Source organism: Aquirufa ecclesiirivi, assembly GCF_011250515.1.
Classification (GTDB): Bacteria; Bacteroidota; Bacteroidia; order Cytophagales; family Spirosomataceae; genus Aquirufa; species Aquirufa ecclesiirivi.
Map to the genome: position 1 here is coordinate 288,358 of NZ_JAANOP010000002.1, position 57,671 is coordinate 346,028.

General features: G+C 36.7%; 51 protein-coding genes and 1 tRNA gene (2 of these 52 only partly in view). 17 read left to right on the forward strand and 35 right to left on the reverse strand.

From position 1 onward, the window contains the following. On the reverse strand, window positions 1–359 hold the beginning of the coding sequence (locus G9H65_RS04580) for a TlpA family protein disulfide reductase (protein WP_166374158.1). 1,093 nt of this gene lie to the left of the window's left edge; the window shows 359 of its 1,452 coding nt (coding positions 1–359); its start codon is at window positions 357–359; the stop codon falls past the left edge of the window. A 41-nt stretch (window positions 360–400) separates the two neighbouring features. On the opposite strand from G9H65_RS04580, the gene G9H65_RS04585 reads away from it, so the two are divergent. Beyond that, a complete protein-coding gene (locus G9H65_RS04585) occupies window positions 401–1,177 on the forward strand; it encodes a YdcF family protein (protein WP_166374159.1) in 777 nt (258 codons plus the stop codon). Here G9H65_RS04585 and pfkA read toward each other — a convergent pair. Further along, the gene (pfkA, locus tag G9H65_RS04590) at window positions 1,174–2,148 is read right to left on the reverse strand and encodes a 6-phosphofructokinase (RefSeq protein ID WP_166374160.1); all 975 of its coding nucleotides are present in this window, start codon (window positions 2,146–2,148) and stop codon (window positions 1,174–1,176) included. The two genes, G9H65_RS04585 and pfkA, sit on opposite strands and share 4 nt — an antisense overlap. 176 nt (window positions 2,149–2,324) lie before the next feature. Here pfkA and G9H65_RS04595 point away from each other — a divergent pair, with 176 nt between their 5' ends. Beyond that, window positions 2,325–3,395 carry a M42 family metallopeptidase gene (locus G9H65_RS04595; protein WP_166374161.1) on the forward strand — a complete coding sequence of 357 codons (1,071 nt, stop codon included), beginning with the start codon at window positions 2,325–2,327 and terminating at the stop codon, window positions 3,393–3,395. Between the two features lie 85 nt (window positions 3,396–3,480). Here the strand turns inward: G9H65_RS04595 and G9H65_RS04600 are convergent, their stop codons facing one another. From G9H65_RS04600 to rhaT, 8 genes are all read right to left on the reverse strand, one after another. Further along, window positions 3,481–5,625 (reverse strand): S9 family peptidase, encoded by a 2,145-nt coding sequence (locus G9H65_RS04600; RefSeq protein WP_166374162.1) that lies wholly within the window; start codon window positions 5,623–5,625, stop codon window positions 3,481–3,483. 10 nt (window positions 5,626–5,635) lie between these two features. After that, on the reverse strand, window positions 5,636–6,133 hold the full coding sequence (locus G9H65_RS04605; RefSeq protein ID WP_166374163.1) for a YdcF family protein: 498 nt from the start codon (window positions 6,131–6,133) through the stop codon (window positions 5,636–5,638). A gap of 51 nt (window positions 6,134–6,184) precedes the next feature. Next, a complete protein-coding gene (leuB, locus tag G9H65_RS04610) occupies window positions 6,185–7,258 on the reverse strand; it encodes a 3-isopropylmalate dehydrogenase (protein WP_166374164.1) in 1,074 nt (357 codons plus the stop codon). Between the two features lie 18 nt (window positions 7,259–7,276). Continuing rightward, window positions 7,277–8,770 carry an alpha-isopropylmalate synthase regulatory domain-containing protein gene (locus G9H65_RS04615; protein WP_166374313.1) on the reverse strand — a complete coding sequence of 498 codons (1,494 nt, stop codon included), beginning with the start codon at window positions 8,768–8,770 and terminating at the stop codon, window positions 7,277–7,279. A gap of 25 nt (window positions 8,771–8,795) precedes the next feature. Continuing rightward, window positions 8,796–9,386 (reverse strand): 3-isopropylmalate dehydratase small subunit, encoded by a 591-nt coding sequence (gene leuD / locus G9H65_RS04620; protein WP_166374165.1) that lies wholly within the window; start codon window positions 9,384–9,386, stop codon window positions 8,796–8,798. A 20-nt stretch (window positions 9,387–9,406) separates the two neighbouring features. Then, window positions 9,407–10,810: a 3-isopropylmalate dehydratase large subunit gene (gene leuC, locus G9H65_RS04625; RefSeq protein WP_166374166.1), complete on the reverse strand. Its 1,404-nt coding sequence runs from the start codon at window positions 10,808–10,810 to the stop codon at window positions 9,407–9,409. 120 nt (window positions 10,811–10,930) lie between these two features. Further along, entirely contained in the window at window positions 10,931–11,962 is a 1,032-nt protein-coding gene (locus G9H65_RS04630; protein WP_166374167.1) for a GntR family transcriptional regulator, read from the reverse strand. Then, window positions 11,963–13,012: an L-rhamnose/proton symporter RhaT gene (rhaT, locus tag G9H65_RS04635; RefSeq protein WP_166374168.1), complete on the reverse strand. Its 1,050-nt coding sequence runs from the start codon at window positions 13,010–13,012 to the stop codon at window positions 11,963–11,965. Window positions 13,013–13,228: 216 nt separating this feature from the next. Here rhaT and G9H65_RS04640 point away from each other — a divergent pair, with 216 nt between their 5' ends. Next, complete coding sequence (locus G9H65_RS04640) at window positions 13,229–15,334, forward strand: outer membrane protein assembly factor BamB family protein (protein WP_166374169.1); 2,106 nt, start codon at window positions 13,229–13,231, stop codon at window positions 15,332–15,334. A gap of 16 nt (window positions 15,335–15,350) precedes the next feature. On the opposite strand, the gene G9H65_RS04645 is transcribed toward G9H65_RS04640, so the two are convergent. Next, window positions 15,351–16,664, reverse strand: a complete 1,314-nt coding sequence (locus G9H65_RS04645) for an FAD-binding protein (protein ID WP_166374170.1) — start codon at window positions 16,662–16,664, stop codon at window positions 15,351–15,353. Window positions 16,665–16,779: 115 nt separating this feature from the next. Beyond that, window positions 16,780–16,853: transfer RNA gene (locus tag G9H65_RS04650), tRNA-Ile, on the reverse strand. Window positions 16,854–16,969: 116 nt separating this feature from the next. Here G9H65_RS04650 and G9H65_RS04655 point away from each other — a divergent pair. The 6 genes from G9H65_RS04655 to G9H65_RS04680 are packed head-to-tail and all read left to right on the forward strand — an operon-like array spanning window position 16,970 to window position 22,816. Then, a complete protein-coding gene (locus G9H65_RS04655; RefSeq protein ID WP_166374171.1) occupies window positions 16,970–17,683 on the forward strand; it encodes a DUF1003 domain-containing protein in 714 nt (237 codons plus the stop codon). Between the two features lie 3 nt (window positions 17,684–17,686). Next, window positions 17,687–18,931 (forward strand): HD domain-containing protein, encoded by a 1,245-nt coding sequence (locus G9H65_RS04660; RefSeq protein ID WP_166374172.1) that lies wholly within the window; start codon window positions 17,687–17,689, stop codon window positions 18,929–18,931. Window positions 18,932–18,973: 42 nt separating this feature from the next. Next, window positions 18,974–19,996 carry a UDP-3-O-(3-hydroxymyristoyl)glucosamine N-acyltransferase gene (gene lpxD, locus G9H65_RS04665; protein ID WP_166374173.1) on the forward strand — a complete coding sequence of 341 codons (1,023 nt, stop codon included), beginning with the start codon at window positions 18,974–18,976 and terminating at the stop codon, window positions 19,994–19,996. 17 nt (window positions 19,997–20,013) lie between these two features. Further along, a complete protein-coding gene (locus G9H65_RS04670; RefSeq protein ID WP_166374174.1) occupies window positions 20,014–21,408 on the forward strand; it encodes a bifunctional UDP-3-O-[3-hydroxymyristoyl] N-acetylglucosamine deacetylase/3-hydroxyacyl-ACP dehydratase in 1,395 nt (464 codons plus the stop codon). Between the two features lie 8 nt (window positions 21,409–21,416). Then, entirely contained in the window at window positions 21,417–22,187 is a 771-nt protein-coding gene (lpxA, locus tag G9H65_RS04675) for an acyl-ACP--UDP-N-acetylglucosamine O-acyltransferase (protein WP_166374175.1), read from the forward strand. 11 nt (window positions 22,188–22,198) lie between these two features. Then, complete coding sequence (locus tag G9H65_RS04680; RefSeq protein ID WP_166374176.1) at window positions 22,199–22,816, forward strand: ABC transporter ATP-binding protein; 618 nt, start codon at window positions 22,199–22,201, stop codon at window positions 22,814–22,816. Here the strand turns inward: G9H65_RS04680 and G9H65_RS04685 are convergent. The 11 genes from G9H65_RS04685 to G9H65_RS04735 form a co-directional block, all read right to left on the reverse strand. Beyond that, window positions 22,802–23,527, reverse strand: coding sequence for an ABC transporter permease (locus G9H65_RS04685; RefSeq protein WP_166374177.1), 726 nt, complete (start codon window positions 23,525–23,527; stop codon window positions 22,802–22,804). The genes G9H65_RS04680 and G9H65_RS04685 overlap by 15 nt on opposite strands. 5 nt (window positions 23,528–23,532) lie before the next feature. Further along, complete coding sequence (locus G9H65_RS04690) at window positions 23,533–24,078, reverse strand: DUF4199 domain-containing protein (protein WP_166374178.1); 546 nt, start codon at window positions 24,076–24,078, stop codon at window positions 23,533–23,535. 4 nt (window positions 24,079–24,082) lie between these two features. Next, complete coding sequence (locus G9H65_RS04695) at window positions 24,083–24,604, reverse strand: hypothetical protein (protein WP_166374179.1); 522 nt, start codon at window positions 24,602–24,604, stop codon at window positions 24,083–24,085. Window position 24,605: 1 nt separating this feature from the next. Beyond that, complete coding sequence (locus G9H65_RS04700) at window positions 24,606–25,889, reverse strand: dihydroorotase (protein WP_166374180.1); 1,284 nt, start codon at window positions 25,887–25,889, stop codon at window positions 24,606–24,608. 44 nt (window positions 25,890–25,933) lie between these two features. Next, a complete protein-coding gene (gene gcvH, locus G9H65_RS04705) occupies window positions 25,934–26,314 on the reverse strand; it encodes a glycine cleavage system protein GcvH (RefSeq protein WP_166374181.1) in 381 nt (126 codons plus the stop codon). 75 nt (window positions 26,315–26,389) lie between these two features. Continuing rightward, entirely contained in the window at window positions 26,390–33,511 is a 7,122-nt protein-coding gene (gene sov, locus G9H65_RS04710; RefSeq protein WP_166374182.1) for a T9SS outer membrane translocon Sov/SprA, read from the reverse strand. 29 nt (window positions 33,512–33,540) lie between these two features. Then, window positions 33,541–34,128 (reverse strand): Holliday junction branch migration protein RuvA, encoded by a 588-nt coding sequence (gene ruvA / locus G9H65_RS04715; protein WP_166374183.1) that lies wholly within the window; start codon window positions 34,126–34,128, stop codon window positions 33,541–33,543. A gap of 2 nt (window positions 34,129–34,130) precedes the next feature. Beyond that, a complete protein-coding gene (locus tag G9H65_RS04720; protein WP_166374184.1) occupies window positions 34,131–35,561 on the reverse strand; it encodes a lytic transglycosylase domain-containing protein in 1,431 nt (476 codons plus the stop codon). A 4-nt stretch (window positions 35,562–35,565) separates the two neighbouring features. Further along, complete coding sequence (gene gatA, locus G9H65_RS04725) at window positions 35,566–36,981, reverse strand: Asp-tRNA(Asn)/Glu-tRNA(Gln) amidotransferase subunit GatA (RefSeq protein ID WP_166374185.1); 1,416 nt, start codon at window positions 36,979–36,981, stop codon at window positions 35,566–35,568. Window positions 36,982–37,059: 78 nt separating this feature from the next. Next, the gene (gene tatA / locus G9H65_RS04730) at window positions 37,060–37,266 is read right to left on the reverse strand and encodes a twin-arginine translocase TatA/TatE family subunit (RefSeq protein ID WP_109322843.1); all 207 of its coding nucleotides are present in this window, start codon (window positions 37,264–37,266) and stop codon (window positions 37,060–37,062) included. 71 nt (window positions 37,267–37,337) lie between these two features. Continuing rightward, a complete protein-coding gene (locus tag G9H65_RS04735; protein WP_166374186.1) occupies window positions 37,338–37,757 on the reverse strand; it encodes a YkvA family protein in 420 nt (139 codons plus the stop codon). Between the two features lie 156 nt (window positions 37,758–37,913). Here G9H65_RS04735 and mdh point away from each other — a divergent pair, with 156 nt between their 5' ends. Further along, entirely contained in the window at window positions 37,914–38,849 is a 936-nt protein-coding gene (gene mdh, locus G9H65_RS04740; RefSeq protein WP_166374187.1) for a malate dehydrogenase, read from the forward strand. 47 nt (window positions 38,850–38,896) lie between these two features. On the opposite strand, the gene G9H65_RS04745 is transcribed toward mdh, so the two are convergent. After that, a complete protein-coding gene (locus G9H65_RS04745) occupies window positions 38,897–40,141 on the reverse strand; it encodes an ABC transporter permease (RefSeq protein WP_166374188.1) in 1,245 nt (414 codons plus the stop codon). 145 nt (window positions 40,142–40,286) lie between these two features. Here G9H65_RS04745 and G9H65_RS04750 point away from each other — a divergent pair, with 145 nt between their 5' ends. Further along, window positions 40,287–43,247 (forward strand): FAD-binding and (Fe-S)-binding domain-containing protein, encoded by a 2,961-nt coding sequence (locus G9H65_RS04750; protein WP_166374189.1) that lies wholly within the window; start codon window positions 40,287–40,289, stop codon window positions 43,245–43,247. Continuing rightward, window positions 43,244–43,540, forward strand: a complete 297-nt coding sequence (locus tag G9H65_RS04755; RefSeq protein WP_166374190.1) for a DUF4286 family protein — start codon at window positions 43,244–43,246, stop codon at window positions 43,538–43,540. The genes G9H65_RS04750 and G9H65_RS04755 overlap by 4 nt, the downstream gene beginning before the upstream one ends. Here the strand turns inward: G9H65_RS04755 and G9H65_RS04760 are convergent. After that, on the reverse strand, window positions 43,535–44,239 hold the full coding sequence (locus G9H65_RS04760) for a uracil-DNA glycosylase (protein ID WP_166374191.1): 705 nt from the start codon (window positions 44,237–44,239) through the stop codon (window positions 43,535–43,537). The genes G9H65_RS04755 and G9H65_RS04760 overlap by 6 nt on opposite strands. Window positions 44,240–44,243: 4 nt before the next feature. On the opposite strand from G9H65_RS04760, the gene apaG reads away from it, so the two are divergent. Together apaG and G9H65_RS04770 are read left to right on the forward strand one after the other, a co-directional pair. Further along, window positions 44,244–44,630: a Co2+/Mg2+ efflux protein ApaG gene (apaG, locus tag G9H65_RS04765; RefSeq protein ID WP_166374192.1), complete on the forward strand. Its 387-nt coding sequence runs from the start codon at window positions 44,244–44,246 to the stop codon at window positions 44,628–44,630. Further along, window positions 44,630–45,076 carry a hypothetical protein gene (locus G9H65_RS04770; RefSeq protein ID WP_166374193.1) on the forward strand — a complete coding sequence of 149 codons (447 nt, stop codon included), beginning with the start codon at window positions 44,630–44,632 and terminating at the stop codon, window positions 45,074–45,076. The genes apaG and G9H65_RS04770 overlap by 1 nt, the downstream gene beginning before the upstream one ends. 50 nt (window positions 45,077–45,126) lie before the next feature. Here the strand turns inward: G9H65_RS04770 and G9H65_RS04775 are convergent, their stop codons facing one another. Both G9H65_RS04775 and G9H65_RS04780 read right to left on the reverse strand, forming a co-directional pair. Then, window positions 45,127–46,926: a DEAD/DEAH box helicase gene (locus G9H65_RS04775; protein ID WP_166374194.1), complete on the reverse strand. Its 1,800-nt coding sequence runs from the start codon at window positions 46,924–46,926 to the stop codon at window positions 45,127–45,129. A 171-nt stretch (window positions 46,927–47,097) separates the two neighbouring features. After that, window positions 47,098–48,348, reverse strand: a complete 1,251-nt coding sequence (locus G9H65_RS04780) for an OmpA family protein (protein WP_166374195.1) — start codon at window positions 48,346–48,348, stop codon at window positions 47,098–47,100. Window positions 48,349–48,468: 120 nt separating this feature from the next. Here G9H65_RS04780 and hisB point away from each other — a divergent pair, with 120 nt between their 5' ends. Continuing rightward, a complete protein-coding gene (gene hisB / locus G9H65_RS04785) occupies window positions 48,469–49,581 on the forward strand; it encodes a bifunctional histidinol-phosphatase/imidazoleglycerol-phosphate dehydratase HisB (RefSeq protein ID WP_166374196.1) in 1,113 nt (370 codons plus the stop codon). Between the two features lie 147 nt (window positions 49,582–49,728). Here hisB and radC read toward each other — a convergent pair whose 3' ends face one another. Together radC and rpsT are read right to left on the reverse strand one after the other, a co-directional pair. Continuing rightward, window positions 49,729–50,430 carry a RadC family protein gene (gene radC, locus G9H65_RS04790; protein WP_166374197.1) on the reverse strand — a complete coding sequence of 234 codons (702 nt, stop codon included), beginning with the start codon at window positions 50,428–50,430 and terminating at the stop codon, window positions 49,729–49,731. An 84-nt stretch (window positions 50,431–50,514) separates the two neighbouring features. Continuing rightward, window positions 50,515–50,772 (reverse strand): 30S ribosomal protein S20, encoded by a 258-nt coding sequence (gene rpsT / locus G9H65_RS04795; protein ID WP_109322831.1) that lies wholly within the window; start codon window positions 50,770–50,772, stop codon window positions 50,515–50,517. A 54-nt stretch (window positions 50,773–50,826) separates the two neighbouring features. Between rpsT and G9H65_RS04800 the strand changes: the two genes are divergently transcribed. Both G9H65_RS04800 and G9H65_RS04805 read left to right on the forward strand, forming a co-directional pair. After that, a complete protein-coding gene (locus G9H65_RS04800) occupies window positions 50,827–51,723 on the forward strand; it encodes a zinc dependent phospholipase C family protein (RefSeq protein WP_166374198.1) in 897 nt (298 codons plus the stop codon). 19 nt (window positions 51,724–51,742) lie between these two features. Further along, window positions 51,743–52,924: a class I SAM-dependent rRNA methyltransferase gene (locus G9H65_RS04805; protein WP_205753243.1), complete on the forward strand. Its 1,182-nt coding sequence runs from the start codon at window positions 51,743–51,745 to the stop codon at window positions 52,922–52,924. 53 nt (window positions 52,925–52,977) lie between these two features. Here G9H65_RS04805 and lepB read toward each other — a convergent pair whose 3' ends face one another. The 6 genes in view from lepB to G9H65_RS04835 are tightly spaced (at most 13 nt apart) and all read right to left on the reverse strand, a layout consistent with a single transcriptional unit that may run on beyond the window. Beyond that, complete coding sequence (gene lepB, locus G9H65_RS04810; protein WP_166374199.1) at window positions 52,978–54,123, reverse strand: signal peptidase I; 1,146 nt, start codon at window positions 54,121–54,123, stop codon at window positions 52,978–52,980. A gap of 1 nt (window position 54,124) precedes the next feature. Beyond that, window positions 54,125–54,907: a phytanoyl-CoA dioxygenase family protein gene (locus tag G9H65_RS04815; protein WP_166374200.1), complete on the reverse strand. Its 783-nt coding sequence runs from the start codon at window positions 54,905–54,907 to the stop codon at window positions 54,125–54,127. 1 nt (window position 54,908) lies between these two features. Further along, the gene (gene dapB / locus G9H65_RS04820; protein WP_166374201.1) at window positions 54,909–55,628 is read right to left on the reverse strand and encodes a 4-hydroxy-tetrahydrodipicolinate reductase; all 720 of its coding nucleotides are present in this window, start codon (window positions 55,626–55,628) and stop codon (window positions 54,909–54,911) included. A 4-nt stretch (window positions 55,629–55,632) separates the two neighbouring features. Further along, on the reverse strand, window positions 55,633–56,289 hold the full coding sequence (locus tag G9H65_RS04825) for a DUF5683 domain-containing protein (RefSeq protein ID WP_166374202.1): 657 nt from the start codon (window positions 56,287–56,289) through the stop codon (window positions 55,633–55,635). 7 nt (window positions 56,290–56,296) lie between these two features. Further along, window positions 56,297–57,217, reverse strand: coding sequence for a ParB/RepB/Spo0J family partition protein (locus tag G9H65_RS04830; RefSeq protein WP_166374203.1), 921 nt, complete (start codon window positions 57,215–57,217; stop codon window positions 56,297–56,299). 13 nt (window positions 57,218–57,230) lie between these two features. Further along, window positions 57,231–57,671, reverse strand: the 3' portion of a protein-coding gene (locus G9H65_RS04835) for a ParA family protein (RefSeq protein ID WP_166374204.1). 339 nt of this gene lie beyond the right edge of the window; 441 of the gene's 780 nt are visible here — the last part of the coding sequence; the start codon falls outside the window, past its right edge — the gene reads right to left on this strand; the stop codon is at window positions 57,231–57,233.

Sequence of the window (57,671 nt, forward strand, 5' to 3'; positions counted from 1 at the left end):
AATTTCATGTGATTAATTGGATCCAATGTATCCGTTTCAAAGGAAAAATTGGTGTTCCCAAGTATGACATCTAAGTATTTATTTTTGGAAAAACTTATTAAATACAGACCTTTAGGTAATTCTTCTTTTCCTTGAAATACAAAGTTACCTTGTGCATCTGCTTGTGCTGTATCTTTAATCACCTGTTGAGTAGAGCCAAAATAATGGGCTAAATAGATTTCTCCGTGGGTAATACCATGTATCTTACCTTTAATTAAAAAACCTGCTGGAGTAGTGGCTGGGGGGGTTGTCTTTTTTACTTGGGCGATTGATCCAAATACGCTTAACATGATGCTACATGCCAAAAAAAATACTTTCATATATTTAATTAAATTTACAGGCTAACGAATATAAAATTACAATGTTTTACATACTATCTAAAATATTAGACATCTTACTTTCTCCAACAGTTTGGATATTAATCCCTTTGGCGATCGCTTTGATGTTAAAAAAAGTTAAACAGATAAAAATTGCTGTATTGTGCTCAATTTTCATTCTATTTTTAATGACCAATGCCACTGTTTGTAATTATTTTCTTCAACGTTGGGAAATAGATACACCAGACATTGGGAATGGAAAATCGTATACTTGGGGAATTCTTTTAACGGGCGGAATGATCAAATACACGGATAGCCATCCTGAACGAATCTCTACAGGTGAAGTAGCTGATCGAATGATGCAAACATTTCAATTGTATCAACAAGGATCGATCAAAAAAATACTTATTACAGGTGGAAATACAAGTATTTCAAATTTAACCATTGATAATTCTAATGAATCGGTCAATGTGAAACGTCTATTAATAAAAATGGGAGTACCTTCTCATGATATATTTATAGAAAACAAAGCAAGAAATACCTTTGAAAATGCTCTATATTCGAGTCAAATGCTAAAAAACTACCTTGAACACGATACGGTGGTAGTCATTACTTCAGCGATGCACCTAAGACGATCCATCAAGTGTTTTGAAAAGCAAGGATTTAAGATAAGGCCGTATGCTGCTGACATATTAAAAAAGGATACACCTCAGGGTATCCTTTCATATTTAAAACCTAGTGAAAAAAGCTTGCAAACAAACTATCAATTACTTCGAGAAATTGTCGGTATGATTGTTTACAAATTACAAGGATACATCTAAGTAGATAAAATTTCAACCATACGAATCAAATCTTCTGAAACGGGTTTCTTTTTGGTGATGGTATCATGGAAAGGGGTATATACCAATTGGTTATTCACAACACCAGCCATCACATTCTTTTCTCCACGTAAAAGCCCTTCCAAAGCACCTAGTCCTAATCTACTAGCTAGTATACGGTCAGCAGCCGTGGGAACACCACCACGTTGAATATGTCCTAAAGTAGTCACTCGAATATCTAATTCGATTTTCATTTGATCTTTAATCTTCTGAGCTACTTTTTGTGCATTTCCTTCTTCATCTCCTTCAGCAACAATCACAATGGAAGAAGATTTCGCTTTTGAAAAGCCTTTTTGTAACGTTTCCATGACCTCACTTACTGGAGTTAAATTTTCTGGAATCATTACAGCTTCGGCACCACCAGCAATTGCACATTGAATGGCGATATAACCAGAATCACGTCCCATTACTTCTATAAAAAACACGCGATCATGTGAATCTGCAGTATCTCTAATTTTATCGATAGCATCTAGTGCTGTATTTACTGCCGTATCATAACCGATGGTGTAATCGGTTCCATACAAATCATTATCGATAGTACCTGGAGCACCTACACATGGAATTTTAAATTCATTATAAAATATTTCTGCTCCTGTAAATGTACCGTTACCGCCAATTGCAACTAAACCTTCAATTCCTTTGGCCTGCAATTGATCATAGGCTTTCTTACGGCCTTCCGTGGTTAAAAATTCTTTTGACCGAGCTGACTTTAGGATGGTTCCTCCTCTTTGAATAATGTTACTAACTGATTGTGAATTTAATGGAATAATATCTCCATTAATCATACCATTATATCCCCTTACAATTCCATAAACCTCTACTCCATGATAAGCGGCACCTCGCACAATGGCACGAATACAAGAATTCATTCCTGGGGCATCTCCTCCTGATGTATATACTGCTATTTTCTTCATCAAATGTTGTTTTACTAATAAAATGATAAAAACAATCCTAACCTGGATAAATTTTCACTATTAGCTACAAATTTAAGCTTTAAAATGGCTCTCCAAAACACTTAAATTTATTTTTTCGATAAAATTCAAATATAAATTAGCCTTAGTAAATTGCACCTTCAAAAAATATGTCAATTATGTCTCAAAAATCGAATGACTTTCTTTACGAATATTTAAATAATGCATCCCCTACTGGTTTCGAGATGTCGGGACAAAAAATTTGGTTGGATTATTTGAAACCCTACTTAGACGAAAAAATAATCGATATCTACGGAACTGCTGTGGCCGTAATCAATCCAGGAAAACCATATTCAGTCGTTATAGAGGCTCATGCCGATGAGATTTCATGGTTTGTAAACTACATCGATGAAAATGGCTACTTGTTTTTACGTAGAAATGGGGGCTCTGATGCCTTGATTGCTCCATCCATGCGTGCCAATATTCATACCAAAGATAAAGTTATCAAAGGCATTTTTGGTTGGCCTGCCATACATGTGCGTGATACTACGAAAGATAAGGCCCCTACAGTTAGCGATATCTTCATTGATTGTGGTGCATCGAATAAGAAAGAGGTGGAAGAAATGGGCATACATGTAGGAACTGTGGTTACTTTTGAGGATGGCCTTATGGAATTAAATGAAAAATATTTAGTTGGTCGCGCCTTAGACAATCGCATTGGTGGTTATATGATTGCACAGGTTGCCAAACGATTAAAAGATAATAACATCGAATTACCCTTTACCTTATACGTGGTAAATGCTGTACAAGAAGAAATTGGACTAAGGGGAGCTGAAATGATTGTGAAGCGTTTAAAACCCGATTTAGCCATCATTACAGACGTAACGCATGATACGCAATCACCCATGTATAATAAGAAGACTCAAGGTGATATGGCATGCGGAAAAGGACCTGTGATTTGTTATGGTCCTGCGGTTCAAAATAATGTAAGAGATTTCATTATTGACATCGCCAATGAAAATAAAATTGAATTCCAAAGACAAGCTGTTTCTAGATCCACGGGGACCGATACCGATTCCTTTGCTTATGCTACGGAAGGGGTCGCTTCAGCATTAATTTCCCTACCATTAAAGTATATGCATACTACCGTAGAAATGATCGCTAAATCCGATATGGAAGCAGTCATTGATCTAATTTATGCTTGTTTACTGAAGGTAAAAGGAAATGAAGATTTTAGATACTTTAGTTAGGAATTAAGAATGTAGAATGTAAAATGAAGAATTAATTGGCTATTCTACATGCTACATTCTACATTCTACATTCTACATTCTACATTTATCTCAGGTATCGCTCAAAAAACTCATACGTTCTTAACATCTGGTCCAAACGCTGGCGGTTATTACCTGCACGAGTAATTTCATGGGTTGCACCGGGGTGACGAACATATTCAACATCACGCCCCATCACTTTCAAGCTTTTATACAACATTTCTGATTGAATTACCCCCGTTCTCAGATCTTGTTCTCCATGAAATATGATCAAAGGGGTTCGGATGTTCTGCACATATGTCAAAGGTGATTCTTTATCTAAAATAGTCCTTGCTTGCTTTTCCCAAGGATATCCTCCAAAATAATTAGGAACTAATCGCCATGCATTTCCTTCTCCAAAAAAGGTTGATAGCTCATATACCCCCCGTTGAGAACAAGCCGCTTTAAATCGATTGGTATGCCCTAACATGTAAGAAACTAGGTAGCCAGCGTAAGATCCGCCGGTAACAGCTAATTTTGATGTATCTGCCCAACCTTCTGAAATGCATAAATCTAATGCTTGCATCACGTCAGACATAGGCCCTTGGCCCCAATCTTTCACATTAGCTCCCATAAACTCCGTTCCATATCCACCACTACCTCGCGGATTGGAATATACAATACCATATCCTTTGGCCGCAAAATATTGATATTCATGCCACATGCTAGCTTCTCCCGTTCCCCACATGGCTGTTGGGCCACCATGAATTTCTAACAATAATGGATACTTTGTATTTGATTGGAAATTACTGGGTTTCATGACCCAATAATCAACAACCAAGCCTTTACTATTTTTGAATGTCTTTTTGCTGGCTAAACTAATGACTTTATCTTTTAGCCAAACCGTGTTAAACTCAGTCAAGGCATTATCCCTTGGATTGGATTTAGTCGAAAAGTATAATTCCGATGGGTTCGTAATTTTTGTTTTAGCATAAATAAACTGTCCATCTTTCTGATCAAAACCAAGCACACCCTCATCCGATGAACTTAAAGACTTCAATTTCCCTTGGGCAATATCGTATTCAAAAAGAGGAACTCCTCCATGATCTTGCGCACTAAAGTATAAAGTGGTTTCATCTTTTGACCATGACCATTGTGTAATAATTCGATCCAAAGGAATGATTTTTTGGTAATAGGCTACTGGGTTTAATGCTATAATTTTGGCAACTGGACTAGGAATTCCACCTACTTTTAGTTCAAAGAAAGCCAAATATTTACCATTAGGTGAAACAGAAATATTGGAATAACGGTAGCCCGGTTTTTCAACTAAAGTTTGAAAAGTATTGGCTACAGCATCATAAATAGCAATGGTATTATCCAAAACCTTATCAGGATGTCGTAACGTATCAGCCGGCATACATACAACAAAGCTTTTACCTGTTGTTAGCTCTTTCATTTCATCTATCCTTCTAAATGGATTCGCGAGTAATTCGGGTTTTGTATTTCCTAAAACAGAAGTTTTAAAGAATGCAGGAACGGACAATTCTCCCGTAGTCGTACTTTCTTCCTGAAAGTCGAGCTGGTTAATAACTTTCGCTTTTTTATCTTTTTCATTTTGAAATAAATAAGCTCTTATTTCCTCGATATTCCCATCTGGATTTGCCTTGATGGATTTCTTTTGAAAGTTTGACCAATTATAACCTGGTTTTTCAAGTGTCCATGAAGGAATCCAAGAACGCTTATTGTACAACGTGTCCACCAAGAATTCCTTAACTGAAAGTTCTGAACTAAAAAAGATACTAGATCCATCCTTCGACCATTCAGGAGCAGAAACTCCGTAAGGAATAGAAGTAATGGGATAGGCCTCTCCTCCATTCAAAGGCAATATGAATAGCTGAGGTTTATCACCTAAAAGCCTAACAAAGCTAATGTACTGACCATCGGGACTCCAAGAGGCAGAAGAAACCGACAATTTACCAGAGGTCAAAGCTCGAGATTCCTTACTGGTTAAATCGCCCAAATACAAATGGTTTTGGTAAGCGAATTCTCCTTTTTTATCCAGATCTTCCACGATGGACTTAAGCAAATAAATATACTTTTTGCCATCGGGTGAAAATTGTGGTTGAGAAACCGTTTTAATTTTCAATAAATCAGTTAATTCAATTTTCTTACTTTGGGAATTGGCTGAAAAACAAGCCAATAATATCAAAATGAGCGTTAATAGTTTTTTCATATTTGTTGATTTAATAATATAATCCTTTCCATTTTATTTGTTGAATTGCCTGCTCTTCATGTGCTTTTAAAGATTCTAATTCTGGAATTTCTATTAAATGCTCTATGCCTATGTATTGTTTTGAAAAATTAGACAAAATTTCATCAAAGACTAATTCTACACGAGCAACATGGTAAGCTGATGTAATAATAACTAAAGATTTTACAGGGTAATCAACTAATACACATTTACTTTTTACGGCATCATCCACCGTATTGGCAGATAAAGCCGAAGGTAAAAATGAATGTTCAGGAACTCCTTTGGACATTAACTTATTTTTCAATAAAGTAGAATGTGCCCAAGGACTGGTATTAAAATGTGCACCAAATCCACCTGTACATAAAATGGGTCTGGCTTTTTTTTGATACTCTTCCCAACAATAATTGACACGATCTATGGCAATAGCACCTAATTGACCATCGGGTGAATTGGGAGAACCTAACACCAACAATACTTCTTGAAAGTTCATAAAAAAAGGTCTCCAAATTGGAGACCTAAATTTATTAAATAATGTGGCCAATTAAAGCAATTTTAAAATTTCTTCTCCGATGGCATCAGTCCCTAAAATCATAGATGGATCCGTGGTTTTATCGGCGATATCACGTGTACGGAAACCTTTCTTCAGAACTTGATCAATCGCTGAAATGATGGCTTCTGATTCTTCTTTCATACCAAAAGAAATATCCAATAATAAAGCAGCGGATAGAACAGATGCCATTGGATTGGCTAAACCTTTACCTGTGATATCATGAGCTGATCCGTGAATTGGTTCATAAACCCCCGTACCATCACCAATAGAAGCTGAAGCTAGCATTCCCATAGATCCTGCGATTTGAGAAGCTTCATCGGTCAAGATATCACCAAACAAATTTGCTGTTACTACTACATCGAAACGCGTTGGCTCTTTAATTAAAATCATGGCCGTAGCATCCACAAATTGGTATTCTACTTCGATATCAGGGTACTCTAAAGCTAATTTTTGAATTTCTTCTCTCCATAAACGTGAAGATTCCAATACATTCGCCTTGTCTACTGAAACTAATTTTTTACGACGGGTTCTAGCAGCCTCAAAAGCTTTACGACCAATTCGTTGCACTTCATAACGGCTATATTCAGCGACATCATAGGCTGTATCACCATTATTTTTACGTCCCTTTTCTCCAAAATAAATATCACCAGTTAATTCACGGAAGAACAAAATATCTGCTCCTTTAAGGATTTCTGGTTTTATACTAGAAGCTCCTAAAAGCTCATCAAATAACTTAATAGGGCGTAAATTGGCATATAAACCCAATTCCTTCCGCATTTTTAATAATCCTTGCTCTGGACGCACCTTTGCAGATGGATCATTGTCGTATTTTGGATGACCTACTGCTCCAAATAAAACGGCATCCGAATTTCTCATTTTTTCCAATGATTCAGCAGGAAGTGGATCTCCGGTAGCTTCAATAGCTACGTGACCAATTAAAGCTTCATCATAAGTAAACTCATGATTAAATCGTACTGCAATTTTGTCTAAAACTTTTTTACCTACAGCGGTAACTTCCTGTCCAATTCCATCACCTGGAACAATTAAAATATGCTTCTTAGCCATTTGTATTATTGTATGTTACTAAATCAAATTCAACATTTTTTGGGTTGCCTTAATGGCTGAAACCGTTTGATCACAATCTAATCCACGGGTAATTAACTCTTTACCTTGATGAGACCAAGTTATAATGGTTTCACACAGTGCATCAGAATCTCCTCCGGGCGGAATCCTAACTGCATAATCCTTCAGTTGTGGCAATTTCTTACCATTCTTTTGGAATATAATTTCCAAAGCATTCACAAAAGCATCATATTGACCATCCCCTTGGGCATGTTCTTCATAAACTTTTCCGTCGATGGAGATTTTCAAAGTTACAGAAGGGCGTAATTCTTTACTATGCGTTAACACATAATTCAATACTTGAACCCGTTCTTCGATGGTCGAACTATCCAATACATCCGAAATGATATAAGGTAAGTCATTCGGAGTTACAACTTCTTTGCGATCTCCTAATTCAATAATACGCTGGGTTACTTTCTTCAAATCTTCATCTGAGAGTTGGATACCCAATTGCAATAAATTATTCTCAATATTGGCTTTACCACTAGTTTTACCTAGAGCATATTTACGCTCACGACCGAATCGTTCGGGCATTAAATCATTGTGATATAAATTATTCTTTTTATCACCATCTGCGTGAATTCCTGCGGTTTGAGTAAAAACATTTTCACCTACAACAGGCTTATTGGCTGGTATTCTGAAACCAGAAAAAGTCTCCACCAATTTACTTACAGAGTACAATGATTTCTCCTCAACTGAAACTTCAACCTCTTTTTGATAATCATTAATCACGGCAATCACACTAGCTAAAGGAGCATTTCCCGCTCTTTCTCCCATGCCGTTCACTGTTAAATGAAGTCCATGAACTCCATTTCTAACCGCTTCTAAGGCATTGGCTGTTCCTAAATCATAATCATTGTGTGCATGAAAGTCGAAATGAACATGAGGGTAACGTGTAACTAATTCAGAAATAAAAGATGCTACTTCAGAAGGTATCAAAATGCCTAAGGTATCGGGCAACAAAATACGATCAACTGGTAATTGGCTCAAGAAATCAAGGTAGGAAATCACATAATCTTTTGAATTACGCATTCCATTTGACCAATCTTCTAAATAGACATTTACTTTTAAGCCCTTAGAAATGGCAAGTCGGATAGTCGCTTCAACTTCACTAAAATGCTGTTCAGGTGTCTTTTTTAATTGAAACGTCAAATGATTTAAAGACCCTTTGGTCAATAAGTTCATCACTTTGGCACCAGCATCTAACATCCAGTTGACAGATGTTCCACCATCCACAAAAGTCAATACTTCCACTTTATCCAAAAGACCATTTTTACTGGCCCATTCTGTGATTTTTTTCACAGCTTGAAATTCGCCTTCCGACACACGTGCCGAGGCAATCTCAATGCGATCAACTTTTAATTCAGTTAATAGCAATTGAGCTATGGTTAATTTTTCACTAGCAGAAAAGGATACCCCACTGGTTTGTTCACCATCGCGAAGGGTGGTATCCATGATTTCAATATGACGTTTCAAGGAATTATCGATTGGAAGCAAAGGATACGATTTCGTCTTTCATAGCTTGTAAATAATCTATGTCGTCAAAACCATTTAATAAATTATGTTTTTTATAACCGTTGATATCAAAACTTTCAGAAGCTCCGGTAGAAACAATGCTGATGCGTTGTTCTTCTAAATTCACTTCAAATTCTGCCTTAGGGTCATTTTCAATTGCTTCAAAAATGAGATGCAAAAACTCTGGACTTACTTGTACAGGTAAGATTCCTACGTTAATGGCATTTCCACGAAAAATATCAGCAAAGAAAGAAGAAACCACACATCTAAATCCATAATCATAAATAGCCCAAGCGGCATGCTCACGGCTACTTCCTGAACCAAAATTCTTCCCTCCTACCAAAATCTTTCCTTGGTATGTTGGATTGTTCAATACGAAATCAGCTTTGGGTTGATCATTTTTATCGTATCTCCAATCTCTAAATAAATTATCTCCAAATCCTTTACGCTCCGTTGCTTTTAAGAAACGAGCTGGGATGATTTGATCTGTATCTACGTTCTCAATGGGTAATGGAACGGCAGAACTTTTTAATACACTAAAACTATCGTAAGCCATAATGGTCTAATTTAAACAACTTATAAAAACTCTCTTGGGTCAGTAACCACACCGGTTACGGCAGCCGCAGCAGCGACTAATGGACTAGCCAATAAGGTACGAGAACCTGGTCCTTGGCGTCCTTCAAAATTACGGTTGGAAGTACTTACAGCATATTTTCCAGCTGGAATTTTATCATCATTCATCGCTAAACATGCCGAACAACCTGGTTGACGTAATTCAAATCCTGCATCAGTCAGGATTTCAAAAATACCTTCGTCCTTAATTTGTTTTTCCACAATGTGTGAACCTGGTACAACCCAGGCCGTAACATGTTCTGCTTTTTTGCGACCTTTAATAATAGAAGCAAAGGCTCTGAAATCCTCGATGCGACCATTTGTGCAAGAACCAATAAACACATAGTCTACTTTCTTCCCAATCATGGCATCATCTTCGGCAAATCCCATATAATCTAAGGATTTTTCATAAGTAGCGACACCACCTTCTACATCCGTGGCTTTTGGAATGTGCTTAGAAATACCCATGCCCATACCGGGATTAGTTCCATAGGTAATCATGGGCTCAATATCCGATGCATTAAAATTGATTACCAGATCAAATACGGCACCATCATCTGTTTTTAGCGTTTTCCAATAAGCTAATTGCTTATCCCAATCAGCACCCTTAGGCGCTAATTCACGGCCATCTATATAGTCAAACGTTGTTTGGTCTGGAGCTATCATACCACCACGAGCACCCATTTCAATAGAAAGGTTACAAACGGTCATTCTACCTTCCATGGACATATTTCTAAATACATCACCAGCGTATTCTACAAAATAACCTGTGGCACCAGAAGTTGATAATTTAGAAATGATGTATAAAGCCACGTCTTTAGGTGTTACTCCTTTTCCTAGGGTACCATTGACGTTAATAATCATTTTCTTAGGCTTAGGCTGCATGATGCATTGCGATGAAAGCACCATTTCTACCTCAGATGTACCAATACCAAAGGCAATAGCACCAAAAGCACCATGCGTAGAAGTATGTGAATCTCCACAAACAATAGTCATACCCGGTAATGTAATACCATTTTCTGGCCCTACTACGTGAACGATACCATTTTTTGGATTTCCCAAACCCCAATGCGAAATACCATATTTACTTGTATTTTTCTCTAACTGTAACAACTGATTCGCAGATAAAGGATCCTCAACAGGTAAATGCTGGTTAATGGTTGGCGTATTATGATCTGCCGTAGCAAAAGTTTTTTCAGGAAATAATACACCGATACCTCGTGTCTCTAAACCTAAAAATGCAACAGGACTAGTTACTTCATGAATGAAGTGACGATCTATAAAAAAAACGTCTGGACCATCTTCGATCTTACGAACGACATGAGAGTCCCAAACTTTATCAAAAAGGGTGCTGGGAGTTTTGCTCATTATAATAGAATTAAATAAATACCTAAATCAAGCTACAAAAATGCTACTTTTTTCAGGAAATTCAAAGGTTTAATTGCTCAAAAGCAGAGATTTGCCATATAAAATTTGGCAAAAGATGAACTATAAAGAGGCTCTTGAAATAAGACAGAAAGGATTTTCAATGTGTACTTTTGAATTTGTTTTAATGATTTCCGCTGCTGTTCTTCCCAATTGAGCAAAATCAGTGGACATGGTACTGATACCTTTAAACAACAACCTTTTTAATGGTGTTTCATTATAGGAAATTAAACCAACATCTTCACCAAGAATTAATTCCTTCTCCAATACCTTTTCCAATAACATAATTAAGTCGTCTTCCATCACGTTGATGTAGGCTTCACCCACAGCGGGTGTTATGGCACTAGCCGATGATACTATTTCCATATCAAAGGCGAAATCTCGGCAAAAATTAGTAAAACCAGTAACAATTTCTTGAGGATAATACGATGTATTGGGGAAAATCATTTTCAAAACATGGTATTTACTTAAATCATCTTTTGCTTGAATTAAAGCGGAGTAAATATCTTTTTCAAAATTTTCATACACGGCCCCAAAATTTCCTTGAATACCTGGTATTAATTTATCCAATAAAATCAATTTCTCTTTGGGTAATTGATTAATCAATTCTTTGGCACTTTGCTCTCCTTCCATAAAATGAGGAATAATCACAATATGAGAATAATCACGATCTCTTGATTGAATAATCTTTTTAAATAAGTTGAAATCGTTATTGTAGATATAGAAATCTATTGTGGCATTTTCACCCATGGCTTCCACAAAGGAATCATATACCAGTTTCTTGTGTCCGCTTAACTTATTGAACAACAAGAATATACGAAAATCTACTGGTAGCTTATCTATTTTAATAAAAAAACCTTTTCCTCTGACAGAATCAATTACTCCTTTGGATTTCAAATAGTTATAACCCTTCTCTACCGTTATGCGAGAGATATAGTATTCAAAACTAACTTCATTAATTGATGGTAAACTTTCCCCCTTTTTAATCCGCTTATTGCGAATACCTTCTATGATGGAATTAGCAAGCTGCTGGTATTTAGGAGTAGATGAAAACTCATCGATATGGATAACATCAAGAATATTAGAATGACTCATTTATAAAGAATTACCGATACCTACAATGATAACTGAGACCAAAATTACAACAATTCCTGCCATAACTGTCCTTAATGTTTGTTTTGAAACACCTTTCCATTCTTTGAAATACAGACCCCAGAAATTCGATGTTAAAATAATGGTAGCCATGTGTAAAATCCAAGAACTTGCCCCATTGCCCAATTTACTTTCACCCATTCCATAAAAGAAAAATTGAAGAAACCAGGTAGTACCTGCTACAGCTGCAAACGTATAATTTCTGCGTAATGGAGAATTGGTATTTAAGTAATCGCCAAATGACTTATTGCTGTAATTTAAATACATGCACCAAATGAAATTGGTAGTAAATCCTCCCCAAAGTACTACGATGAAAATGACATTATTTTGAAATAAAGGATCACAACCTTTAACAATAGCCTCATTGGCCATCAATTTACCTGCTTCTATCCCAAAATTAAAACAAGCACTTAATAAGCCTGAAATGGTAGCGACAATTAAGCCTTTGACTAAATTGAACTCTTTGATACTTTCTTTTTTCTGTTCATCGGATAATTCATTTTCCTTCATCATACCTGCTTTTCCGCACAGATAAATACCGAAAATACACACCACTATTCCCAACAATACCAGTCTACCTCCCGTGCTACCAGCAATTTGAGAAAAGGTAATCCCTTCCATACCTGAAAACTCACGGTAAATTGGTGGCACTAAGGCTCCAAAAATGCTGCATAAACTCAAGGCAATGGACATTCCCAATGACATTCCCAAATAACGCATGGCTAAACCAAAGGTTAAACCACCTATTCCCCATAATACACCAAAGGCATAAGTCCAGAATAATGTACTTGAATTAGCTTGTTGAATAATTTGCATGAAATCAGGGATGGTCAAATAGGCCGCCACAAAAGGTACCAATATCCATGAAAACACACCCCCTACAATCCAAGCACTTTCCCAAGACCAAACTTCAATCTTTCTGTAAGGAATATAAAAACTACCTGAAGCGAAGCCTCCCAAACTGTGAAACAACAAACCTAATAATGAACCCATTTGATCTAATTATTATTAATTTAAAATTCTTTTCTTCTAAAGCCAAAGGTGAAACAATTCTAATCTCTGATCTTTTATATAAGCGCTATGTTTAACCATTTAATCAATCAAATCAGGAGTATTACCTCAAATTTAGCTTGCTAATGTAACAGAAGTATTGATAAAAACAATTCAAGGCAGGCTAATGAAAGTACTATTTATTATTAAATTAAGCCTATGAAAAGCAAAATACCCCATCTTTCAGCCTTAGGTTTATTGATATTTCTCTTGGGCAGTTCTTTTTTAACTATACCATCCAATGAAGATTGGCCATCCTATTTAGGTGGATCAGACCGTAACCATTATTCCACATTAAGTCAGATTACCTTAGAAAATGTGAAACAATTGAAAGTAGCCTGGAGCTATGCTAGTGGTGATTCTGGTCAAATTCAAGCTAATCCGATCATCATTAATGGAGTTTTATATGGTGTTAATGCCTCCGTTCAAGCCTTTGCTTTAAATGCCGCCACCGGAAAAGAAATTTGGCGATTTGGAGATCCATTAAAAAATTGGGCCAGTACAAGTCGGGGCGTTTCTTATTGGAGCCATGAACATGAAGCTAGAATTTTATACACAGCAGGGCCCAATTTATGGGCATTAGATGCTAAAACCGGAAAACCCATACCATCGTTTGGACAAGGTGGCAAAATAGATTTACACACAGGATTACCTAAAATTGCCCAAAACAAATTTCTACTTTCCAATACTCCCGGCACCATCTATCAGGATTTAATCATCATGCCCTTACGACTTTCTGAAGGAGAAGATGCGGCGCCAGGTGATATTCGGGCATTTGATGTTAGGACAGGTAAATTAGTTTGGACGTTCCACACCATTCCTTACCCAGGTGAATATGGATATGACAGTTTCCCTAAAGATGCCTATAAAAACACCTATGTGGGTGCAGCCAACAATTGGGCAGGAATGGCGGTCGATGAAAAAAGAGGCATACTTTTCGTTCCTACTGGCTCAGCTGGATATGATTTTTGGGGAGGAAATAGACCCGGAAGTAACCTATTTGCCAATTGTTTGATAGCCTTGGATGCAAAAACAGGAAAGCGTCTGTGGCATTTTCAAACTACTCACCACGATTTATGGGATCGGGATTTACCAGCACCTCCCAATTTAATCCGAGTAAAAAATCAAGGAAAATACGTTGATGCTGTGGCGCAAATTACGAAGCAAGGTTTTGTGTTTCTATTCGATCGAACTACAGGAAAAGCACTTTTTCCCATCTTGGAAAAGAAAGTATCAACACGAGGATTAGCGGGGGAGAAACCTTGGCCTAGCCAACCATATCCCAGTAAACCAGCACCCTATGCTCGACAGTCATTTGAAATCAGCCATCTAGATGTAAGTCCATTCGCCGAAAACAAAGAAGAATTAAGTCAACAGCTGAAAAAATTCAAAAAGGACTTTTATGCTCCTCCCAGTGAAGTAGGTACACTGATATTTCCAGGTTTTGATGGTGGAGGAGAATGGGGAGGCTCCGCAGCTGATCCTGAAAAAGGAATAATCTATGTAAACAGCAATGAAATGGCTTGGGTTCAAAAAATGGAGAATCAAGCGGAAAAGGAAAAACTAAAAATAAGTAACGCTAAAAGACTTTACCAAAACTATTGCCAAAACTGCCATGGGGCTGAATTACAAGGGAATTCTTTAAGTGGTTATCCTTCTTTAGTGGATATTTTTAAAAGAAGAGATAAAGTATTCGTCAAGCAAATCATCCAACAAGGAAAAGGAATGATGCCTGGATTTACTCAATTAAAAATTAATGAGATCGAATCCATTTTGTCGTTTTTAGGTAACGAAGATAAACAAGAAATAAGTAGTCAAAATACAATAGCAAAGGCTAAAATACCCTTTCGAATGGCTGGCTACAATAAATTCTTAGATGCACAAGGTAGGCCTGGAATTAAACCACCTTGGGGTACTTTAAATGCCATCGATATGAATTCGGGAGAATATTTATGGAAAATACCTTTAGGAGAGGATCTAGAATTAGCCAAAAAAGGAATCAAAAATACGGGGATTGAAAATTATGGCGGTCCATTGATTACAGCCAATGGAATACTTTTCATAGCAGCCACCAAAGACGGAAAATTCAGAGCTTTTGAAACAAAAACGGGTAAACTAATTTGGGAAACCTATTTACCAGCAGCTGGATTTGCCACGCCTTCTACTTATATGGCTGGAGGTAAGCAATATATCGTCATAGCTTGTGGAGGCACCAAATTAGGTACCCCAAAAAACAATCAATATATAGCTTTTGCTTTACCTTAATTTAAAGTAATTCAACTTATAAGTATCTGTTCAAAAAGTCATTTCGCCATTGTCCTTTTGGATCCAAGCGTTTGGCTAAGGCTTGAAAATCTTTGAATTTGGGGTATCTAGATTGCAATTTTTGTGGACTCATGGTAAATAATTTCCCCCAGTGAGGTTTCACCTCAAAAGGATCTAATGCTGCTTCAATTAGTGGTAATACATTCATCACATTTTTGGAATCAGGTTTCCAAGTAAAGTGAATGGCAATCATATCTTGTTGATATGCAGGACTTAACCATAATTCATCTGCTGCAATACTTCTAATTTCGCTAACAAATAAATAGGGTAAAAAAATGGAATGAATCGCTTCAATGGCCATGATGGCTTGAAAGGCGTATTTTCTAGGCACAAAGTATTCTGATTGTAACTCAGCCCCATTACTAGGTGTAAAACCCATTTTAAAGTGCGGCAATCGTTCGTACCAAGGGCCCGCAACTCCCATTTGGTCAGTACAATTAATAGGAGAATTAATTTTAATTGGATGCAAATGAGTGGTCGCAGCTGTTGCTCCAAAATAGCGATTTACAGGATGAATATTTTTTGCATCTGATCGTTTTTTAATCCACAATTGATTGATATTCTTATTCTCCCAATGCGTAAACATACTGACCGAATATCCTTCTTGATAAACTTCATCAAAATGGTCTTTCAATTGATTCATCGATAAATTTTCAAAGACAAACTGACTTACCTCAAATTTGGGTTGAATAGCTAAAGCCATTTTGGTAACAATACCTAAAGCACCAATATTGACAACGATGCCATTAAATTCAGGATGGCCTTGCTCCCAACGTTCCAAGGTTCCATCGGCTTTCATGATTTCAAGCCCGCGTACTGCCGAAGATAAATTACCATTTTTATCACCTGAACCATGAGTGGCTGTTGCACATGCCCCGGCCACTGAAATATGTGGTAAGGAGGCTAAATTATGTAATGCAAAACCTGCTTGATCTAATAATAAACCAAGCGTTCCATACTTGATACCTGCTTCCACCCAAACCCACATCTTTTGACGATCAATCGAAATCAATTTGTCCAATTTGGAGGTAGAAATCAGTGTATCATTTGTATTAGCAATGGTATTAAACGAATGTTTGGAGCCTAATGCCTTGGGTTGTTTAGCTGCTAATACTTCCTTTCTTAATTCTTCAATGCTTGTAGGGCGTACTATCTTTTTAGCAGAATAAGTCAAATTCCCCGCCCAATTGGTTTCTGAAATAGAAGGAATATGAAATTGACTTGCCATAAATAGAAAACTAGAATGCCTGATAAATTCTTGACGGTTCATGTTATTGTTTTTTGTTCAATAATTTCAAATTACAATAAAATAAATATCGATAAAGATCTTTTGTCAACAAAAAAAAACAATACCCCGTTTACAAGGTATTGCTTTTTAATTGGGGTGGACCAGCATGGGCTCGAACCATGGACCCCCTGATTATGAGTCAGATGCTCTAACCAACTGAGCTACAAGTCCGCATTGAATTGCTTCAACGAGCTGCAAAATTAAATAATCAAGAGCTTTTTAACTAATTTCCTTTATAAATTTATAATTTAAGGTTCAATCTGGATGGCTAAACTCCAAGTTTAACAATGAAAACAAAAACCTTTATCAGCGATTTATCCAAGAAAATATATCCAATTTCTGAATTAGTTAATGGAAGCAATATCCAAGAGGGTATCTTACAGTTAATTCAAAAGGACTATCCCAATTTTTCAAATGAAAGTAATTTAGCCTTAACTGAATTAAACATTTTTAGACAAATCTATTTATCGGACTTCCTCAAAAAAGAAACGGGTGACTTAACAGCCTTGGAACAAATAGTTTTGAAAAATGAAGCTGACCACCGTCTAATTACCCAAGCGGTGGATATGGAGGACTTTGGGGAATTGACATTAGGGCAAAAAATTGCCGATAAAGTTGCATCCTTTGGAGGAAGTTGGCGTTTTATCATTTCCTTCTTCGTATTTTTAGCCTTGTGGATATTGGCCAATGTCTATTTGTTTTTAAACCAAGGCTTTGACCCCTATCCGTTCATTCTTTTAAATCTAATTTTATCCTGCATTGCATCCTTACAAGCTCCAGTGATTATGATGAGCCAAAATAGACAGGAAGAAAGAGACCGAGAAAGATCCAAAAAGGATTATTTAATTAATTTGAAGTCTGAATTGGAAATCAGATTATTAAACGAAAAAATAGATCATTTAATGACCCATCAGCAGCAAGAATTACTTGAAATACAAAATATCCAAGTTGAAATGTTAAATGAAATAACCAATTTGGTAAAAGATAAGAAAGTCCGCTAAACTATGTACCCAACTAAAATTATCAATGACCCTATTTATGGATTTATTAAAATTAATAATCCGTTCATATTAAAACTCATTGATCACCCTTATTTTCAGCGTTTAAAACGTATCAAACAACTAGGTTTAGCCGAATTTGTGTATCCAGGTGCCCATCATACCCGTTTCCACCATGCCTTGGGAGCCATGCATTTGATGGACCAAGCTTTAAATAATTTGCAAGCTAAAGGATACTCCATATCAGAGGAGGAAAGAGAAGCTGCTGAAATCGCTATTTTATTACATGATATAGGCCATGGTCCATTTTCGCATGTGCTAGAATATACCTTATTGGAAAATGTTCATCACGAGGCTATTTCCCAATTATTAATGGCGACCTTAAACAAACATTTTGAAGGTAAATTAGATCTTGCCATCCAAATGTTTTCAGACAAATACCATCGTCCATTTTTTCATCAACTGATTTCAAGTCAATTGGATGTAGATCGATTAGATTATCTAAGTAGAGATTCTTTTTACACAGGAGTAAGGGAAGGATTCATCGGATCAGAAAGGCTATTGTCCATGCTGGATTTAGTGAATGAGAAGCTTGTTTTGGAAGAAAAGGGCATTTATTCCATTGAAAATTTCTTGATGGCTCGAAGACTCATGTATTGGCAAGTATATTTACACAAAACTGCGATTGCTGCTGAAAGCATGTTAATCCAGATATTAAGAAGAGCAAAATATTTAATTAATTCCGGTATACAATTAGAATGTTCAACACCCCTATTTACCTTTTTAAGTAAAGTATATACTTGGGAAGAATTTTCTACTAGAGAATCTCTTTTGGTAGCATTTACTGATTTGGATGACCACGACGTTTGGGCTGCCATAAAAAGCTGGAAATCAGCTGAAGATGTCATCTTAAAAAACCTATGCCAGCAATTTTTAACGAGGAAACTATTCACTTGTAAATTAGGGAGTCAACCTATTCCAAGAACGAAAAAACAAGAAATAGAACAAATGATTCAAAAAAGCTTAGGTATAAGTGCCGAAGAAGTGGGATATTTTGTGGTGGATGGCTCAACGAGTAATGCAGCCTACATTCAGGGAGACAATACCATCAAAATGGTCGATAAACAAGGTCATGTGGTCGAGTTACTCGAAGCTTCTGACTTACCAACCATCCAAGCATTAAGTAAGATTGTAAAAAAATACTATTTTTGTTGCCCAAAGAGCGTATATTTGCAAGGCGAATTACGTTAATTGAATACCTAATTCATTACCCGAAAATCAATTCATCCCTGCATGAAATTTACTGTTGATCAAATTGCCGGACTAATTCATGGAACAGTAGATGGGAATGGAGCTGATATTATATCCGATTTCAGCAAAATAGAAGAAGGGAAAAATGGAACTATCTCATTTTTAGCAAATCCAAAATACGAAGCTTTTTTGTATGATTCTAAGGCTACAGCCATTATCATCTCCGAAGGTCAAGTACTTAAAAAGAAACCTTTAGCTACATTAATTCGCGTAGCTGATCCCTATTTATCATTCACTATTTTATTACAAAAATATCAGGAAATGATAGCCTCCAATGAAACGGGAATCCAACAACCCTCTTTCATTGATCCAAGCGCTAAATTAGGCGCTAACTTATACATTGGAACGTTTTCCAGTATTAATCGTCATGCCAAAATTGGTTCAGGTACCCGAATCATGAATAACGTAAGTATTGGTACTAATGTTGAAATTGGTGAAAATTGCGTCATTTTCCCCGGTGTTACCATCTATTCAGATACTAAAATTGGAAATCATTGCATCATTCATGCAAATGCTGTAATTGGGTCAGACGGCTTTGGATTTGCTCCTCAGCCCGACGGTACATTTACCAGTATTCCTCAATTAGGGAATGTCGTAATTGAAGACCATGTAAGTATAGGAGCCAATACCACCATTGATCGAGCAACCATCGGTTCAACCAAGATTGGTCAAGGTTCCAAAATAGATAATTTAGTACAAATTGCCCATAACGTAGAAATTGGCCAAAATACGGTCATAGCTGCACAAGTCGGCATCTCTGGTTCAACAAAAATCGGTAATCAATGTTTAATCGGAGGACAAGTTGGTGTAGCAGGACACATCAGTATTGCACACAACACAATCGTTACAGCACAATCAGGAGTTACCAAAACCGTTAAGACTTCTGGTCAAACACTTGGAGGCACTCCAGCTTCACCTAATGTAGATTATTTAAAAAGAAATGCACTTATTCGTCAATTACCCGACTTGTTTGAAAAAATAAATCAAACGATGAAAGTTGAGTAAAATGACATTAGATTCGTATGAACAATAAGCAACACACCATTAGTAAATCTGTCACTCTAAGTGGAGTGGGTCTCCATACTGGCGTTACAGCCACGATGACTTTTTTACCAGCACCAGCCAATCACGGTATTAAGTTTCAGCGTACCGATTTACCTGATCAACCTATTGCAGACGCCGATGTGGATTATGTGGTAGATACGTCAAGAGGTACTACCATTGAGCATAACGGAGCACGTGTCAACACGGTTGAACATGTTTTGGCAGCCATGGTGGGTATGGAAATTGACAATATTCTGATACAATTAGATGGGCCTGAACCTCCCATCATGGATGGAAGTTCGATCAAATTTGTGGAAGCCTTAGAAGAAGCTATTCCATTGGAACAAGAAGCTCATCGTAAATTCTTTGAACTACCCGAAGAAATTCGTTTTAAGGATTTAGACAAAGGCATAGAATTAGCAGCTCTTCCTTTAAATGATTACCGAATAGCGGTGATGGTGGATTATAATTCTAAATTCCTTTCAAGCCAACATGCTAATTTAACCCACGTTTCTCAATTTAAAGAGCAATTTGCCATGTGCAGAACTTTCTGTTTTGTGCATGAATTAGAAGTACTTTATAAAGCAGGTTTAATACAAGGTGGTGATTTAAGTAATGCCATCGTCATTGCCGATCGAGACTATTCAGAAAAAGAATTATCTCATTTGTCCGAAGTATTGGGCAAACCTAAGGTCAGCATATCCAAAGAAGTAGGTATTCTAAACAATACCAACCTTCACTACAATAATGAAATGGCTCGTCATAAATTATTGGATGTTATGGGTGATTTAGCCTTGGTAGGTAGACCTATCAAAGCACAAATTCTTGCCTCAAGACCAGGACATGCTTCCAATGTAGAGCTAGCCAAAAAGATCAAGAAGTTAATGCTCGAAACAGAGAAAAACAAAGTACCTGTTTACGATCCCAAACAACCTCCTATTTGTTCTCACGAACGCATTTACGAATTATTACCTCACCGCTATCCATTCCAAATGATTGATAAAATCACTTATTTGGATGAAAACAGTGTGGTGGGTATCAAAAATGTAACCATGAATGAAAGCTATTTCATGGGACATTTTCCAAATAATCCCGTTATGCCAGGCGTCATGCAAGTAGAAGCAATGGCACAAACTGGTGGCATTTTAGTGTTAAGTTCTGTTCTAGATCCAGAAAACTATTGGCCCTATTTAGTAGGCATTGAAAATTGTCGATTCAGAAGAAGCGTAATTCCTGGAGATACTGTTATCTTTCGTTGCGAATTAATTTCTCCAATTAGAAGAGGAATTGCTAAAATGACAGGAAAGGCTTATGTGGCTGGACAAGTTGTTTGTGAGGCAGAGATGACCGCTAGTTTAGTTAGAAAATCATAATTGTACCTATGACATATCCGCTTACACATATAGATCCATCCGCAAAAATTGGCCAAAATGTGACAATTGATCCATTTACCATGATTCACGGAGATGTGGAAATCGGTGATGGAACATGGATTGGATCCAATGTAACTATTTTCCCAGGTGCTCGCATCGGTAAAAATGTACGTATTTTTCCTGGAGCAGTAATTGCTGCTATTCCACAAGATCTAAAATTTGGAGGCGAAAAAACAACAGCTGAAATTGGTGATAACACAACCATCCGTGAATGTGTCACCATCAATCGAGGTACAGTAGATAAAGATCGTACTGTGGTAGGTAAAAATTGTTTAATCATGGCTTATGTGCATATCGCTCATGATTGCCAAATAGCTGATCATTGTATTTTGGCCAATGCTGTTCAAATGGCAGGTCATGTCACGGTAGGTGAATATGCTATAATTGGTGGTTCTACAGCTATTCATCAATTCGCCAGTATCGGTAAACATGTGATGATTTCAGGGGGCTCACTCGTTCGTAAAGATGTTCCTCCTTATACCAAATCAGGAAGAGAACCTCTTACTTATGCAGGCATCAATTCAGTAGGTTTACGCAGAAGAAATTTTTCAGATGTTCAGATTGCTGATATACAAGAAATCTATCGATATGTTTATCAAAAAGGCCTGAACATACAAACTGCCTTAAGTGAAATCGAAGAACAAATAAGCCCATCTTTAGAAAGAGATGAGATACTTTCCTTTATTCGTAGCTCCGAACGCGGAATCATGAAAGGATAACAACTCAATTCATGAAAATTCTTGCAGCACATGTTGAGAAAAAATTCCGTCAAGAATGGGTCGTTCGCTCCTTTTCCTATGAATTTAAATCTGGCCAATCCTATGCCTTAACAGGACCCAATGGATCCGGAAAGTCAACCTTACTGCGTATATTAGCCCAATACTCTCTACCTACTAAAGGTAATGTTAACTTCCTTCTAGAAGACCATTCGAGTATAGATTCAGATCAATGTCATTCCTTAGTGGCTTATGCAGCTCCGTATGTTGAATTAATTGAGGAATTTACGTTAGTAGAATTATTGAGCTTCCTGATTCAATTAAAGGCATTACCTGCCCAACTTAGCCTAGAATCCTTTCAAAAATATATTGAATTACAACCTGACAAAAATAAATTCATAAAGAATTATTCGTCAGGCATGCGACAAAAAATCAAGTTGGGAATTGCACTATTAGCCAATAAGCCATTTTTGTTTTTCGACGAACCCACGACCAATTTAGATGAAAAAGCTAAAAACTGGTTTTATCAGAAAATCAAGGAACAAAATAACAGCTTGATCATTATAGCTTCAAATGAAGCTTCTGAGATTAATTTATGTCAACATCGAATATCGATCCTAGACTTTAAATAAATTCCCTTTCAATCGAAATAAAAGTAGTCCAACTACCACAAGATTGAATCCTAGAAAATAAGCCACATCAGCTAATCCTAAAACGCCTTTGGATATATTTCGATAGTGGAAATTTAGGCTATATAAGTCAACATCTAGACTCGCAAAATAGGGAATTAAAGCCAACTCTTGTGGTCCTTGCCAAAATATAAAATTGAATGCTACTCCTAGTACAAAAGCCAATGCTTGCTTATTCGTTAAAGAAGAAGCCAAGGCACTTAAACACACAAAGGCCAAGCCCAATAAACATATTGAAATATAGCCCCCTAGAATCAATGTTGAATCATAATTACCAACTGGACTTCCTAAATTACTCAAAGAGTAAACAAAAAAGAGCGTGGGAACGAGTGAAGTAAGCACTACGGCAAATGTCCCTATAATCTTTCCTAGAAGTATATCCCAATCTGATAAAGGTAGAGACCGTAGCAAATCATATGTTTTCAAAGCATATTCCTCCGAAAACAAACGCATGCTCAATGCTGGAATAAAGAACAAGAAAAACCAAGGAGCTAATTCAAAAAAAACACTCAATTCAGCAAAACCAAAGTCCAATACATTTCCTTCAAATACCCAGGTATATAAACCCGTAAGCATGTAAAATGCTAACATGAGACCTAGGCCAATAAATGAACTGAAAAAGGACTGGTATTCTTTTTGAACTATTGCCCACATATCATTTACTCAAAAAATGGTTTTTCTTTCTTTAAAACAGCAGAAACAATTAAGCCCAATAAAAATAAGAATAATGTAGACATCAGCACGATTAGGACAAATTGAACACCTGGACCCATCATCATGGAAGACACTTTCATGGCTTCTGAAATTTGACTTTCACTTAATCCCTGCTCCTCCATTTTTTCACGAGCAATATCCATTTGCTTCTGAAGGACAGTCGTATCTATAAAATTCAAATAGATATAATTGTAAGCTCCAGCAGCTAAACCCCATATAGCTCCTAGCAAACTAGAAACACCTAGACCTTGGCTATATCCCAAATATCCACCGTTTTGCTCGCGGAACTCTTTCAAGGTCAGAAATAAAACAGAAACATTAATGACTAAAGTAGCCAAAAATGTTATCCAGCCTAATGACTCAGAAAATTGATCTTCTAATCCAGTATATTTGGTTAATAAGGTATATAAAAAACTTAAGGTCGCTCCTATTAGGCCCCATTTCAGAGCTAGAAGAGATGATGAAGGAGTGGTTTCGGTTTGATTTTCCATAGATTTAAGAACGTTTATAATATAATGAAATAAGTAGATTGGGTAAAAACGATAAGGCTATTTTTTGAAAAAAGTCATCTTTGGCAATACTAAAGGCATTAATTTGGGATATACTATTTTTCAATTCCAAAAAATAAGCTTGTCCTTCTTGTTGAACGATAACCTTTTGATATTGAGCTAGTTCACCTAAGCTTAATCGAATATATTCATTTAATATATCTAAACCAGCACTTGATTGAAAAAACCAATGAAAAAAAGTAAATGTTAATATACCGACTATAATTACAAAGACATATTGATACACAAACAAATGCAGAAAATGCACGGAATGAGTCGTATTTTGTTTTAAGGTCCTTTGCACCAAAAACCACTGAAATAATAAGACAATCACATAACTAGGAGCCTTTTTGCCACCAATAGGAATAATGCCATTTTGATGTAATACATAACAATACACCAAAATCAAGCCCAATACAAGAAAAGCAGATATGACCAACTCTGGCAAGCGTTTGAGGCCTAAGAACATATTAAAATGAGGTATAAATTGAACCATTTAATACCCCAACTATCTGATGATCAAAAGTATGATTCAAAAATGCGGAGTTTTTCGATTTGCTTACTATCATGGAAGGTTGATATTCAACTTGCTTTTCAGCGACCAAAATACCCTTAGCCATTTGCCCCTCAACCAATGTCGAAGCATCTATACCCAGTAATTTAGCTGGACCCTGGTGCAACCAAGTATCAACAGATGAAATATTTCTATGCTTAGCAGCTTGTAAAAGAGCAGGTAACAAGGTTTCCAAACCAATGATACCGAAACTTGCTTGATCAAATTCAATCTCTTTTAATTCGACTTCAACAGGATGATGATCAGATACAATAGCATCTACCGTTCCATCTTGTAATCCTTCCCAAAGTGCATCTTGATCCTCTTTTGTTCTAAATGGAGGATTAACCTTTTTATTCGTATCAAAATCGAATAAATCTTCCTCCGTAAATATCAATTGATGGATGGCTACATCAGCTGAAACTGCTAGACCTTCTAGCTTTGCCTGCCTAATTAATTCTACAGATTCTTTACTGGATAAACAGGAAAAATGTAGCCTAAAACCTTCACTCCCATTTCCAAAACTATTGGTTTGAACATACCTCAATAAGTCCAAATCGCGCTTGATAGACAAGGTTTCCGCTAAAACAGGAATACCTTTTAAACCCATTAAGGTACTTTGTAATCCTTCATGAATTTGTCCATAAAGAGATAGTCCATCGGTATTGGGTCTGCTAACCAAGGTAACAGGCAAGGTCTGAAGATACTGCAAGCATTTTACCATTAGATCCGTATTCTGTAAAGAACCTGAACCATGGCTAAACCAACGAGCACCCGCATAATACAAATCGTATAAATCTGTAAAATTATCCCCTACATTATCTAAGGTCAGCGGAGCTATGGGGAAAAAATTAACTTCAGTTGATTGATTGGCAATAAATTGAATGGCTTCGGCTTGCTGAGGTACAGGATTACCTGTAGGCAAAAGCGCTAAATCCAAAACTCCACCTCGCAATGCGGCGGATTTCAAGGAATTCCAATCTTCTTTAAATTCTCCTCCAGGTAAAGTATGATGTACACGTAAATCTATGACAGAAGGATGCCAACTCAGATTTTCACCATCTACCAGTGTATCAGCAGGACTCGAGATTGTTGGTGCTATTTCCTTCCAAAATCCATTTTCAGCCAATAAATCAACTTTCTGTTGATAATAGGCTGAAGAACTATCTAAAATTAAAACGGACTTAAATAAAATGCGCATGGCTTTTGGTATAAAAAAAAACCCTGAAAATCAGGGTTTTAAAATCAATGTGCAACGAATGATTTATAGGTGGCTACATCCATTAATTCGGATAAATCACCAACATTACTTGGTTTTAATTTCACAATCCAACCTTCACCATATGGATCTGAGTTGATTAATTCTGGGCTATTATTTAAAGCGGTATTAAATTCGATTACTTCTCCTGCAACAGGTAAAAACAAATCAGAAACTGTTTTCACAGCCTCAACAGTTCCAAATACAGCATCTTTAGCAATATTCTTACCAACTGTTTCCACTTCAACAAAAACGATATCTCCCAACTCACTTTGTGCAAAATCTGTAATTCCTACGATAGCCACATCGCCATCTAATCGAATCCACTCGTGTTCTTGGGTATATTTTAATTGTTCTGGAAAATTCATATCTGTATATTTAATTTGTTACGCAAAGGTCATTAAAGTTATCATTTTTTGCAAATCGAATTTACATCCTTTTTGCTATTCAGATAAACTATATCGTATCTGGAATCCTCCTGCCACCGTAGAACGGTAGAACGAGTTTGAAACCAATGGATTATTCATCATCTTATCGAAGTAAGCCGTGACGGATAATTTATTATTGATGGAATATGTTATCTGAGGTCTAAATTGGAAATTGATAAATCCTTGGGTTACAATGGTCTCTGCATCCAATTTTCTTTGTAAAGTACGGGTATCTCGAATGGTTAAATTCATATTAAACCTCAAATCATTCGGTAAGCGAACAAAAGCTCCATTGATTTTAAATGGTATCAACATATTGGCTCGGGTAAACCCTATGGAAACGGTAAAGTCTTTGTTGGACAATTCCGCTACCTGAGAATTCGACAAATTCAACCCGACATTACGATCTTGGTTATATTCCAAACGCAAAGAAACTCGACTTTTAGTGATGGCATTAAAACCAATAAGGGGCGAGAATCTTTCTGAAAAAGAGATTGTACTCATCACATATACCGGAATTAGTGTATTCGTTTTAGGGTCAAAACGGGAAGATAATGGATACAATAAGCTATTTAGCGTTAGGTTAACATAGTCATTTTCGAATTGACCATATTCCAAAGAAGAAATAAAATTACCCACATTATAGGTGCTAGAATACATGTGCGTAATGGTAAATGAACTAAATTTCTTTTTCAACCAAGGCATTAAATTTATACCGTTATAATCCACTTTCCAGTTAGGTAAAGGAATATCATAAAAAGGCGAATACTTAACGGTTTGTGCTGAAACTCCAGAATATGCCGCAAAAAAGGACGGAATCAATACATCTTGAGAATTAATATTATAACTGCCATCCGCCGCCTTGGCTCTATTTAGACGTGCCAATAACACTTCACGGTTACTTCTAAATTCATCAAAAACCAATTGAGGGTCTTTGAAAGCAGTTAAAAAGGATAAAAAGGACATGGAATAATTACCCGAACGCAATGGATTTTGACTTACAAACTTACCTCCTACTGCGGTAGGTCTAAAAAACTCTTGATAATTATCTCCTCTGTTATAATTTCCTTCCAATTGAATTCGTAAATCTTTATTGGGTTCCAATTGAGTGATATAACTAAATTTAGTATTTCGCAATTGAGTAAATGGTACATTTTGAACCGTACTCTTGGTTAACCAGCCCTCCTGAGCCGCTTTGAAACGAATGGCATCGTCTTGACCACCTGTGACAAAATCCAAACCAGGTGCCGAGGTATTACCATTCAATCCAAAAAGTCCTGGTTGCTGTAAAAAACCGGGTAATGTCGTGGATTCATTGACTGAATAATTCACCTGAATACCCCTAAGCGTTAAAAATAAACGAGCGAAGCTTTTTAAGAGCGATTTACTTGGAATGGCAATTTCCTCCTCATCACCAGGGTTTCTAGCCACATTTTTTCCGGTTGCTGCTGGTGTATTAGCCCAACGCAATGCTCGAATTCGATTGTATAAAGACACGAAATCGACTTTACCACTAATCGCTCTTTCCCTCGTATTTTTAATAATATTTCCAAAAGGCAAATCCAAGGAATCACGAATATTGAATGAATTGGCATAGTAATTATAACCAATACGGTGTGTATAATCAGCATTCATCCAATCTGTCAACGGAAGCTTTTGTAGAGGTAATCGCCAAACAATACCAGCCTGCTGATCAAAGTTCTTCGCTCTTCCGAATGACTTAATGTTGTTCATCACCGAATCTCTTTTGGCTTGAGTATCAATATCTCCGAAGGGTTCATCTATGATGGCATTAACCGTCGTGTTATAATTAAAAATTACACTTTTAGTCAAATTCCAATTCAAGGCGTATTGTCGGTTAAAGAACCAATACTTTTCAAATTGAGGTGCAACACCATTGATATTTAATTCTTGATTTCTTAATTGAGTTTTAATGAAACTACGGTCCATTTCTGCCCGAACGGTAAAGGAACTTGGCTTCCAATTGAAATTAAAATCTTTGATAATATCCAACCATGAAGAACTCGTATTCCATTTATTAAATGGCTCCCAAAATGCACTATTGGTGGTGAATGAGTACAAGATACTAGCTCGTTGGCTGTACTGATTATATGATTGAATCATCGTACTCGTTCTTAACATCTCCGAATAAGCATAAGAGAAAGTGAAATTTGAAAAATCCCACAAATAGGCTCGTTTAGATAAATTACTTTTAACTTTTCGCACATTGGTAAAGTTAAAACCTCGACGCTCTGTATTGTCTTCCACCAATTTAGCATAACCCGGACCTTTTGTTTCTAAAGCATTAGATAAAAATATATCTGGATCTAAAGGATCAAATTGAGGCGAGATATTGCGTTTATCATAGGTTATAAAGAATGGAATTCGGAAACCCCAATTGGCAGGTAAGAACTTCTCTAAATTTAAATTAGCGGTAATTCCATATTCGATGTAATTCTCTCGAGAACGGTCAGATATTTTTGATTGAACTCCTCCAAATCCATAATTCTTGAAACTTCCATTCATCATAATGGTCCCTAAATCAGCTAATTTTAAGCCCAACTTTCCCACTGCTGCTTCTCCAGAGGTTTGATCAAAATCAGAAGCTCTCAATTCATTCACCCAAATACAGAAACTTTTAGGGCCATCCGTACTGATATTTCGCATACCAATCATCATAGTCATACTAGCACTTTGATCTGGTCGACCCATTACAGTCACTAGATATTGTTTTCCTGATGAACTAGTCATAAGAATAGAGAAACGTTCATTCAACGTTTTCCCTTGCTTATCTCGCTCCATTTTGGCCCGTTTTAGCAAGTCAAACTCAATATCAAACTCATTTTCCATGGGCCAAATTTCCAAATCCAAACTTTGACCTTTTTGAGTTTGAGTTAATCCCACCGATTGAACTTCATAGTAGTTGTCCGTCAAATCTGTACCAATTCTTATAAATGCAGCAACTTTACCATTGATTTGTTCTTGACTCTGCATGGATACAAACATGCGCAGTCGTTTATAATTGATGAAGTCAAAACTGGTATTTTTAAATACCGCACGAGCATCACCTGGACGTAAATTGTCCACACATAAACTCATCGATTGCTCATTTAAACGAGCATTATTTATAGTTGTGATATCTTGATCTCGTACAAAACCTGGTGGAACTACGTAGGGAATCGTATTAGTTCCTTTAGAAGCAGGACCATTTTCCTCAATATTCACAGAGGAAACTTTGAACTTAGCATCATATGGTTCAGGAAGATCCACTCCATTTTTCTTGTCCAAATCACCTAAAAACTTACGGTATGAATAGCCTGAAAGCTGTAGTTGAGCAAAACGCAATACCACTGGTTCTTGGAATTGAGTCAACAACATGCGGAAAAAACGAATGGATTTAAAACTGTTCATTCCGCCCACTGCCGTAGGTTTATCTTTGATTGGAATACGGAATAAATACCAATCAACCCCATTTTCAGTCACTCGATCCACTATATAGCCTTTACCTACCTCCAACTGACCTGGTTTTAAATCCACTTCATATTTAAAATACGATTCTACTTCGTTCACCGTATTATCAGTATTTAAATCTTCCCGATCTGGAACCATGCTATTGGCTTCCGTAAAATTGACATTACTAGGATTAGCTGTTGTAGGAGAGTTATTTTCAAGCCCCATAAAGTTCTTATAACGCTCAATTAAACTTTCTGTACCGTTAAACTTCTCATTCAAATAATAATCAAAATCGTCTCCTGCTGGATCTTTAACTAATTTAGTAAGAGCTGTTTGATCCGTAACTTTAGTTCTTACTTGATTTAAATACTCTTTAAAATAAGTTTCCTCTGAAACACTGGTCCCTTCAGAAACCTGATTGGATAATCCATCCAATCCAACATCTTGCGTAGACCTTCCAGCTTGATTATCAAATGCATTAATAACAAATTGTCTTTTAGGTGCTATACCCCATTGAGTTACCTCGACATTCTGTGAAGGTCCTGTGGTTATTTTTTCACCTGCTGGAATTCCATTTTCAAAGTTGGAGAATCCATCCGGAATAAAGTCTTCTGAAATATCTCCCAAATGAAAAACTAATTTACCTCCTGTTTCATTATTCTTGTTAATAATTCCATCACGTACCTTTCCTTGTTCACCAGCCACAAATGGATTCATTAACCAAAATTCAATTTGCTCTACGTTTGCATTATCGAAATCTGTATCTGAATTGATAGCTCGCGTAATGGCACCAAAATTATTCTTTGGATCTCCAGCCAATAATCCTTTGCTTGTCAAGTCTGTATTGAAATTATAAATTCCTCGCTCTTGAGGAAAATAAGCAACATCTAGCACCCCTAGCGGTAAATTGGTGATATTATTAGCAAAGTCTTTATTGGGAAATAATCCCTTGGGAGTTACGACCCTTTCATAGGCATAGGCATTGACTTTATTAGGATCTATACCCGGAACATCTAAACCAAAGCCTCCTTGACCATAAATACTAGCATCTACATTGTAAGCAGAAATCTTAGCACGTTTAAAATTTGAAGTTAAATCTCTGGGATTACCTGCAATAAACTCCTTAGGTGTTGAAGCAGGTTTCCAAAGTGTCGGTTGAGAAGAAAAATTATATACCACACGTGCTGCCTCAAAATCATCAATAAAAGCATTTCCTTGAACGCGATCATTGACATTAGGAATTAATTTGGCTACCTCTCCTTGAAAATCAATGACCGATGCCTCTTTTGTCGATACAATCGGCAAAGCATCCAAAGCTCGGGTAAGCGCCATTGATTTACGAAATAAACTGGCATCAAATCCAATCAGCGTATTATTAACGGGCTCATTACCGATAGCCACTCGACGAAAAAACGCTGGTGGACTTTCACTCATATTTTGAAAAGTCGCTCCTAAGTGAAAATCAGAACCTAAATTATAATCCAATCGAGTACCCAATAAGGTACGTACTTGATTAGAAAACAAATCAGGCTTCTCGTAACAAATCTTCAACTCTCTACCCGATGAAAAGATGCTTTCATTGATGATTTTCAACCTTCCAGACATCCCTTCTACAATGAAATCTGTACCTGAGGTAAGTAATTGCCCACCAGCAGAAACTGTAACTGATTTCGCTTCCACCCCAAATGGCAACATGATATCACTGCCCATGCCTGACTGGAATGAACCTTTTAGAAAGAACTTGTTTTTTCCAGCTAATTGTAAAGCATCCGACTGCGTTTTTCGGTATAACTCATCAAAAACGTATTTACTTTCTAAATTAGATTCCGTTGGACCAAAATTGGATTTTAAATTTCTTCCAAAAGGTTCTAAAACAGGAAAAATGATACGCCCATTTTTGGCATCAATGGTCAATTCCTCCACAAAGTCAAAATTACCATCAGGTTGTGGGTCTCCCGCAAAGTTCAACTTGTCCAATCCCAATACTTTCACCAAAGGAATATCTTTCAATTTTTCTCCCTCAATCAAATTGGAATTATCGATACCTGTGGCATCATCCTTATAAACAATGCGTAATTGAAAATTTTGCTTAGCTAAACCATTGGTATTCAATGAATAAATATTCTTCATCATCAAATCCCACATGGGATGATACAAATTATTACGGATCGTGGACGACTTTAACATTTTCAACACCAACACCTCATCATCTCTGCGAGCTTGATAATCCTCAGTCAACTCGCCAACTTTATATTTTCTCCCATTCAAGGTGTATTCATAGGCCACAGCCAAAACTTCATCGTTTCTCAAAGGAGAAACCAAGGATAAATAACCTAGGGTTGGATGAAATTTAAATTCTCTTTCATTTAAACGCTTGGCACCTTTCAACATATCAAAATCAGTCCCTCTTTGTAAATTATAGGCCGACTCCAAACGATAAGAAGCTTGATCCGATTTTCTGATTTCAGCGTCATTGACCAACTTATCATACAAACCATTGTTTTTGTTGTCAACAGGTTGATTGGGAATGATGGGGCTTAGAGTAGGATTATTGGCGCTATATGGAGTAGATTCCCCTAAATCTGAGAGAGAAATCAAATTACGTAAAGTCTCGGTACTTTGAGTTCGGTTGGTAACATATACTTCTACACGGGTAATGGCAATACCAGAGGAAAGCATTGGCACATTTTTTAATGCTTGTTCGTATTGATTTCTAAAATAGCTCGACAAGAAAAAATGTCGATTCTCATCATACTGATCTGCTCTTATTTCAAAGGATTTACCTTGTGCACCTCCTTTTAAGGTAATGCAATCTTGTTTGGAACGTTGTTGAGCTGCCACCACAGTCACATCCAAATTACCGAACCTCATCAAGGTCTTTAAACCAAATAAATTTTGGACTCCAGGAATTAATTGAGAATTTAATGTCCAGGAGGTATTGCCCAATTCAATATTTTGTAAAATATCTTCTTCTTGGGTCTTCCAATTTAATTTTAGTTGATTTTGAAAGTTAAAACTAGCTTTAGTATCAAAATTGGTATTCAAATTTAGCTTTTCGCCAATTTTACCTTGAAAGTTAATTTGTGCTTGCTCGTTGAAAAATAAATTTCCTACATACCGTAATTGGACTGGAATCGCAGGATTATCAACAAACTGGCCCATATAACCTATATCCAATAATAAACTACCATTGGGTTTAAAATAGACTTCATTTCCGCCAAATATTCGATCGATTGCTGGTGGTAATTCTATCTTAGGAAAAAGTCCACGAGATTGCAAGGAGCTACTTCCATCTAAACTTTTCGAATAAGCATTCCAAAAACTTCGGTTGACTTGTCGGTCCTGTTCTCTAGCATATTCTTGAAAGGAAAATGGACGAACAGGCTGAACAGATATATTTCCTAATTCTTGGGATTGAACTAATTGATTTTGATCTTGAAATGAAAAGGCAGACTTAGCACCTTTGATGGAGTAGATGGAAAAAGGAGACTTCGACTGATTTTGGAATAGACTAAAAGGATTGGTTGACTTGAGAGAAAATCTTGGCCTTTTCCCACTTTTTTCTAAGGTAGTATCCTCTGTAATGGACGTGTTCTTATGAACATGAGCACCCTTTGCAACCTTAGTAAGAAGCAAAAAAGCGAACAAAGTAATCAGAACACGAGATGCAATTTGTTTATGCACAATGATACGGGAAACAATTTTAAACCAATTTAACGAAGAGCCAACTTAATTAATTGCTCAATTGAAGCATCTGGATTACTTTTTAGTAAACTATCCAAACTTTTCTCAGCAACACCCCTAGCAATTCCCAAAGTAACAAGTGCTGCTAAAGCTTCTTGTTTTACCCCATATGTATGATCGTGAGAAGCTAAACCTGCCTCAACAAACAAGGCATCCTTTTTGCATTTGTCTTTCAATTCCAAAATAACACGCTGCGCCGTTTTAGAACCAATACCTTTAATCGATTGAATCAAACCAATATTTTCATTCATAATGGCAGCTCGAATTTCTCCAGAGGAAAAAGAAGATAACATCACCAGTGCAGTGCTTAAACCAATACCTGAAACACTGATTAAATCTAAAAACAAAAACTTTTCATCCATACTATGAAAACCAACCAAGGTATGGGAATCTTCTTTTATCTGTAAATGAGTGAAAAGTTTAATGGATTCATTCCCATTTGCCAAATTGTCATAGGTTTGAAGTGAAATTTTAACCTCATACCCGACTCCGTTCACATCGATGATAACATGAGTACGGTCTTTATGAGCTAGTTTACCTTGCAAATATGCAATCATCTTTAGGATATTCTAAGACGCATCCCTGGTCGTAATACCACAGAACGCAATCGATTTAATTTTTTGATTTTAGCTACTGTCAAACCGTCATGCTTTTCAGCTATATCGGATAAAGTATCTCCAGAACGAACTAAATAGTACTTAACTTTTTTCTTTTTAGAGACTAATTGCTTACTCGTTAATTTAATGCTTGAAGTATCCGCTACTTTAGCCACAGAATTTACTGGAAACCATTGCTTTTCCAAAACAAACAAATTTTGACCTTTTTTCAAGCGATTTCTCCTTAAACGGTTAATCCTTTTTAATTCAAAAACGGATATTTCAAACTTGCGGGCTACTTCATAAATCGTTTCTCCTTTTTTAACCTTATAGCGTACCTTAACCATACGCATTTTCATACTTGCACTGGTATCTGTTGCAAATACAGGTTGTATGGAAATTGATGCTAGTCCAGCAGAATCCAAGATTTGTTTTCGATTTACTTGGAAAAAGTCAGATCTATTTTTAGGGATTTTTAATACAAATGACTTAGAATCTTTAGGCAAATAATGGGTCAATACATGTGGATTTAGCTTTTTCAAGGTATCCATGGATATCTTGGCTAAAGAAGCAAAAACGCTCAAATTCAAATAACCACTAATTTGTAAGGTATCAGATGGAACATGACTAGCCCAAGTTTCCGGATGTATGGCATGGTCCCAATGATAATTCATCATGTAGGCCATCGCTATAAACTGAGGCACATAGGCTCGGGTTTGTTTAGGCAAACAGGGATAAATACCCCAAAAATCATCAGAACCTTTGCAATTTCGAATGGCGCGTTTCACATTTCCTGGCCCCGTATTATACGCAGCCAAAGCTAAATGCCAATCGCCAAAAATGCGATACAATTGACGTAAATACTTACTTGCTGCTTCCGTAGCTCGTTCAGGATCAAATCGTTCATCAATGTATGAATCTACTCGAAGTCCAAAATCACCACGAGCAGTATAAGGCATAAATTGCCACAATCCACCAGCACCTTTATTAGATAAGGCTTTAGGATCAAGGCCCGATTCTATTAAGGATAAATATTTTAGTTCGTCAGGAAGGTTGTATTGATTTAAATATTTCTCATAAATAGGAAAATACAAATCACGCTTTTCCAACATGCGCTGAGTAAAGTCAGACTTCCTAAAAGCAAAGTATTCAACAAACTGATGCACATAGAAATTATAAGGCAGCGGAATTTGATTCTTCATCTGCTTCAAACGTCCTTCAATCAAAGCCGGATCAATCATCCAAGCTGTCGGGGAACCTTGTTCATATTGAGCTAAAGAATCAATGACACGCTCATCTAGAATAGGTTTGAATGAATTCCATACTTGAGCCTTCCCTATTGTGCTAACAATAAGGAGTAAAAAGAATACAATATGTAAGCTCTTCTTATTCAATGTATTAAACTAATTCTTTGGCTAAATTCAGCATGGCTTCTTCTTGAAAAACATCTGCCATAATTTGAAATCCCATAGGCATTGATTGTGTGTCCTCACCCATAGGAATGGAAATAGCAGGTAAACCTGCCACATTGGCCTGAACGGTAAATAAATCTCCTAAATACATTTGGAGTGGATCTAGTGTTTTCTCTCCCAAACGGTAAGCAGTAGCAGATGTTGTCGGAGAAACTAAAAAATCGTTTTCCACTAATAAACCTTGCGTAAATTCTTTGATCAATCGACGAACCTTTTGTGCCTTTGTATAATAAGCATCATAATAATCGGCACTTAAGACAAACGTTCCCAGCATGATTCTTCGCTTGACTTCTTCTCCAAATGCCTCATCACGTGTCTTTTTATACATGTCCAACAAATCTTTGGTAGCAACAGATGTCCTATGACCAAATTTTACACCATCAAATCGAGATAAATTAGAACTAGCTTCTGCCGTTGTAAGGATATAATAAGTAGGCAATAAAGCATCTACAAAAGGAAAATCTACCGGAATAATCTCATAACCTTTTGTTTTCAATTGTTCTAATCTCTCAAAAAAGGCAATTTTTATATCAGCTTGTAGACTTGGATGTTCAGCCATTTCTTTGATATAAGCGATTCGTTTACCAGTACTTGGCTTTTTATCCGAAAACTCGGACATAGAAATAACAGTGCTATCTTGCCCATCAGCCCCTGCAATATATTTCAACACTAAAGCTAGGTCATCAACATGGCGAGCCATTGGTCCAATCGTGTCAAATGAAGAAGCATAAGCAATTAATCCCCAACGAGAAACACGACCGTAAGTAGGTTTCAAACCCATAACACCACAAAAGGCAGCCGGCATACGAATAGATCCGCCAGTGTCCGTTCCTAAAGAAATATGGCACATGTTGGCTTGGACAGCAACAGCAGAACCACCTGAACTTCCACCAGCAACGTGAGCTGTATTTTTGAAATTCAAAACAGGACCAAAAGCTGAGTTTTCATTGGTAGAGCCCATACCAAACTCATCACAATTTTGTCTACCAATGACAATGGCATCGTGATCTAGTAGTCGCTGAACTGCAGTTGCAGAAAAAGTAGACTTAAAAGAATGTAAAATTTTACTTCCGGCATAAGAATGATGATCTTCAAAACAAAGTAAGTCTTTGATTCCAATGACCAAGCCGGCTAATTCACCTGCCGTTCCAGCTTGAAACTTAAGATCAATTTGCTCCGCTTTTTCTAATGCCTCTGAAGCATAAACTTCTAAAAAGGCATTCAGCTTGGAATTATGTGCCTCTATTTGAGACAAATAATACTTTACGATGTCCACACAGGTCAGTTGACCTTGGTCCAACAATTTCCTTAAATCACTGTATTTTAACTGGGATATATTCATCCAAATGGGGTATTCAATAAAACACAAAAGCATAGTTGGACAAGTCCAACTATGCAGATAAATAAGTAAAACGAAGAATTACTTCTTAGTCTCGTCTAGTTCTTTATTGATTTGATCTTTCACTTCATTTTTAGCATCCTGAAATTCACGGATACCTTTACCTAGTCCACGCATTAACTCAGGTAACTTCTTTCCACCAAAGAACAATAGTATGGCTAAACCGATTAATAAAAGTTCTCCACCACCTAAACCGTTCAAAAACAACAATATACTTGCTATGCTCATCATTTTCTGTATTTAAAAATTTTGTAAATATATTCAATACTAATTAAAAATCCTTCTCTAAGGGTTAAAGATTACATTTGTTTTTCAAATTCATCTAGTTCTTGTTTGATTGATTTTCCTACCCAAAGAACTAAGGCCAAATCATCTGTAAAACCAACAATAGGCAATAAATCGGGAATGAAATCAAAAGGTGATATAAAATAAATCAACACGGCAGCAATTTTTGCTAGAGTTATCGCAGGTAATTTCCGATAAGTTCCTTGTACATACGCCTTAATCAACTGACTAAACAATACAATGTAATGATTTAATAAACGAACCACAGAAAGATTGCTTTGGGCGGCTGTTTCATTCACTTTTTGTAACGCTTTTTTCACCAAATTCAATAAACCATATTTATTGTCAGCCATTAAATCCTCCCCTTTATCCAAAGCTTCTTTGAAAAATTGGGAGCTAATTATGCGATCAATAAAAGTGATTTTTCTAGTCATAAACATTGATTTATCCATAAATATACAAATTGAATACCAAAATCTAGCAGGCCTTGTCCTTATTTATATAATCCGACTACTTTTACAAATATGTAAGTGTTTTGTCGTAATTTAGGGGAGTTTTTTGCTCATAAGAATCATTAAAATCACACAACAATGAAAATTACCGTAGTTGGAGCTGGTGCTGTAGGTGCTACATGTGCTGACAACATCGCTAGAAAAGAATTAGCAGATGAATTAGTTTTATTGGACATCAAAGAAGGAATTGCTGAAGGCAAAACCTTGGATATGTTCCAAACTGCCTCCCTATTAGGTTTTGATACCAAATTAGTAGGATCTACCAATGATTATGCTAAAACAGCTAATTCAGATGTGGTAGTCATTACTTCTGGTTTACCAAGAAAACCGGGTATGACACGTGAAGAATTAATTGGGGTTAACGCTGGTATCGTTAAGAGTGTCGTAGAGAATATTTTAAAATTTTCTAAAAATCCAATTATTGTGATTATTTCTAATCCAATGGATACTATGACTTATTTAGCGAAGTCGGTAGCTGGAATAGACAAGCATCGCATCATTGGTATGGGTGGTACGTTGGACTCAGCTCGTTTCAAATGTTATTTAGCAAAAGCTATGGATGTCTCAATCAATGATATCCATGGAACTGTCATTGGTGGACACGGAGATACCACCATGATTCCATTGAAACGTTTAGCTACCTACAATGGTGTTCCAGTAAGTCAATTCCTATCTACTGAAACCTTAGATAAAGTAGCTGCTGATACAATGGTTGGAGGAGCTACATTAACTGGCTTGTTAGGAACTTCTGCTTGGTACGCGCCAGGTGCAGCTGGAGCAGCTTTAGTTGAAGCAATAGTTCGTGATGAGAAAAAAATCATGGCTTGCTGCGTTTCTCTTGATGGAGAATATGGCCAATCAGACATTTGCTTAGGTGTACCCGTTGTTTTAGGTAAAAACGGATGGGAGAAAATCGTTGATTATCAATTAACTGAAGATGAGCAAGCTGCTTTCAATAAATCAGCTGATGCTGTACGTAATATGAACTCCGTTTTAAGTACCTTGAGTTTATAATACCATCAATATATGAAATTAAAAGGCCATCTTTCGATGGCCTTTTTCTATTTAGAGCGGATTGCAATTACAGGATCCATCTTAGCTGCCACCCAAGCTGGGATAATACCAGACAATATTCCGATAAAACTAGATATCATTAAACCACTAAGGATATTTTTAAAACTTAAACTTAATGGCAAAGCCTCTTGTGGGATGAGGGTAATTAAGACTACTAAACCAATTCCCACTATCCCTCCAATTAGACTTAAGAATACAGCTTCAAATAAAAACTGAAACATGATGAAATAATTTTTAGCTCCCAAAGACTTTTGAATACCGATAATATTGGTTCTTTCTTTTACCGAAACAAACATAATATTGGCAATTCCAAAACCTCCAACTAATAAAGAAAAACCAGCAATTAAAGCTCCAGCTATATTGAGCACGGAAAAAATTCCATCAAAAAACTGATTCAGACCATCCATTCGATTGATAGAAAAAGAATCCTCTTGTTTAGGTTTAATCGAACGCAAACTACGCATCATCCCTGAAATATCTCCTTCCAAATTTTGCTGATTCACATCATCCTCAAATGCTTTAATCGAAATATCTGGCTGAGGTCGATCTTTTTGAAAAATAGTAGCATAAGTAATGTAAGGAATAATCACTTTCTCGTCTGGAGTACCACCAAAACCAAGCATATCATTCCCCTTCTTTTCGATGACACCTATCACCGAAAATTTAATTCCGTTTAATTTAATTACTTGCCCTATGATTGATTCCCCATTGGAAAGATTTTCTGCTACTTTGGAACCAATAATGGCCACATTCAGACCATTATCTGATTCTATGGGTAAAAAATACCTTCCCTCATTAATAGGACAACTAGTAACTTGATTGTAATCATAACTAGCCCCTGTGATATTGACATCCATACTACTACTACCCCGATTAACAGAGGCGGTTCTACCCCCATCAATGATGGCTACCGCTTGGGCTGAGGTCAAATTTTCTTTTAAGTACTTAAATTCCGAATATTTCATCTCAGGACGATTCAAATATTTCCACCAAGGGTAATTATTTTGCATCAACCAGGGCCATTTACCCACATATAACACTCCTGAACCTGCAAAAGAATCAATCTCCGAACGTATTTTACCATTCAATGAATCTACTGCAGTAAAAACAGCGACTATGGCAAAAATACCTACGCTAACCCCTAACAAGGACAAGGTGGTACGCATGATATTAGAACGAAGTGCCTGGTAGGCAAAAACTAAACTTTCAAATACTTGTCTTAGAAATTTCATAGCTATGAATTTGGGCAATAAGCTTAAAGTTACTAAGCTATTTCAATTTATATTCTTCTAATTGTATGAATAGATGGTATAAACTTTGAATGGCAATATGATGGTAAGACTGGATTTTTGTAATTTTATATCTTAATTCATACCCATGGCTTGGAGTCAACGAGAATATCACCTATTATCTGCTCATTTTGAGGGTAAATTGTATTTCGATACCTCTCAATCTTCACAAATTGCGCGTAAAATATATGCCACCGACGCCTCGGTATACCAAGTTCAGCCTAAAGCCGTTGCCATTCCAGCTTCTTCCAAAGACATTAAACGTCTCATTCAATTTGCTAGAAATAATAAATTAGGCATCATTCCTCGTGGCGCAGGTACATCATTGGCCGGCCAAGTCGTAGGTGAAGGTATCGTGATGGAAGTTTCTTCTTCCATGAGTAAAATCATTTCGCTTAATAAGAAAGAAAAAACAGTTTGGGTAGAACCTGGTATAGTCAGGGATGATTTAAATTCATCCATAAAAAAAACAAGTCTATTCTTCGGACCAGAAACCTCCACCGCCAATAGGGCTCTTTTAGGTGGCATGGTAGGCAATAATTCTTGTGGATTACATTCTATTGTCTGGGGTAATGTACGTGACCACTTGATTGAAACAAAAGCTATTTTAGCCGATGGTACAGACATATACACGCATCCATTAAGTAATGAAGAATTTTATAAAAAAACGACTCTACAAAATTTAGAAGGTAACATCTACAGGGAATTGCACCGGATTTTGAATAATCCTGCTTTACAAGAATTAATCAGAAACAAATTTCCCAAACCCAGCATCAAACGAAGAAATACGGGCTACGCTTTAGATGCGTTGGTAGAAATGCAACCTTTCAATCCCCAAGGAAAGCCTTTTAATCTTTCTGCGTTAATAGCTGGTTCTGAAGGTACCTTAGCCGTGGTTCATTCCCTTCGTCTTCAATTATTAGATATTCCTTCTGCTGATGTTTGTTTAGTTTGCGTACACTGCCATTCCATTCAAGAATCTCTGCAAGCCAATTTAGTAGCACTATCTTGTCATCCTACTGCCTCAGAATTGGTAGATGATTTCATTCTATCATTTACAGAAGGCCATCCTCAGTTCCAAAAAGATCGAGATTTTATTCAAGGTAAGCCCGAGGCAATTTTAATGGTTGAGTTTCGAGGAGACGAAGCGTCTAGTTGTGAAAATAAAGCCAATCAATTTATTGAAAAATTAAATGCCCAGAGCATAGGTTATGCCTGTCCTACTTTATTTGGAGAAGAAATTTCCAAAGGATGGGATATTCGAAAAGCAGGATTAGGTTTGATACGAAATATTCTTGGCGATAAACAAGCCGTCAATTTAATTGAGGATTGTGCAGTAGATCCAGAAGATTTGCCCAATTATGTTGCTGATATTCAAAATCTTCTACAAAAACATCAAGTACAAGCCGCATTTTATGCTCATGCAGGTGCTGGGGAATTGCATATTGAACCATTTCTAGATTTGAAAGCGGAGGAAGGGAAAAAACTATTCCGCCTTTTATTACAAGAAACAGTTCAGATTCTTAAAAAATATCAAGGATCATTAAGCGGCGAACATGGAGATGGCAGGCTTCGTGGAGAGTTTATTCCTGAAATCATGGGGCCCGAAATTTATGAACTTTTTCAAGAAATCAAACATATTTTTGACCCAATCAATACACTTAATCCAGGAAAAATAGTCCATACTCCTCCTATGGATGAGGCATTTAGAATTCAAACTAAAATTCCTCAAAAAAGAACTTATTTCTTTGATTATGGTGCATTAAATGACCCAATGACCTTAGCCGAAAAATGTTCGGGTTCAGGCGATTGTAAAAAAACAGCCCTATCAGGTGGAACCATGTGTCCGAGTTTTATGGCTACCCAACAAGAAAAGGATAGTACCCGAGCAAGAGCCAATATGCTGCGGCAAATTCTTAGTTCTGAAGTAGAAAAACCATTTTCGGATCCGCAATTGAAAGACATTTTGGATTTATGTCTTTCCTGTAAGGGATGTCAAACAGAATGTCCTTCGGGAGTTGATATTAGTAAATTAAAAGCAGAAACGCTTCAACAAAGTTATATCGAACAAGGTACTCCTTGGAGAACTCAATTAATAGGTCATTTTCCTCGAATACAAAACTGGGTTAGAAAAATTTCTCCCCTATATAATTTTGCCATCGAATTCCCTTTAAGCAGCATCATCATCAAAAGCTTCATGGGATTTTCTTGGGAAAGAAGTATCCCCAAAGTTTCATTTACCAGCCTTGAAGAATGGTTTTCAACCTTCAAAAAGAAGGTGAACCAAAAAGATATGCCTTTGGGGATGGTATACTTTTTTGCTGATGAATTTACCAACTACAATGATGTTTTGATCGGTAAAAAGGCCATAGTCTTATTAAATGAACTTGGCTATGGTGTAGAAATACCCCAAGGAATCATTAGCGGCAGAAGTTATTTATCGAAAGGCATGCTCATAGAAGCCAAAAAACTTGCTAACCGCAATGTCTTGTTACTTAAAGATATCATTCATACAAACACTCCTTTCATTGGGTTGGAGCCAAGTGCTATATTAAGTTTTCGAGATGAGATACCTGATTTAGTAGATGTTGAACTCAGTAATGATGCGGCTAAATTAAAAGAAAACTGTTTGTTAATAGATGAATTCTTAGCTAGGGAAATCAAAGCCAAGCGAATTCAAAAATCATCATTTGGAACAAAAAGCAGAAAAATAGTCTTGCATGGGCATTGCCACCAAAAATCCATTGCTGGCTTAAGCTCTACACGACAGGTTTTATCATTTCCAGAAGGACATGAAGTAGAATTAATACCTTCAGGATGCTGCGGTATGGCAGGTTCTTTTGGTTATGAAAAAAAACATTTCAAGATTTCTAAACAAATAGCCAATCTAGTGCTTTTCCCCACTATTTTATCTAAACCAAGCTCGACCATCGTAGCTAGTAATGGAACTTCTTGTCGGCATCAAATCAAAGATGGTATTGATAAACATGCTTATCATACTGTTGAAATTCTACACCAATCCTTGGCCAATCCCCAGATAAAAATATGATTCAATTTAATTTATCGCTCTTTTTTGAAAATTCATCAGAAGAAAAGGCTCTTATTGCTTTACAAAAAATCATTGTTCCAGAAATAGAAAAACAATCATTTATTTCTCGCGTTTATTTATTTGAAATCACCTCACATCAAGAGCCCGACTCTAAAGGTTTTAGCTTACAATGCTGGGTAGAACCAGAATTTGAGAAACAATTGGCTATTATAGAGACCCTTGTATCCGGGTTCTTATTGGAAGAATTCCCCAATCAACATGTCTATTTCCCCAGTCAATTGAAGAAGTTATAACCAATTGATCGCTTTCTTTCGATGGGCGATCAAGTAATCATTGGTTTTTGAAAACACTTTATTCCCAAACCAACCTCCCCTGTTGGCCGACAATGGTGAAGGATGTGAAGAATACAAAAGTAAGTGCTTTTGTGAATCTACATTTTTCGCCAATTTTTGAGCAAAATTACCCCACAACAAAAATACCACATGTTCTTTTTCTTCACTGATTTTTTCAATGGCGAGGGAAGTTAATTGTTGCCACCCTAAATCTTCATGTGAACCGGGTTTAGCCTCAGAAACAGTTAAAATCGAATTCAGCAAGAGTACACCTTGTTTTGCCCACGGACTCAAATCCCCATCTTTGTTTATCAAAAAAGCATCGAGATCTAGATGCAACTCCTTTTTTATATTACGTAATGAAGGCGGTATTGACATTCCCTGGGGTACTGAAAAACACAATCCATGAGCTTGACCTTTTCCATGGTAGGGGTCCTGACCAATAATGACTACTTGGGTATCGGCAAAAGAACATAAATTAAATGCTTGGAAAATTGTTTCTCGAGGAGGGAACACCTCTTCCGTCTGCATTTTTTCATCTAATTTTTCCTGTATGGATTCAAAATATGATTCACCTAATTCAGAAAGGAAAATATTTTTCCAATCATTCATTAGTAAATCAGGTAATTTTCGAACTATTTTACTCTCGATTTGATCCATACTTATGACTGAAGCTATCACAAATGGTTTTTATATTTCAGTAGAGACACAACACATGTCGGAATACGAAATTCAAAAGCCCTACCAGCATTTTTTTTCATACCAAATTACAATCAAAAACCTCAGTAAGCAACCTGCTCAATTAGTCAGTAGATTTTGGAAAATTCAAGATGGATCAGGAAAAACGGAACATGTAAATGGCCTAGGGGTAGTAGGACAACAACCCATCATTGAACCAAATCAATCCTTTACTTATACTTCAGGATGCCCTATAATCGGTAATTTAGGCAAAATGAGTGGTCATTATACCTTTCTGAATTTAGAAAACCAATCCACCTTTTCCGTTAAGATTCCACCCTTTGAATTAGCTCCTACTTTTATTTTAAATTAATGCGTTTATTTCAAAAATTCTTCTTTTTATTACAAGCTCAAACAAGTCATGGATTACACTCCCCCTCTGTATTTAAATTATATACGGAGGTAATCAATCCGATATTACAAAAGCGAATTTCATCGAATGATAAAACGAATGAACTCATCCAAGAGGTGAGTCAATTTTATGCCCATGAAATCGATTCAGGGAAAGTTTTTCCTTTGGTCATTCCACATTTAAATCCAGAAGTTTATCAACAAATAGATCAAGATTTAATTCCAAAAGCCCAATCTAATTCCATTTTGTTTATTCTTCATCCCTATGAATCTACACTAAGTCAGGATATTTGGGATACTTTAGTAGATGACCCACGAGTAATTCACAGCATTGATCTATTTGATATAGGTATTTTACGATTTAATCAGCTAGCTAGTAAACAGCATTTTATGTTGAAAAAATCTTAGATATAAAAAAAGGCGACCGAAGCCGCCTTTTTCATCAAATTCTAAAAAAATTAAACTGGCTTAGCAATTTCTACTAAAACGCGTTTTCCTTTAATTTGAGCTCCAGCCATTTTTTCTAAAACGACATTCGCATATTCTTTAGGCACATCTACATAGGTATGCTTATTTTCAATTTGAATTTGCCCTAATACATTACCAGGGATTCCAGATTCACCTGCAAAAGCCCCAACGATGTTAGATGGAGAAATTTTCTCGTTGAAACCAATGTTAACAAACATACGAACCATATTTTCATCAGAACGATAAGGCTTGCCTTCTTTGTCACTTCTTGGTCCACGTGGTCCACGATCTCTGTCGCCACCACGGTCATCACGTCCACCGTAACGAGAATCTCTCTCGAAACGACCAGCGCCACGACGGCCATCACGTTCACCGCCACGATCACCCCGGTATCCTCCACGGTCACCACCGCGATCACTACCACGGTCATCACGACCATATTTACGAGATTGACGTTCTAATTCACCTTCGAGATTTTCATCACCAAACTCATTCTTTTGAACTCCCATGCTAATTTTCACTAAGGCAGCAACAATTTGCTCCGTAGTAAACCCAGCATGATGTAGGTTTGTCAATGCATCGTTAAATACATCTAAATCACCTTCTTGAATTGTAGCAGCGACACGTTCAATAAACATGCCTTTTTTAACACCAACTACATCCGTGAACGTAGGAATAACTCCTTTTTCAATCTTCACTTTCGTGTAATTCATGATTTCGCGTAAACGATTTCTTTCTGAACCAACGACTAAAGTAAAAGCTTTACCGAATTTTCCAGCTCTACCTGTACGACCGATACGGTGTACATAATATTCTTCATCTAATGGGATATCATAATTAATAACCGCATCTACATTTTCCACATCCAAACCACGAGCAGCCACGTCAGTAGCAACCAAGAAACCTACATTTCCATTACGGAAACGGTTCATCACTTGTGTACGTTGAGATTGACGTAAGTCGCCATGTAAACCTTCGGCAGCATATCCACGCATTACCAATTCTTCCACCACTTCATCTACCCTTTTCTTCTGATTACAGAAAATAAGAACCAATTTCAGGTTATAAAAATCAATCAAACGTGTTGTTACTTCCATTTTCGCACGTCCTTTGACATCAAAGTACAATTGCTCAATGTTGACGTTTGTAATTTCGTTTTTAACAACCTTTACTAATTTAGGATTAGTTAAATAACGATTCGTTAAAGCCATGATAGGCTTTGACATCGTAGCCGAAAATAATACTACTTGGCGTTCTTCTGGAATTTCTTGTAAGATACTTTCAATATCTTCTCTAAAACCCATATCTAACATTTCATCAGCCTCATCCAATACAATCATGGAAGCTTGACCTAATTTCAATGCACGACGTTCGATTAAGTCAATCACACGACCAGGAGTACCTACAACGATGTTGGCACCAGCCTTTAATGACTTGATTTGACGATCAATGGAGTCTCCACCATAAACAGTTGTAACCCAAACACCTTTAGTAAATTTGGATAATTTCTTTAATTCTTCAGTTACCTGAAGAGCTAATTCACGCGTAGGACATAACACGATGGCCTGCACGTATTTCTCGAATGGAGCTACATGCTCGATCATTGGAATACCAAACGCGGCCGTTTTACCTGTACCCGTTTGTGCTTGGCCGATTACATCACGACCTTCTAAAATAAATGGAATAGCTTCTGATTGAATGGGAGAAGCGAATTCAAAGCCCATTTCGTTAACAGCAGCCAGGATTCCTTCCGAAAACGGAAGCGAATCAAAGCGAATTTGATTACTCATTTGTTGTTTTTTAATTACGTTGCCCGAACACATCCGTAATTAACTCTTGCCCATAGCCCTTTACCAGGGAAAAGAATTTTACAATTAATGTAAAAAAGAGTTGTGAGGATGTATTTGTATTTCTAAAGCACAAAAGTACTTTAATAAAAAATGAGAAGCAAATAAATTGTATTATTTTAATACCGACTTCTTAGACAATATCAGTAACACCTGAGAATTGATGGGTACAGAAGCTTCTGGACTTATGTTATTTCCTGCTGCTTTCACCTCGATTCGATTGGGTGAAATACCCTCACCTACCAAACGATTCTTAACGACAAAACCACGTTTTAAGCCAGATTTGGCATCATTTTCAGCAAATGCAAAAATACGAATTTGAACATCTTTGTACTTATTTAAACCCTCGGCCATCTTCTTGAAAAAGGCATCAAAAGGAGAAACTAATTGATTGGTTTCTGCATCAAAAGAAATTTCACTGACGCGCAATTCACTCGATTCTGTATTCGTCGTATCCGTTAAATACTCAAACATCGGAACTAAGGCAGAGGTTTTAGGTACATCATATGCCTTACCGTCGGGCCAACTCAAATGTGTCAAAGAATCGGACGCTATTCTGGCAGAATCTGCACTCAATTTAGACAAACTATCCCGTAGCTTAGCCAAACTGTCAATAGGAATAATTTCCTCCGTATCAGCACTGACTACCTCATCCTCTTTGGTCATTTTAGTATATACAAACCAAGCGATAGCGGACGCTAAAACCAATGAACCTAGAATAAGCCCAATTACTTTCCAATTGGTCGAGGAACCACCTTCTTCATCCGAATTCAATTCGAATTCCTCTGAATTAATTGGAAACGAACTGGACTCATGTTTAAATACATCGGATAAAAGTAAAATTTCAGAAATTGAGCCTTGTAATTTAGGAGGACATAAAGAGGCAAAATCATGCTTTTGAGCAAAAAAATGTTCCCCAAAAGAATTCCAATCTTTCATGCAAGCGATATCAACAAGTTTCAATCGATTCCCATACATGGCGAAACAAATACTCAAACCTTTAACAACCAAAGAACTTTTACACTTCAATTCCCGAGAAACCAATAAGGCAATGGCACTTTTTTTATCTGGCATTAATATGCCAAATAATCCTTCTCCGTAGGATATGATTTTGTCCCAGTTTACACTGGCCGTTGAACTAGAAAAAATAACTTCTATCTCTTTACTGGGCACGGATTTGTGCTGAATAAAATTGGATAAAGCATTGAAACGAATCTGATTTCGTATCAACTTTAAGGATGAACCTAATATAATGGATTCCCAAACAGGTAATAACTCCTGTATTTTTTCAACTCGCTCGTTGGTTAATTGTGCTACACGTTCAATAAAAATCTCTCTCTCGCCAGCTTCCAAAATTGTAAACATCTGCCTCTTTGGGTATAATTATCCCCTAAATTACATTAGTATCCTCACTTTTAGCACATATTGATTCGTATTTTTTTCATATTTCTTACATCGATGAAAATGTATCATTAACTTTGTTCAATGAAGAAAGTATTATTCATTGACCGAGATGGAACCATTATTATTGAACCCATCATTGACCAGCAGGTGGATAGCTATGAAAAACTAGCCTTTTTACCACATGTCATTTCCAATTTGAAAAAAATCACCGAAATCACCGATTATGAATTGGTGATGGTGACCAATCAAGATGGCTTAGGTACCTCCTCTTTTCCAGAAGATACGTTTTGGCCAGCTCAAAATAAAATGTTGGAAATTCTTGCCTCAGAAGGAATTACTTTTTCTCAAATTCATATCGATAAAAGTTTTCCTCATGAAAATTTACCGACAAGAAAACCAGGGATTGGACTATTAACCCAGTACTTTTCTTCCGAATACGATTTATCGAATTCTTATGTGATAGGTGATCGCCTAACGGATGTACAATTAGCTAAAAACTTAGGATGTCAGGGAATTTTAATTGGGGCATTGGAAGTCCCATCAGCATTACAATCTTCCTTGGCTCTACAATGTGAAGATTGGAATCAGATATTTCAATTTTTCCAATTACCCGTAAGAAAGGTATCCCACGATAGAAACACACACGAAACCAAAATCCATATTGAATTAAACTTGGATGGCAGTGGAAAGGCTAATAACCAAACTGGCCTAGGTTTTTTTGATCATATGCTTGACCAAATTGCTAAGCATGCCAACATGGACTTATCGGTACAAGTACAAGGTGATTTACACATTGATGAGCATCATACGATCGAAGACACGGGAATTGCTTTGGGAGAAGCATTTGCCATCGCCTTAGGGAATAAGCGAGGAATCAATCGATATGGTTTTTTATTGCCTATGGATGATTGTTTAGCTCAGGTGGCGATCGACTTCTCTGGCCGTAATTGGTTGGTTTGGGAAGCCAATTTCAAAAGAGAAAAAATTGGAGAAATGCCAACTGAAATGTTCTCTCATTTTTTCAAATCTTTTTCCGATGCCTCTAAGTCCAATTTAAACATTAAGGCAGAAGGAGAAAATGAACACCATAAAATAGAGGCCATTTTTAAAGCTTTTGCTAAGTCGATTCGATTAGCAGTCCAAAGAGACGTAAATAATTTAAATTCTTTACCCAGTACTAAAGGCCTGCTTTAAATTTTTTAGTATTTTTGCACGTCATTAAACATACAACTATGGGTTATTCAGGAGCAGCATTTTTTATTATTTTGTTCGCAATTTCAATTGTTATTGGTTCAAAACTTCAAAAAATTTATAAAGAAAGAGGTAAATAAGCCTCTTTCTTTATAAACAGCCTTCATCGGCAAAACTGAAATATCCTTGAGCAGTGATGATGACATGGTCCAAAACCTGTATATCCAACATTTTACCTGCTTCTAAAATTCGCTGCGTTAATTCCCGATCTGCTTTACTTGGTTTTAATTGTCCAGATGGATGGTTATGAGCAATGATCAAAGAACTTGATATCGTATCTAATGCGGACTTAAATAATAATTTTAAGTCGACCGATGTCCCCGCCACTCCTCCCATGCTTAATCGTTGCATTTTCAGTACACTGGATGCCCGATTTAAATGCATCACCCAAAACTCTTCATGATTCAAATCAAATAGATGGGGATGAAATAAACGATATGCATCTTTGGAGCTTTGAATAACTTGGATAGCCTGAGAAGCTTCGTATGACATCCTCCTACGTCCCAATTCCAGCGCTGCAACGAGCACGGTTGCTTTGGCTTTTCCCATCCCCTTGAACTTCATAAAATCATGCAAGGAAAAACGGCCCAAAGTACTTAAATTTCCACCTATAGAATTTAGTATTTCATTTGCCATCTGCAAAGCAGATTTATTGGGAATACCGGAATGAATCAAAATGGCTAAGAGTTCATCCACGCCTAATAAATCCTTTCCTACTAAATTCAATTTCTCTCTAGGTCTATCTTCTACCTTAAGCTCTTTGATTGCAAAGCTTTGTCCTTCATACTTCATTGGCTTTTTTAAGCGAATGTAAGGTCCTAAAACGAAAAAACCCCGCCATAGGCAGGGTTTATCAAGTATATGATAATCGCGTTATTAAGCTGCGACTTTGTTAACCAACTTAGCTAATTTAGACTTCTGGTTGGCTGCTTTATTCTTGTGGATGATGTTCTTCTTCGCCAATTTATCTAAAGCTGAAGAAACTTGTTTGAACAAATCTACCACTACAGATGAGTCCGTAGTCAATCTCAATTTCTTGATCAATGTACGAGTAGATTTATGCTGATAACGATTGCGCAAACGCTTTGCTTCATTTGCCCGAATACGCTTTAGTGCTGATTTATGATTTGCCATTTTTAACTAAAAAATTTCTATTCTTTTGAAAATTGAAATGCAAAAGTAAACAATATGATTTATACTCACAAGGTTTTACCCAAAAAAAGCCAGATAATTTACTGGATTTTTAGCCTCTTTTTATTCATCAGTCCTAAACTATTGGCAAATCCATGGGGATTCTTCGCTCATAAAAAAATCAACAAGCTGGCAATCTTCACCTTACCTCCTACTCTGAGTAAATTTTTCAAAAGACATATCTCCCAAATGGAAGAATGGGCCGTGCTTCCCGACCAAAGAAGGTATATTCTAGATATAGAGGCCGCTCGTCATTACATTGACCTAGATCAATACACTCAAACCTTGCAACACACTTCTTGGGAGCAAGCAATCAAACTAGTTTCTGAAGATAGTCTTCAAAAACATGGCATCGTCGTTTGGCATATTCCTAAAACACATCAACGATTAATTCAAGCTTTTAAACGGCATGATACACTACAAATCATCAAATTATCAGCAGAATTAGGCCATTATGTAGCAGATGCCCACGTTCCTTTACATACTACCTCCAATTACGATGGACAAAAAACAGGGCAACAGGGTTTACATAGTTTTTGGGAATCTCGTATCCCTGAATTAATGGGAGACGCAATAGAGGATTGGGTAGGACCCGCAAAATATGTGGCAAACACCCAACAATCTGCTTGGGAGTGGGTATTAAATGCAAACCAATTAATTCCAACTTTATTGAAAAAAGAAAAAGACCTAAATCAAATAACTGCGGAGAACAAAAAATACAGCTTTGAAAAAAAGGGGAATTCCTTGATCAAAACTTACAGTAAATCCTATAGCTTAGCCTATCATCAATCTCTAAATCAACAGATCGAAAATCAATTTAAATATGCCATTCAACACCTAGGAGATTTACTATTTACTGCATGGATATTAGGTGGACAAAGTGATTTCAAATAAAAAAGTGCAATTTTGCAACATGATAACAGAGCAAAGCATACATTTGAAACGAGGCAAAGATGCCCCAGTTAGAAGGTTTCACCCTTGGATATTTTCTGGTGCGATTTACCAACAAAGCCCAAACTTGCAAGATGGGGATTGGGTTAATGTTTTAAGTGACAAAGATGAATTTCTAGGATTAGGTCATTACCATGCTGGGAGTATCGCCGTAAAAATTGTATCGTTTACACCTGTAGAGGACATACAAGATTTATGGGTTCATAAAATAGCCAGAGCTTGGGAACTAAGGCAACAATTAAACTTTACCGATACCAATGCTTTTAGGTTAATTCATGGAGAAGGCGACGGCTGCCCTGGATTAATCATTGATGTGTATCAAGACGTATTTGTTTTTCAAGCGCATACCATTGGTATGTATCGCAATAGAGAAGCGATTGTCAATGCCCTTAAAATTGTCTTTGGGGACTTATTGAAAGCTGTATATGATAAAAGTAAAGAAACATTACCTCCTAACTTTGCGGCAAATTGTCAGAATGACTATGTGTTTGGAACAGCCACAGTTCCTTATGATATTCAAGAAAATGGAGTCAAATTTTCGGTCAACTGGATTACAGGACAAAAGACGGGCTTCTTCTTGGATCAAAGAGATAATCGTGCTTTATTAGCCCATTACGCCAAGGATAAGCACATACTAAATACATTTTGTTATTCAGGAGGCTTTTCCATGTATGCATTAAAAGCAGGAGCCGCCTCCGTTGTTTCCTTAGATGCATCTGCCAAAGCCATTGATTTGGTCAATGCCAATATTAGCTTGAATAAGTTGGGGAAAAAGAAACACGAAGCCATTGTAGGAGAAACACTTCCCTATCTTAAAAACAATCAAGATGAATTTGATATCATCATCTTGGACCCTCCTGCCTTTGCTAAGTCCATCAGTACCAAACACAAGGCTCTTCAAGGTTATCAAAAAATCAACCAGCTAGCGATTCAACAAATCAAGAAAAATGGTTTAATTTTTACCTATTCTTGTTCGCAAGTGATAACAAGAGAATTGTTCTTAAATATGTTGGTGGCTGCGGGAATAGCGGCAGGAAGAGAAATTCAAGTGATTCATCAAATGACCCAAGCACCTGATCATCCTATCAACCTGTTTCATCCCGAAAGTAATTACCTAAAAGGATTTGTTTTACGAGTTATATAAAAAAAGCCATCTGAATTCTAAATCAGATGGCTTTTTTCTTCGATAAAATCTATTTAGTCAACAAAGCGAAAGATTCTACTCCAACGAATTTTGCCAGAGAATAAACCTTTGTTGGGATCCAAGGACATCCACACAAATACCGCCTTACCCACGATGTGATCAGCAGGTACAAAGCCCCAAAAACGAGAATCGGCAGAGTTATGGCGATTATCTCCCATCATAAAATAGTAATTTTGTTTGAAGGTATAGGATGTCAAAACCTTTCCATCTTTCATTAATTTTCCGCCTTCCAAGGTGATATCTTTATTTCCTTCGTAACTTCTAATCGCCTCTTGATACAAAGGGGTAGATTTTCCATCCAATTGAACTGTCCATCCTTCTTTTGGAACCTGTAAAGGGCCAAAGAAGTCCCTATTCCATTTAAACTGAACGGTATCATGAGGGAAAATGTCTAAATACGTAACACCTTTGGGATCCTTAAATGAATTATAGTCGATTTCCTTTTTGAAAGGCAATTTCATGATTTCATCTAAATGCTTCTTGCTGGTATTTAGCTTATAACCTACCAATTGATTCGTAGAATCTGCTAATGGCAACCAGTCCGAAGATTCAAAACTAGCATCAGCCGAATTTCTGATTCCATATTGATCAAAAAACGTTTCGTCCAAATCTTCTTTTGTCTTTAAGAATACAGGATGCTGCATTCTTTCTGGATTATCTAATGCCTTTCCGTTAATAAATACTTGTTGATCTCTGAGCTCTAAAACATCACCTGGAGTAGCCACACAACGCTTTACATAAAAGGTACGTAAATCGAGAGGTGCATCACCATCTTCCTCCCAATTGGGGGCATTAAATACAACGGCATCTCCTTTTTTCACATCAGTAAAACCAGGTAAACGGAATACAGGTAAATCCAACCAGCGTAGGTACGAAGGTAAATTGGTAAACCAAATTTTCTGATGAGTTAAAGGAAGCTGCAAAGGTGTTTTAGGAGTTCGAACGCCATAATGCATTTTACTTACAAATAGAAAATCACCGACCATCAAAGAGCTTTCCATGGATGGTGTGGGAATGGTATAGGCTTCAAATAAGAAGAATCTGATCAGGGTAGCAGCTACCACAGCAAAGGCTACAGAATCAAGCCATTCTCTAAAAGCTGACTTTTGTTTAGGATGTTTAGTTTCCTCTTGTTTCATTTTATTTCTTTTTCAAAAATTTATCAATCAACTCTTGTGATGGTTTGTGTATGTATGGATGCGGAAACCCTCTTTCAATAAAGTCAGGATCCAGCATGTTCGTATAACGGAAATGACATGACCAGCGTATTTCATTATTAGTAATTACACCCGATTCATGTACTAACATGGTTGAAAAAACAGCAATATCACCCGCTTTCAACTCAGGTTGTAGCCTTGGGTATGAATTTCGATCAAAAGGCACTTCCGCAAAACCATTATCGATTTTATCTGTCAAAGGACCTAGTTTATGGGATCCTGGATAAAAAACAACGGGGCCATGCTCCACTTGAACGTCCATCAAAGGTATCCAAACAACCACAGAATCAGCCGAGGATAACATAGATACCCAATCTTGATGCAAAGGCGTTTTGTAAAAATGCTCTGATTTAGCTAGTGATGGATGATTAAAAAACAAAACTGGACGAGTACACATATTAGGCACTTGCATCCCTATTTCATGCATCAATTGAACCAAATCAGGATGAACAGCAATTTGATATAATTCAATCAAACCCGTTTGAATCAATTTTCCACAATTGATAAATTCGTCCAAATGGTTTTCAAACAATTGTACCATTTGGCTTAAATAATCCCCTTCAATACCAAAATAATCAAATTGGATTTGAAAAATTTGTTTAGCCGCCTCCTGCAATTTTTGTATTAATGAAGGATCAAAAAAACCGGGTATCACCACTACCCCTTGTTCATCTAATTCCTTTTTTATGAATTCGATATCGTGCATATTAATCTAATTTTAACATATCTCCCATCCCCAAAACACCTTTCTTATCTTTTACCCATTCTGCCGCAATGACGGCACCCAAAGCAAATCCCTCTCGACTAAATGCCTCATGAGTAATTTCTATTTGATCCACTTTGGATATATACTTCACGGTATGAGTTCCAGGTTTAGTGGATTCTCTTTGTGACCAAATGGCCACCTCGTTACTTTGAGGAATCTCATTGTTTACCCAAGAATCTTTGGCTGGAAAAGCAGACATAATACCTTCTGCTATAGTAATGGCCGTTCCACTTGGTGAATCCTTTTTCTCTGTATGATGAATTTCATTGGTATAAATATCATACTGATGGTGAGGAGCCATTAATTTGGCTAAATGCTTATTTAAAGCAAAAAACAAATTAACTCCAATGGAATAATTGGAAGCATAGAAGAAGGTTGAATCATATTTTTTTGTCAAAGATTCTACTTCTGCCTTTTTTTCTAACCAACCAGTAGTACCGCAAACTATAGGAATTTGCTTTTCTAAACATATTAAGATATTGGTATAAGCTGATTGTGGATTTGAAAATTCAATAGCCACATCTACCTCTTGATTGCTCAATCCAAGCAAATCATTGGGGTTATCAATATCAATTTTAGCTACAATTTGATGGCCTCTACTTAGAGCAATACGCTCAATTTCCTTACCCATCTTACCATAACCAATCAAAACTATTTTCATTCCTTTACTTTTTAAAATTAAACGACAAAGATACACCAGAAACCAAGCCATTTGAATAAGACTGATATTCAAAAGTGGGTTTTATTTTCAAGGTAATATCATCTGATACATCAAAGGTCTTTAAATGGGCACTTACATTGGCATCTACCACATTAAACGCCCAAGCCAAAACCATCCCAATATAAGTATAATCTCTATTTCTTCGGTAACCGTCGTTTAATCGTTTTAATTGATTAACATCTAAATCACGAATTAATCCATCTTCATAAGGGACAGCTACTGTCGCAGGAGGAACATAAGTAGGATCATCAGGATGAGGTGAAGCGATGTAATAATAGGCTCGATACTTCTCATACCGTACATTATTAAAATTTGCAATGATACCTAAGGTAATGAAGGCACCTGCAACTAAGGGCATCTTCCAATATTGACGATTATAATACTGTCCCCAGCCCGGAATCATCAAGGATTTTAAAGTGGCTTCACGTGGGATAATTTTATAAGGAATTGATTTTTTCTTTGGCAAACTATCTATCTTCAACTCTTGTACTTTAGCCACAGTATCTAACGCAACGTGGTTGGCTTTAGATGCCCAAGAGCAAAGCAAAAAAAGAGAAAAATAAATAAATACCCGAAATACGGGAATAGTGGCATGCCTCATGGGTCTACTATTGTACTGCTTTCAATAGTTTTAAAAGCTCTTCTTTCGATTTAAAACTAACTTTCAACTCGCCTTTCCCTTCTTCATTCATTTTGAAAGTTACCGGTGATTGAAAGAAACTTGCAAAGGTTTGTTGAATTTGTTGCATTTCTGCCAGAGGAAGTGTTTTAGACTCATCTGGTTTACCTAGGTTAGGGTGTGCTGACTGCCTTACCGCATCTTCTAATTTACGAACCGACCACTCTTCTGAAATGGTCTTTTGAAAAAGCACATGTTGTAATTCAGGATTTTCAACAGACACCAAACAACGGGCGTGACCCATTGATAATTTGGCATCACGAATTGCAGCTTGGATAGCAATGGGCAATTTCAACAAGCGCATGTAATTGGTGACATTGGAACGACTCTTCCCTACTCGATTACCTAAATCTTCTTGTTTTAATTGGCATTCATCCATCAAACGTTTATAGGATAATGCAATTTCAATGGCATTTAAATTTTCTCTTTGAATGTTCTCAATCAAAGCCATTTCAATCATTTGCTGATCGTCTGCTGTTCTTACGTAAGCAGGAATACTTTTCAATCCCGCTAATTTAGAAGCTTGTAAACGGCGCTCTCCAGAAATCAATTGAAATTTCTTAGGTGCAATTTTTCTAACTGTAATAGGCTGAATAATTCCTTGAACACGGATAGATTCAGCAAGATCAGCTAATGCTTCCTGCTCAAAATGCTCGCGAGGTTGATAGGGATTGGTTTCAATGTATTCCAATGGAATTTCATCCATTAAATTTACCCCTTCTAAACTTCCAGCAAACTCTGAAGAATGCTTGGATGTATGGGACACATTTTCAGAATCTTCAAGCAAAGCGCCTAAACCTCTACCCAAACCTATTCTTTTTTTTGAATTTGATTCTTGCTTTGCACTCATATGATATAATCTGCTAAACAGCCTGTAATAAACCGTTTTTGGTGATAATTTCTTTTGCCAAATTGAGGTAGCTTATCGCTCCTTTGCTTTCTGCATCATGCAAAATAGCAGGTATTCCAAAACTTGGTGACTCCGACAAACGGATATTTCTTGGTATAATCGTTTCAAACACCATGTTTTTAAAGTGACTGTTGACTTCATTGACTACCTGGTTCGACAAACGTAAGCGTAAGTCATACATAGTCAATAAGATACCCTCAATCATTAAATTAGGGTTTAAACGAGATTGAATAATTTTTATGGTATTCAGTAATTTGCCTAAACCTTCTAAGGCATAATATTCGCATTGAACGGGGATAATCACCGAATCTGCTGCCGTCAAGCAGTTGATCGTAATCAATCCCAAAGAAGGAGAACAATCCATGATAATGAAATCATATAAATCCTTGATTTC

Bases quoted from the DNA above. Each gene is read 5' to 3' on its own strand.
- G9H65_RS04585 (WP_166374159.1), top strand. From the start codon at position 401: ATGTTTTACATACTATCTAAAATATTAGACATCTTACTTTCTCCAACA.
- pfkA (WP_166374160.1), bottom strand. From the start codon at position 2,148: ATGAAGAAAATAGCAGTATATACATCAGGAGGAGATGCCCCAGGAATG.
- G9H65_RS04595 (WP_166374161.1), top strand. From the start codon at position 2,325: ATGTCTCAAAAATCGAATGACTTTCTTTACGAATATTTAAATAATGCA.
- G9H65_RS04600 (WP_166374162.1), bottom strand. From the start codon at position 5,625: ATGAAAAAACTATTAACGCTCATTTTGATATTATTGGCTTGTTTTTCA.
- G9H65_RS04605 (WP_166374163.1), bottom strand. From the start codon at position 6,133: ATGAACTTTCAAGAAGTATTGTTGGTGTTAGGTTCTCCCAATTCACCC.
- leuB (WP_166374164.1), bottom strand. From the start codon at position 7,258: ATGGCTAAGAAGCATATTTTAATTGTTCCAGGTGATGGAATTGGACAG.
- G9H65_RS04615 (WP_166374313.1), bottom strand. From the start codon at position 8,770: ATGGATACCACCCTTCGCGATGGTGAACAAACCAGTGGGGTATCCTTT.
- leuD (WP_166374165.1), bottom strand. From the start codon at position 9,386: ATGGCTTACGATAGTTTTAGTGTATTAAAAAGTTCTGCCGTTCCATTA.
- leuC (WP_166374166.1), bottom strand. From the start codon at position 10,810: ATGAGCAAAACTCCCAGCACCCTTTTTGATAAAGTTTGGGACTCTCAT.
- G9H65_RS04630 (WP_166374167.1), bottom strand. From the start codon at position 11,962: ATGAGTCATTCTAATATTCTTGATGTTATCCATATCGATGAGTTTTCA.
- rhaT (WP_166374168.1), bottom strand. From the start codon at position 13,012: ATGGGTTCATTATTAGGTTTGTTGTTTCACAGTTTGGGAGGCTTCGCT.
- G9H65_RS04640 (WP_166374169.1), top strand. From the start codon at position 13,229: ATGAAAAGCAAAATACCCCATCTTTCAGCCTTAGGTTTATTGATATTT.
- G9H65_RS04645 (WP_166374170.1), bottom strand. From the start codon at position 16,664: ATGAACCGTCAAGAATTTATCAGGCATTCTAGTTTTCTATTTATGGCA.
- G9H65_RS04655 (WP_166374171.1), top strand. From the start codon at position 16,970: ATGAAAACAAAAACCTTTATCAGCGATTTATCCAAGAAAATATATCCA.
- G9H65_RS04660 (WP_166374172.1), top strand. From the start codon at position 17,687: ATGTACCCAACTAAAATTATCAATGACCCTATTTATGGATTTATTAAA.
- lpxD (WP_166374173.1), top strand. From the start codon at position 18,974: ATGAAATTTACTGTTGATCAAATTGCCGGACTAATTCATGGAACAGTA.
- G9H65_RS04670 (WP_166374174.1), top strand. From the start codon at position 20,014: ATGAACAATAAGCAACACACCATTAGTAAATCTGTCACTCTAAGTGGA.
- lpxA (WP_166374175.1), top strand. From the start codon at position 21,417: ATGACATATCCGCTTACACATATAGATCCATCCGCAAAAATTGGCCAA.
- G9H65_RS04680 (WP_166374176.1), top strand. From the start codon at position 22,199: ATGAAAATTCTTGCAGCACATGTTGAGAAAAAATTCCGTCAAGAATGG.
- G9H65_RS04685 (WP_166374177.1), bottom strand. From the start codon at position 23,527: ATGTGGGCAATAGTTCAAAAAGAATACCAGTCCTTTTTCAGTTCATTT.
- G9H65_RS04690 (WP_166374178.1), bottom strand. From the start codon at position 24,078: ATGGAAAATCAAACCGAAACCACTCCTTCATCATCTCTTCTAGCTCTG.
- G9H65_RS04695 (WP_166374179.1), bottom strand. From the start codon at position 24,604: ATGTTCTTAGGCCTCAAACGCTTGCCAGAGTTGGTCATATCTGCTTTT.
- G9H65_RS04700 (WP_166374180.1), bottom strand. From the start codon at position 25,889: ATGCGCATTTTATTTAAGTCCGTTTTAATTTTAGATAGTTCTTCAGCC.
- gcvH (WP_166374181.1), bottom strand. From the start codon at position 26,314: ATGAATTTTCCAGAACAATTAAAATATACCCAAGAACACGAGTGGATT.
- ruvA (WP_166374183.1), bottom strand. From the start codon at position 34,128: ATGATTGCATATTTGCAAGGTAAACTAGCTCATAAAGACCGTACTCAT.
- gatA (WP_166374185.1), bottom strand. From the start codon at position 36,981: ATGAATATATCCCAGTTAAAATACAGTGATTTAAGGAAATTGTTGGAC.
- tatA (WP_109322843.1), bottom strand. From the start codon at position 37,266: ATGAGCATAGCAAGTATATTGTTGTTTTTGAACGGTTTAGGTGGTGGA.
- G9H65_RS04735 (WP_166374186.1), bottom strand. From the start codon at position 37,757: ATGACTAGAAAAATCACTTTTATTGATCGCATAATTAGCTCCCAATTT.
- mdh (WP_166374187.1), top strand. From the start codon at position 37,914: ATGAAAATTACCGTAGTTGGAGCTGGTGCTGTAGGTGCTACATGTGCT.
- G9H65_RS04745 (WP_166374188.1), bottom strand. From the start codon at position 40,141: ATGAAATTTCTAAGACAAGTATTTGAAAGTTTAGTTTTTGCCTACCAG.
- G9H65_RS04750 (WP_166374189.1), top strand. From the start codon at position 40,287: ATGGCTTGGAGTCAACGAGAATATCACCTATTATCTGCTCATTTTGAG.
- G9H65_RS04755 (WP_166374190.1), top strand. From the start codon at position 43,244: ATGATTCAATTTAATTTATCGCTCTTTTTTGAAAATTCATCAGAAGAA.
- G9H65_RS04760 (WP_166374191.1), bottom strand. From the start codon at position 44,239: ATGGATCAAATCGAGAGTAAAATAGTTCGAAAATTACCTGATTTACTA.
- apaG (WP_166374192.1), top strand. From the start codon at position 44,244: ATGACTGAAGCTATCACAAATGGTTTTTATATTTCAGTAGAGACACAA.
- G9H65_RS04770 (WP_166374193.1), top strand. From the start codon at position 44,630: ATGCGTTTATTTCAAAAATTCTTCTTTTTATTACAAGCTCAAACAAGT.
- G9H65_RS04775 (WP_166374194.1), bottom strand. From the start codon at position 46,926: ATGAGTAATCAAATTCGCTTTGATTCGCTTCCGTTTTCGGAAGGAATC.
- G9H65_RS04780 (WP_166374195.1), bottom strand. From the start codon at position 48,348: ATGTTTACAATTTTGGAAGCTGGCGAGAGAGAGATTTTTATTGAACGT.
- hisB (WP_166374196.1), top strand. From the start codon at position 48,469: ATGAAGAAAGTATTATTCATTGACCGAGATGGAACCATTATTATTGAA.
- radC (WP_166374197.1), bottom strand. From the start codon at position 50,430: ATGAAGTATGAAGGACAAAGCTTTGCAATCAAAGAGCTTAAGGTAGAA.
- rpsT (WP_109322831.1), bottom strand. From the start codon at position 50,772: ATGGCAAATCATAAATCAGCACTAAAGCGTATTCGGGCAAATGAAGCA.
- G9H65_RS04800 (WP_166374198.1), top strand. From the start codon at position 50,827: ATGATTTATACTCACAAGGTTTTACCCAAAAAAAGCCAGATAATTTAC.
- G9H65_RS04805 (WP_205753243.1), top strand. From the start codon at position 51,743: ATGATAACAGAGCAAAGCATACATTTGAAACGAGGCAAAGATGCCCCA.
- lepB (WP_166374199.1), bottom strand. From the start codon at position 54,123: ATGAAACAAGAGGAAACTAAACATCCTAAACAAAAGTCAGCTTTTAGA.
- G9H65_RS04815 (WP_166374200.1), bottom strand. From the start codon at position 54,907: ATGCACGATATCGAATTCATAAAAAAGGAATTAGATGAACAAGGGGTA.
- dapB (WP_166374201.1), bottom strand. From the start codon at position 55,628: ATGAAAATAGTTTTGATTGGTTATGGTAAGATGGGTAAGGAAATTGAG.
- G9H65_RS04825 (WP_166374202.1), bottom strand. From the start codon at position 56,289: ATGAGGCATGCCACTATTCCCGTATTTCGGGTATTTATTTATTTTTCT.
- G9H65_RS04830 (WP_166374203.1), bottom strand. From the start codon at position 57,217: ATGAGTGCAAAGCAAGAATCAAATTCAAAAAAAAGAATAGGTTTGGGT.